Here is a 57,334-nt window from a genome sequence, read left to right as displayed (position 1 = left end):
GCTGTAGAGCCACGAACCGCCACGGAGCACCCGGCCGTCTCCGCTCGTCGGCCCCGACGGATCGCGCACCGCTCCGCTCGGATACGCTCCGTACCAATCGCTCACCCACTCCCACACGTTCCCAGACATGTCCTCCAGCCCAAACGGGCTTCGGCCCGACGCATGTGAACCCACCGCCGCCGTACCTCCACTACAACCGAAGCCGCCGCAGCCTCCTGACCACTGCAGCCGTCTATCGCTGGGTCCTTCGTTCCCCCACGGGTACACCCGACCGTCGCTTCCTCGCGCCCCGTACTCCCACTCCGCCTCCGTCGGCAGCCGCCCTCCTCGCCATCCGCAATACGCCACCGCGTCATCCCATGAAACGCAATTCATCGGGTGCGCCTCCCTACCAGACACCCCCCAGTTGCAGTACTGGCTGTAGAAGGTTCGGTCCGCGGCGCTGATGCCCGGCCAATCCACCGCCGACCGCGCCGCGCAACGCCCCGCACGCACGCACTCCCCATACGCCGACACCGTCACCTCCGTCCGGTCCATGTAGTAGCTGCTCAACGTAACCTCGTGCACCGGACGCTCGTCATCATCCCCCCCGGACGCCGTTCCCATCTGGAAACGCCCACCCGGGATCAGAACCATTCCCGCTGGCGCCGGCGAATCGCAGCCGTTCGCGCCACGTTCGAAGCCTGCCGGGCAGCGGGACGGCCGCCCCATGCACTGCCGCTGACTCGGCACCCACGCTTGCCCCGGCCAACAGCACTGCCCCATGGTGTCTGCGTTCGACACCATGCCCGCCGCGCAACCGCAGTCGCCGTTCGACTGCGCCTCCATGCCTGCTGGGCACCGCGGCGCCCCCTGACAGCTGTTGGCGGACGGAAGCCAATACTGCCCCGGCCAGCAGCAGTGACCGCGCGTGTCCGCGTTGTCGACGGTCCCTCCCTCGCAGGCGGGCACGCCGCCCCAGCCGTGCTGCTCCCGTACGGATGGCGCCGCGTCCCGCGGCGGCCGACGCCGCCCGCCTCCGCCGGAGCCACCGCTCGGACGCTCCACACAGCACCCACGCGCGTCCCGCGGGACAGACGACGCGCAGGACCGGTTGCAGCTCTGCGCCTCGGCGCGCCCCATCGGGCCTCCGTGGGACAGCGTGCCCAGGAGAAGTCCGAGCCCGTAGCTCGCCACCACGCTCACGAGTCCAAACCGCAACACACGTCCCGCCTTCATACCTGCTCCTGAGTCTTCGATGTCCGGCCGCCAGAGGCTCCGACCGTACCACGACGGCGCTTCGCAACACGCAAGGTGGGAAGCGCCCGTCAGGGGCAGGGAGAGCGGGCGGTGCGACGCCGGATCACGCGCGACGATTCAACGGTGGCTCAGTTCGCCACCTCGAAGCTCGCCTCGAGCGGACGCTCACCCGCGTTCGGGCCCACCTCGACGCGGTACGTGCCGGGCTCGATCACCCATCGCGCACCCGCCTCGTCGTAGTACGCCAGGTCCGCGATGGGCAGCTCCAGCACCACGTCGCGGCCCTCGCCTGCGGGCAGGTCCACCCGCGCAAACCCGCGCAGCTCGCGCACGGGGCGCGGCACGGCATCCCCCGGCGTGCGCACGTACACCTGCACCACCTCGGCGCCGTCCATGGCGCCCGTGTTGCGCACGCGCACCGTCACCTGCAGCACGTCGTCGGCCCGCGCCGCCATGCGCGACAGCGTGAGCGACTCGTAGGCGTAGTCGGTGTACGAGAGGCCGTAGCCCAGCGGGTAGCGCGCCTGCGTGCCCTCGCGGTCGAGGTGCCGCTGTCCGTGGAAGAGCCCCTGCGTGACCTCCTCGCTGACCGAGTCGAACGCGGGTAGGTCAGCGAGCGCGTAGGGCCACGCCATGGGCACACGCCCCGTCGGGTTGTGATCGCCGAACAGCACGCTGGCGATCGCGTGTCCGCCCTCCGAGCCCGGGTACCACGCCATCACCAGCGCCTCGACGTCGTCCACGAACGGCCCGACGTCCAGCACGGACCCGCCCTCGAGCACGACGACGACGTTGTCGTTCAGCGTCGCGGCCTGCTGCACCACGGCCACGTGCGCGGCGGGGACCGCGAGCGTGTCTCGGTCGCCCGCCGCGATGGTGCCCTCGCCCTCGCTGCGGCTGTCGAGCCCGACGACCACGACCACGACGTCCGCGGCGGTCACGGTCGCCTGGTCCCCCGCGTCGCTCAGGTCTCCGGGCACGTGCGTCACGGTCGCGTCCCCCGCCGCCGCCATCAGCCCCTCGAGGGCAGTGACCACGCTGGTCGGGCGCACCGCGCTGCTGCCCTGGTCACCGATGTTCTCGACTTCCGCGAGCTGCCCCACCACCACGATGTCGGTGCCCACGGTGCGCGCGATGGGCAGCACACCGTCGTTCTCGAGGAGCACGATGCCCTGCGCCGCCGCGCGTCGCGCCAAGGCCAGCGTCTCCTCCGTCTCGACGGCCTCGTCGTCGCGCATGGGCGGATCCGTGTCGAGGCTGTAGCAATACTGCGCGCGCAACATGCGACGTAGCGCCGTGTCCAGCTGCTGCTCGCGCACGTCCCCCGCTCGGACCGCCTCGACCAGCGGCTCACCATAGATGAGCTCGGTCGGCATCTCCAGGTCGAGCCCGGCCTCGATCGCCGGCACGGTGTCGTGCGTGCCCCACACCCAGTCGCTCATCACGAGCCCGGCGTAGCCCCAGTCGTCGCGCAGGATGTCGGTCAGCAGGTGCCGGTTCTGGCTGCAATACTCACCGTTGACGCGGTTGTAGGCGCTCATCACGCCGGCCACGCGCCCCTCGGTGATGATGCGCTGGAAGTGGGGCAGGAACACCTCGCGTAGCGCGCGCTCGCTGACCTCCACGTTCACCGTCAGGCGCGTGTCCTCGATGTTGTTCACCGCGAAGTGCTTCACCACGCACAGCACCTGCTCCTGTGCCCCCAACACGAAGCCCGTGCCGAGCGCACCCACGTGGAACGAGTCCTCACCGTAGGTCTCCTGCGCGCGCCCCCAGAGCGGGTGCTGCAGCAGGTTCACCGTGGGCGCCAACAGCGTGTCCGCCCCGCGCGCCCGTAGCTCCGTCCCGATGGCGCGGCCCACCTCGGCCTCGAGCTCCGGGTCCCACGTGGCACCGCGCGCCATGGCTACCGGGAAGGCCGTGCCCGTCGCGCCACCGAGCCGGCTCACGCCGCGCGGACCGTCCAGCATGTGGAAGCCGGGGAAGCCCTTCTCGGGCAGGATGGCCGCCTGCCAGGTCCCCGCGCGCGGGAGGGGGAAGGTGCCACGCATCAGGTCGGCCTTCTCTTCGAGCGTCAACGCGGCCAGCACCAGGTCGATGCGGCGCTCGACGTCGCGCGCGTCGTGGTCACGGCAGTAGGCCTCGATGGCCGGAGTGATGGTGTCGCTACTGCTGCTGCAGCCGGGCGCCGCGGCTGCGGCGAGGGCGCACACCAGCACATGACGAAGGAGGCGAGAGCGGCCGCGCTGTGCGCGCGGGGCGGGGGGAGCGAGTGGTCGCATCCGCGGAGAATGCCAGAATCGGCGAACCGGCGAACAATTACAAAGTGTATCCGTCCCACCCGCGCCCTGTACGCATCGGAAACTCAAGCGCTATTCTGGTCCGCCCGATGCACGCTGGGGCGTGACCGCGGCCCGGGAGTGCGCTATGTAGAACAAGTTCTACTCGAAAGGATCGTCCCCATGACCGCCACCGCCACCGCCCACCGCTATCCCCGAGGCTGGTTCCCCGTCGGGCTCAGCACCGAGGTGCCCGCGGGCGAGATGAAGTCGGTCCACTACCTGGGCCGCCAGATGATCGTGTACCGCGGCGAGGACGGCGTGGCGCGCGTGTCGGACGCCTACTGCCCGCACCTCGGCGCAGACATCGGCGTGGGCGGCAAGGTCGAGGGCGACTGCGTGCGCTGCCCCTTCCACGCGTGGAAGTTCGGCCCGGACGGTCAGTGCGTGGAGGTCCCGTACGCCAAGCGCATCCCACCCCGCGCGAAGATCGGCGCGCACCCCACCGACGAAGCCAACGGCTTCATCTTCGTGTGGAACGACCCGGACGGGGGCGCGCCCGACTACCAGATCCCGCGCCTGCCCGAGTGGGACGACCCCACCTGGAGCCGCTGGTCGCCGGACCGCCTGGAGATCAAGACGCACCCACGCGAGATCGTCGAGAACGTCGCGGACAAGGCGCACTTCGCGCCCATCCACGGCACGCACATCGACGTGTTCGCCAACGAGTACAACGGCTACGAGGCCGTGCAGGTGATCGAAGGCGTCGCGTACCCCCGCGGCGGCGGCAAGGACTACTTCAAGTCGCGCACCACGTACTACGGCCCCAGCTTCCAGATCTCGGCCATGGACGGCTACCTGCAGAACAAGATCGTCAACTGCCACACCCCCATCGGCCCCAACAGCCTGCACCTGTGGTTCGGCGTCATGCTGCAGACCAAGCCGGGCGGCGACAAGAAGCAGACCGAGGAGTTCGCGAAGCAGTACGCCAACAACCTGCTGGTCGGCTTCAAGGAAGACATCGCCGTGTGGGAGCACAAGGTCTACGTCGAGAAGCCCATCCTGTGCGACGGCGACGGCAAGCTCGGACCTCTGCGCCACTGGTACCAGCAGTTCTACGAGCCCAAGAGCGCGAGCCCCGCGCCCCAGAGCACCGAGGCCGCCGAGTAGGGTGCCAAGCGGCGCCCTCTCTGCTACCACCGCCAGATGGCGCACCTGCTGGACCGGAAATTTCTGATCGTCGTGGGCAAGGGCGGCGTGGGTAAGACCACCGTCAGCGCTGCCCTCGGTCTGGCCGCGGCGCGTCGCGGCAAGCGCACGCTCATCGCCATGACGAACGTCAAGGAGCGCATGAGCCACATGCTGGACGTGCCGCCCATCGGCAGCCAGATCGTGCGCGTCGCCCCGAACCTCGACGTGGTCAACATGGACCCGCAGGTCGCGCTCGAGGAGTACGGCATCATGGTCCTCAAGGTGCGCGCGCTCTACAAGGCGGTCTTCGAGAACCGCGTGGTGCGGAACTTCCTGCGCGGCACGCCCGGCATCGAGGCCTGGAGCATGCTCGGCAAGGCGTTCTTCCACGTGTCGCCCCCCAGCGGCCCGCCCGACTACGACCTCGTCGTGCTGGACGCGCCGGCCACGGGGCATGGCCTCGAGATGCTGCGCGTGCCCAAGGTCATCCAGGACGTCGCGCCGCCCGGTCTGCTGCGCAAGGAGGCCGACCGCGCGCTCGAGATGTTCCGCGACGAACGTCAGGCGGGGGCCGTGCTGGTCACGCTTCCCGAAGACATGCCCGCCAACGAGACCATCGAGCTGCACGGCGCGCTGGTGAGCGAGCTGTCCATGAGCATCGCCGCGTTGGTGGTGAACCAGAAGCTGCCCTACCTGTTCCAGGGTGAGAGCGCGCAGGTGCTGCTCGACCTGCCCAAGCACCTGCCCGCCACCAGCCCAGCCGCCACGCTGGCTCGCGCCGGGCGTGCCCGTGTGCTGCGAGAGAACGTGCAGCAGGAGAGCCTCGCCAAGCTGAGCGCGGCCATCAAGGCGCAGCGCGTGGAGCTGCCGCACCTGTTCGCGCCCGAGTGGACGCGCACGCAGGTGGACTCCCTGTCGCGCGCCTTTGGCTAGTCGGCGTCGCACGCCACGACGGCCACCACACAACGAACCGCGACGCGCACGCTGAGGTGCGCGCTGGCCTGCGCGCCAAGCACAGGCTGGGCCCCTGGAATTGGGATAGGCTGAACGGGTGGACGCTCAGGCCTACCCCCGCACCACGAGCTACCTGCGTCGGTTGCCCGCTGGGCTGCTGTCGCACCCGCAGTGCGAGAGCAAGGCGTCCCTCTATCGCGAGGCCGTGCGCAACCTGCCGCGCCCGCTCGCGCTGGACGAGCTGGACCCGCTGCTGGCTGAGTACGTGCGCGACCCGCTGCCCATGTCCGCGTGGGTGCCGGAGGTCGTGAACACCGCGCTGTACCTCGCCATCGCCGACCAGGTGTTCAAGGACGACGACGCTTTCCTCGCGTGGGTCTCCGAGTTCAGCCAGCGCGTCTTCGAGGCGCCCATGTACCGCCTGTTGATGGCGGTGGCGTCCCCGCAGCGGCTGGCCAGCGGCGGGGAGCGGCGCTGGGCCAACTTCCACACGGGCGTGGACTACGAGATCCAGGTGCTGGAGGACGGCACGCACAGCCGCTTCGGCTTCCCGTCCTATCTCTACGACAGCCTCGCCCTGCGGGCGACGCTCAAGGCCATCGAGGCCGCCTACCGCGCCAGCGGCGCGCGGGCCGCGCGAGCGGAGCTGCTGAACATCGGCGCCACGCACGCCGAGTTCCGCGTGCTGTGGTACCCGGACGGCAAGCGCTGAGCGCCTTGCGACCTGCTGCGGAGGCCCCCACACTCGCCGGGTGGCTCGCATCCCCGAAGCTCCCCTGACGCGACACGGCTACTACGAGCTGCGTCCGCTGGACGTGCTGGGACGCACCGACCTGGTGCTGATCGACGTGCGCCCGTTGCCCGACTTGCTGGGCGACTTCGGACACATCGAGGGCGTACACCACCGCCTGGGCAGCGAGGTGCGCGCCTCGGGCTTGCCGCTGCCCAAGGACACCCCGGTGGTGCTCGTGTGCAACAACGGGCACGAGAGCCGGCGGCTGGTCATCGCGCTGGTGGCCGAATTCGGATTCACGGAGGTCTTCCACTTGGTGGGCGGGATGCTGCGCTGGAACGGCGAAGAGCGCGCCATCTGCACGACCCCTACATGGAAAGCGCTGCCTTGAGCGACGCCGAGGTCTGCTATGTCGGGCTTGGCGCGAACCTGACCTCGCCCGTGGGGCCGCCCGACGAGACCTTTCGCGTGGCCTGCGCGCGCATGCCGGGCGACGTGGAGGCCGTGAGCCCCGTGTACGAGACCGCGCCCGTGGGCCCTCCCCAGCCCTCGTTCTGCAACGCGGCCGTGCGCCTGCGGACGCCGCTCGAGCCGCTGGCGCTGCTGGACGCGCTGCTCCACATCGAACGCGAGCTCGGCCGCGACCGCGCCCGCGAGACACGCTGGGGGCCGCGCACGCTGGACCTGGACGTGCTGCTGTGGCCCGGGCGCACCGTGGACGAGCCTCAGCTGCGTGTCCCGCACCCCCGCCTCCGTCAGCGCGCCTTCGCGCTCGCGCCCCTGCTGGACGTGCTGGCGGCCGACGTCCGGCCCAGGGGGCTCCGACACGTGCTCGAGCGCGACTTGCTGCTCGCGGGGGGACGCCCTCCGCTGCACGCGCGCTCGCCCGCAGCAGCAAAATAGACATCGCGAGGGGCCCATCGTTCCGATGTTGTGGAGCCGAGGAATGCTGGGTACCCTGACGCACCCCGAAATTCCGGCGCGATCGTGAAGAGCTAGCCCCCATGTCCGACACCCGCAAAGACGAACGAACCGATCTATCGCTGAAAGTGCGCTTCAAGAGCGCCAACCTCGACGAGTTCGTGGAGCAGTACAGCACGGACATCTCCCGGGGCGGCCTCTTCATCAAGTCCAAGAAGCCCATGGCGGTGGGCACGCTGCTCAAGTTCGAGTTCCAGCTGAAGGACCAGTCTCGGCTCATCCACGGCGTCGGGCGCGTGGCGTGGACGCGCGGACCGGACGTGGCCACGGACACCGCGCCACCTGGCATGGGCATCAAGTTCATCAAGATGGACGCGGAGAGCCGCGACCTCGTGAACAGCATCGTCGAGCGCCGCGGCGCACAGCCGGGCCGCTACGACGAGGGGGACCCCGCGCAGCAGCCAGCGCCGAGCTTCTTCCCCGAGGGCCCCCCTGCGGAGATGCCTGCGCACGAAGACCGCACCAACGTGCGACACGCCGCAGACTTCCTGGCTTCTGCGCTCGCAGCGGGCAACGCGGACAAGACCGCAGCCGAGGAAGCCGCCGCCAGCGCCGAGGCCGCGCGGCGCCGTGGGCTCGAGATCCAGGCGCGACGCGAGGCGGAAGCGAAGGCGGGCCTCGGCGGCGGCGTGGCCGACATCCCGGCCACCATGGCGCCGTCGGACGGCTTCGACGACGAGGACGCGCAGACCGTCGTCGCCGATCGCAGCATGCTCACGTCCGACGTCGCTGCGCTGATGGGCGGCAGCGTCCCCCCTCCCAAGGCGGAGAAGCGCGAAGGCGCCGCGGAGGGCGTGGTGATCGCCTCCGAGCCGGCTCCCAAGCCCGCCCCGAAGGCGGCCGAGACGCCGAAGCCGCAAGAGAAGCCAAAGCCCGCCCCCGAGCCCGCTCGGGCGCCAGCGCCTACGCCCAGTCCGTCGGGGCCGCCCGAAGCGTCCGAGAGCGGCGCCGGCATGATCGTCGGGGTCCTCCTGCTGCTGGCGGTCGTCGGTGGCGCGGTCTGGTACTTCGGCTTCCGAACCCCAGACGTGGCGCCACCCGTCACGCCAGTGGGGACCCAGGAGCCGGAGTCCACCCCCGAGCCCACGGACGAGCCCCCGCCAGCCGAGGGCGAGGGCGACACCGTCGCTGAAGGCGACACGGGCGAAGGCGCAGGCGAGGGCGACACGGATACCACCGCTGAACCGGAGGAGCCCATTGTCACGCACGACGTGCCGTTCGCCACCACTCCGTCGGGCGCCGTGGTGAGCGTGAACGGAGAGGCGCGCGGCACGACCCCGGTCAGCGTCGCGCTCCCCGTTGGCCGAGAGGTCACCGTGACCCTCAAGGCCCCCGGCTACGCCGAGGAGACGCGCACCGTCACGGCCACGGAGACGATGACGACGCAGCGCGTGACGCTCACGCGGCTGCCGTTCGTCCTGCGGGTCGTCACCAACGCGCCGAACCCCACCATCTCCGCGCAGCGTCAGACGGCCAACGCAGACGGCGAGCTCGAGCTCCACGCGCTGCCGCCGGCGTTCCAGCTGGCCGTGAACGCGGACGGCTACGTGCGGGCGACCCAGCAGGTGCGCAGCGCCGACTTCGTAGAAGAGAACGGCGCCATGCGCCTCACGATCACCGTGCAGCTCCAAGAGCGCGTCCGCCCGACGCGCGCAGCCCCGGTGGAGGACCTCTCGTCGGTCGAACTCCCGACCCCCACGATGATTGCGACGCCCGGCGCGACGCCTGTCCCCGTGGAGAACGAAGCGCCGACGCCCGCGCCGGATCCCGCACCGGCGCCCGCCCCCGCGCCCGCCCCCGCACCGGCGCCAACGCCCGCACCAGCGCCCACGCCCGCACCAGCGCCCGCCCCCGCCCCCGCCCCCGCCGCCAGCGAGTAGGGCGGGCACTCTCGTCGCGCGTGGTCGGCGCATTCGACATGGGCTCGAACGATCGTCGGGACGGGGGCCCCGGTCATGTGTCGGCCGCGTCTCACGAGCACGTGACGGACGTGCGCGACCGCATCGCCGCGCAGCCCGCCTTCGCCGCCTCGCGTGCCACCGCGGAGTCGCTGCTCGAGGCGGGATGGCCATCGCTCGAGCGGCTCTCGGAAGTGGCGGGCATTCGCTGCGTGGCCGACGTCAGCGCCCCCCGTCGGCGTGGGCGCCTCCGCGAGCGCGCCAGCCTGTACGACGCGAGCATCACGGAGCGGGGGGTGCTGCCGACCCGCGCGGCCAACTGGCACGACCTGTTCAACGTGGTGATTTGGGCTGCGTTTCCCAGAACCAAGCGAGCGCTGCACGCGCGCCAATACCGGCGGCTGTGCGAACGTGTGCCCGCACACTTCCAGCGGCTGCCCGGCGCCCGCACCCCCGAGCAGAGCGCGCTCACCCAGCTCGATGAGGGCGGCCTGCTGCTGTGCGTCCCCGACCATGCCCCGATCGGCGCGGAGGAGCGCTTGCTCACGACGCTGGCTCACCTGGCCACCGCCCGCATCCCGCTGACCACGACGCACCTCGCCCCCCATGAAGCGCGGCCCCTGATCTTCGGTCACGCCCTGCTCGAACACTTGGCCCTCGAGGCCCCCGCGCCCCGCGCCGCGGTCGTCCTCCTCCGCTGCCCACCCCTCGCGGTGGACCTGACCCTGGCGCAGCGGCTGGATGACGACCGCCAACCCTTCACGTGCGCCCCTGTGAGTGCGTGGATTACATCTGCCCTGTCCACCCGTGAGACCGCTGCAACGGTCGAGCGAGGTACGCAGGTGTAGCTCCCGGCCCTTCCCTGTAGTACCTTCCTCACATGTTCAAGCGTGGTGGCGGTGCCCCCCTCATCCGGTCGCGTGTTGCGTGTGCATGGATGTTTCTGTTTTCAGCGGTGATTCTGGCGGGCTGCAACGACGCGCCAGGCGATCTCTTCGTGGACATCCGCTGGCAGGTGAAGTGCCCCGTCGGTGCGCCGAGCTGCTTCCCGAGCCAGCATCGGATGCACGACATCTTCACGTTTGCGGGGGGCACGTCCAACGAGGACCCGCCGCTCCCGCTCGCGCTCAGCTGCTTGGTCGAGCCGCGCGGCGCGGACAACGTGCTGTGGAGCTTCTCGGCGGTCAGCAGCGAGTACCGCCTCACGATCCGCAACGCGATCATCCCTCGCACGGGAGGTCCGGTGGGCGGCCCAAACTGCACCGTGGAGTTCGTGGATGCCGTCAACACGTACGTGGGTGCGTGCGGCTCCGACCCGCTCAGCGACGAGCAACCGTGCCGCTTCACGTCAGTCGGGTTCGAGTACGAGGACCGCGTGATGGGCTTGCTCGGACCCACCCTCAGCACATCGCTGGTGTGTGAGGGGGTCGTGGCCCCCAGCACGCCCATCCTGGTACGCAACCTCTCCGCCCCCGACGTGCGTGGCGAGAGCCGCAACGGGCTCATTCCGATCAACATCGTCAACTGCGAAGGCATGCCGCTCCCCTGAGCTCGGCGCCGGGGCGAACCGCCGCGACAGCGCTCGCCCTGCCGCGCACGGACGCCGGGGTACGCTCTTGGTCAGTCGAAGTTCGCGGCGGTCAGGACGGCCGCTGACGGCATGGTGAACATGCAGCTCGGGTTGCTGGCTGAACAGCCCGAAGGGGGCGGCACCCAGTTGTTGAAGCGGAAGAAGCCGGCCGCGGGGAGCGCCGACAGCGTCACGGAGACCCCGACCTCGACGGCAAACGTGCAGGGGGGCGGCACGTAGCCGACCTGCATGGTCGACGAACACGTCGTGGCGTGCGCGAGGGGGCCGATCTGAACGTTGACCCGCTCGTTGGAGGTCAACGCACCGCCCGTGATGTCGACCACGAGCGCATAGGTGCGGATGTACTCCGCTTGCACGGACAACGCCGCCGTCACTGTGGTGGCGCAGCTGGTGTTCGTCGAACCCGCGCACGGCCCGCTCGACCAACGGACGAAGCGCGCACCAGGCGAGGTCTGACGTGGATCGATGTCGGCGGCCACGAAGGTCACGGCGGACCCGTGCGTGTACGTGCCACTGCACTTGTTCTGGCCGTTCGCTAGGCAGGTGATGACACCGTCCGTGGTGGAGACGTCGCCGACGTTCAGCCCGACGAACGAGACGCTCACGGGATAGGTGTTCGGAGTGAAGACGGCCTGTGTACTCACGGGGCCCGCAATGTTGAGCGTACACACCGCGCCCTGACCAGCACACGCGCCCGTCCAGGCGCTGAACGAGTTGCCAGACGCAGGGCTCGCGGTGAGCTGCAAGGACGTGCCCGTCGCGAACGACCCAGAGCAGTTCGAACCGCAGTTGATGGAGCCCGGCGACGAGGTGATGCTGCCGCTTCCCGAGCGGCTGACCGTGACCGTGTGGAAGACGGGCGAGAACTTGGCGCGGATGGTGCGCGCCTGCGTGATGGTGAGCGTGCAGTAGACGGGGTTGAGGTCGCTACACGGCGCGCTCGAGCCGCCACCGTCATCCACCCAGCCGTCGAACACGTAGCCGCTGGTGGGCACCGCCTGGAGCGTGATCATCTCGCCGTGAGGGAGACTCTCGGTGCAATCGCCTGGACAGTCGATCTCGCCGCCCGGCGTGATCACGCTGCCGAAGCCCTGCGCGTCGATGACGGTGGTGAGCGTGTAGCTCAGCACCTCGAACGTGGCCGTCACCGACTTGGAGGCGTCCATGGTGACCTGACACGTGGTGTTCGTCCCCGCGCTCGCACACGCGCCGCCCCAACCGGAGAACGTGCGGCCCACGCCCGGAGCCGCCGTCAGTGTGACCGTCTGGCCGAACGTGAAGCTCTGGCTGCACGTGCCGCCGGTCGAGGTGCAGCTGATGCCCGTCGGACTCGACGTGACCGTCCCGGTGCCGTTGACGGACACGGTGAGGTTGTTGCTGCCGACCGTGAACGTGGCGCTCACGCTGTTGGCCTGGGTCATCGAGAGCGTACAGGTGGACCCCGTCTGACCCGTGCACGCGCCGCCCCAAGCGGCGAAGGTGTTGCCTCCACCGCTGGTGGGTGTCGCGGTGAGGGTCACCATGGTGCCGTGCGTGTAGTTGGCCGCGCACGTCCCGCCGGTCTTGGTACAGCTGATGCCGGCGGGGTTGGAGCTGACGGTGCCCGACCCGGAGCCGGACACGGTCACGGTGAGGGGCTGCTGCTTGAGGGTGAACGTCGCGGTCACCGCGGTGGCGGCCGTCATGGTCACGTTGCACGCGCCGTTGCTGGAGCACCCACCGCCCGACCAGCTGGTGAAGTCGCTGGACGACGCCGGCGACGCGATCAGCTGCACGGTGGTGCCGTGGTTGAACGTGCCGGTGCAGCTCCCGTTCGCGGGGCAGGTGAGCCCGCTGGGCGTGGACGAGACCGACCCGCTCCCCGTGCCCGTGCGGTTGACGGTGAGCGTGTACTGCCGGAGCGTGAAGGTGGCCGTCACGCTCTGCGCTTGGTCCATGGTCACCATGCAGGACGTGGTGCCGCTGCACGCGCCGCCCCACCCGGTGAAGTCGCTGCCGGTGGAGGGCGTGGCGGTGAGCATCACCATGGTGCCGTGCGCGTACGACCCGCTGCACGAGGCCCCGCAGCTGATGCCCGCGGGTGTCGAGCTGACGGTGCCCGCGCCGTTGCCCGGCTTGGTGACGGTGAGGGTGTACTGCTTGAGCGTGAACTGGGCCGTGACCGTCTGCGCCTGCGTGACGGTCACCACACACGTGGTCGACGCGCCACAGCCGGCGCCGCTCCAGCCGTTGAAGTCGCTGTTGGCGGTCGCGGTCGCGGTGAGCGTGACCACGTCACCGTGGCGGTAGGTCTCCGTGCAGTCCGTGCCGCAGTTGATGCCCGCGACGTCGCTCACCACGCTGCCCGTCCCCGTCCCGCCCGTCGCGACGGTCAGCACGTAGGGCGCGCGGTCGAAGAGCGCCTGGACCGTGACGTCGTCCGTCATGGAGATGACGCAGGGCCCGGTGCCTGGGCAGTCCGCGCCCGACCAGCCTACGAACACGCTGTTGGCGTCCGCCGAGGCGGTGAGCGTGCGCGTGACGCCGTAGTTCACGGTGTCGCTGCACATCATGCCGCCCGTCCCGCACAGGATGGAGCCCGTGTTGTTCGACACGGTGCCCGTGCCTTCGCCGGTGGGGACCACCTGCAGCGTGTGCTGGTCGGCGGTGAACTGGGCCGTGACACCCACCATGGTGGTAACGGTGACGGAGCACGTCGTGCTCGCCCCCATGCAGCCGCCCGACCAGCCCGTGAAGGTGGAGCCGGTGGCCGGCGTCGCGGTGAGCGTCACCATCGTACCGTTCGTGAAAGACGACGCACAGGTGCTGCCGCAGTCGATGCCGGGCACGTCGCTGGCGACGGTACCCGCGCCGGTGCCGCTCTTGGTGACGGTGAGGAACTCGTTGCCCAACACGAACGCCGCGCTGACGCTGGTGGCGCCCGCGATCGTCAGGGTGCAGACGTTGCTGGCCTCGCCCGCGCAGTCGCCGCCCCATCCGATGAACGTGGAGCCCGCGTCGGCGGTGGCCGTGAACGTGATGCTGTCGCCGTGCCCAGCCGCACCCGTGCAGTCGGAGCCACAGTCGATGCTTCCGTCGCTGCTCGTGATGGTTCCGGAGCCGTTGTCGGTGGTGGAGGCCGTGAGGGCGTACTGGTTGATGGCGAAGGTCGCGCCCACGCTCTCGGCCTGTGTGAGCGTGACGACGCAGCTGGTGCTGGACTCCGCGGCGCACGCGCCGCTCCATCCCGTGAACGCCGCGCCGTCGTTGGCGATGGCGTTCAGGGTGACCATCTGCCCGTGTGCGTACGTCTCGCTACAGTCGCTACCGCAGTCGATGCCGCCCGCGCCGGACACGATCTTGCCCGCGCCAGTGACCGCCGCCGTGAGTGTGTAGGTGTCACGCGTGAAGGTGGCCGTCGCCGTGGCGGCCGCGGTGATGGGCACGGAGCAGAAGGTGTTGGTGCCCTGGCACGCGCCCGCCCAGCCGGTGAACGTGGAGCCCTCGTCGGCCGCGGCGATCAGCACCACGTTGGTGCCGTGCGCGTAGGGCGCGCTGCAGGTCGCACCACAGTCGATGGCGGCCGGCACGGAGCTCACCGAGCCGCTCCCCGTGCCGTCCCGGGCGACGCTCAGCATGTACGTGTTGACGTCGAAGGTGGCCGTCACGCTGCGTGCAGCGCTCATCGTCAGCGTGCACGTCATGCCCGTGCCCGTGCAGTCCCCAGACCAGCCCATGAAGGTGGACCCCGCGGTCTCGGTCGCGGTGAGCGTGATCTCTTCGCCTGGCGCAAACACGGCCGAGCAGCTCGCGCCGCAGTCGATGCCCGTGGGCGCCGACGTCACCGTCCCCATGCCGGAGCCGGAACGCGAGATGAGCAAGGACACCTCGTCCGCGTCGTCGAACGTCACGCCGACGGTCTTGTCGGCGTCCATGGTGAGCTCACAGTCCCCGAGGCCCGCGCAGTCCATGGACCACCCGCTGAACGACGACGCGAAGCCCGGCAGCGCCGAGAGCGTCACCATGGTCCCCACCTGATACGACACGGCGCACGTGCCCGTCCCGTCACAGTCGAGCGAGTCGTCCGCGGCTACGACCTGGCCGGTGCCACCCCCCGACGCGATCACGGTCAGCGTGAAGGTCGGTATGGCGAAGTCCACCGTGACGGACCGCGGACGGGTCATGCTGATGACGCACGGGTCCTCCGGGGCCGTGCCGGCGCACGCGCCCCCCCACACGACCACGGCGGGGGCTACGGGCGTGGCGATGAGCGTCACGGTCGTTCCCGCGTCGTAGGTCTGCTCGCAGTCCGAGCCGCAGTTGATGCCGGACGGCGCGGAGACCACGCCGCCCGTGCCCGTGCCGCCGACCGTGACATCGAGATCGAACGGACCCATACCAAAGTCGGCCGTCTCCATGTCGATGTCGGCGTCGCTCGCAGCGTCTGGCACCATGCCGTCAGCGGAACCGTCCGGGGGACCGCCGTCTCCGGCGTAGTAGTCGTCGAAGCTCCCGGCGCAGCCCGAGGCGCACGCCGCCAGGGAGAGGAGCCAGGTGAGCGCAAGGGCCGTCGCGCGCGTGTGGTGGAGCCGGACCATCAGAACTGCCCTCCGAAGGTGGCCATGCAGCCGGTCGTGTCACACCCCACCCCGCCCCGCAGCGGCGAGGCGCTGGCGGTGGCGTCCGGGTCGTCGTCGTCCGGGCTCATGACGAAGTACAGCACGACGCCCGTGACGGCGGCAGCGGCCCCTACGCCGATGAGCGCGTCCGCCGCGCGCGCGGAGCGACGACCGCGGTCCCGGAGGCTCTCCCAGTTGCTGTCGGGCGGACACGCACCGTCGGCCGCACAGAGCGCGTCGAGATCGCTGCGCGCCCCACGTGAGAGGAGCCCAGCGACGACGCCCCCCACCAGCGCTCCGCCTCCGACACCCATCACGATGTAGGGCACGGGGGAGCGCCCCTCGGGCTCTGCGGCTGGCACGGTCAGGTCCACTGGCGGCGTGACGGGCTCCTGGTCCGTCTGACTCGGGGTCTGCTCCGGCTCGACCTCGGGGTCTTGCTCCTCGGGGTTCGCCGCGAGCGCGGCCTCGAGGTGCTGGAGGCGCGCACGCAGGTGGTCTTCGTCGGGCGGATCCGGCACCTCCTCCAGGTAGCGACGGAGCGCCTCGTACGACTGGCGCGTGTGCAGCGCATCGCGATGCGCGAGGTACACGTTGTACAGCAGCGGTGCGCGGCGAGACAGCTCGTAGGCCTGCTCGAACTCCCGCGCCGCCTCGGCGAACTGGCCGTTCTGGTAGTACGCCTGCCCAAGGCGGAAGTGGCGCCGGGCGGCCTCGTCATTGGTGTCTGGGGGAGGTGTGGGAGCGCCCGGAGCGGCGTCCGCGGGGTCAGGAGCAGCCGACCCATCCGTGGGGGCCGTCTGCGCCAGACCGCTCTGGGGTGCTCCCACCAACATGCTGACTGTCCAGATCCACCAACCAAGTCGCCAATGCCTCATGGACACTCCAGATGAAACGCGCCGCGCCTCGCGCGACCGAACGCTCGGGCCCCACGGGCCCGTAGATACATTCTTTCGAAGATATCACCCGAGACGCCGGAAAGTCACGTCCAGGGCGTCCCAAGAACGACCTAATGCGCCCCCAAACGACGGGGGGTGGCGCTCGTTCGGCGTCCGGCCGATGAGCCCCGCGTTTCGCCCGGGTAAATTGCGGGGCTGGGAACGGACCCGACGCCGCGCTTGCCCCGGTGACGAACCGCGACGGTGCTATACGAAGGCGTGTCCATCCACGCTGCCATCTATCACCTGACCCACTACCGCTACGACCGGCCGGTCATCCTCGGACCGCAGGTCATCCGGCTGCGCCCCGCTGCCCACAGCCGCACGCGCGTGATCTCGCATTCGCTCAAGGTGAGCCCGGGTGGGCACTTCGTGAACCACCAGCAGGACCCCTACGGCAACTGGCTCGCACGGTTCGTGTTCCCGGAGCCCGTGCGGGAGCTGAAGATCGAAGTCGACCTCGTGGCCGACATGAGCGTCTACAACCCCTTCGACTTCTTCGTCGAGGAGAGCGCCGAGCACTTTCCGTTCGAGTACGACGCGGACCAGGCCGAGGACCTCGTCATCTATCGCACGCCCGAGCCCGCGGGCCCGCACCTGACGCGCTTCCTCTCGACCATCTCGCGTGAGCGGCGCCGGACGGTCGACTTCGTGGTGGACCTGAACGCGCGCATCTCGCGCGAGATCGGCTACGTGATCCGCATGGAGCCCGGGGTACAGACTCCGGAGGAGACGTTCGAGGCAGGCACGGCGTCATGCCGCGACTCGACCTGGCTCTGGTGCAGACCTCCGTCACCTGGGCACTCGCCGCGCGCTTCGTGTCCGGCTACCTCATTCAGCTCAAGCCCGACCTGATCGCCCTCGACGGGCCGGCTGGCACGTTACCACGACTTCACCGACCTGCACGCGTGGGCCGAGGTGTACCTGCCTGGTGCGGGTTGGGTGGGCTCGACCCGACATCCGGTCTGCTGGCCGGCGAGAGCCACATCCCGCTGGCCCGCGACGCCGCACTATCGCCACGCCGCGCCCATCGCGGGGCTTGGCGAAGCGAGGCAAGAGTGGACTTCCACTTCGACATGCAGGTGCGTCGCACGTCCAGAGCACCACGCATCACGAAGCCGTTCTCCGAGGAGAGCTGGGAGCGCCTGGACCAGCTGGGCGAGAAGGTGGACGCGGCGCTGCGCGCGGGCGACGTGCGCCTGACCATGGGCGGCGAGCCCACCTTCGTCTCCATCGACGACTTCGAGTCGGCCGAGTGGAACACCGCGGCCGTCGGGCCCACCAAGCGCACGCTGGCGGACGCGCTGCTGCGCAAGCTGCAAGCGCGCATCGCGCCGCACGGCTTCCTGCACCATGGGCAGGGCAAGTGGTACCCCGGGGAGAGCCTGCCGCGCTGGACGTTCTCGCTGTACTGGCGCAACGACGAGGTGCCCATCTGGGAGGACGCGGCGCTCATCGCCCGAGAGGACCAAGACGCGGGCGTGACCGTCGAGCACGCCGAGCGCTTCCTCGCCTGCATGGCGGAGGAGCTGGGCGTGGGAGCCGACCACGTGACCCCTGCCTACGAGGACCCGGCGAGCTGGATCCTGGCCGAGGCGCGGCTGCCCGAGAACGTCAGCCCGGCGAACTCGAAGCTCGAGAGCGCCGAGGAGCGGCAGCGCATCGCGAAGGTGTTCGCGCGCGGCCTGACCACGCCGGCGGGCTACGTGCTGCCCATCCAGCGCTGGCAGGCGCGCCACCGCCGCGTGGGCTGGCGCTCGGAGCGCTGGGGGCCTGCGTCGCGAGCACTTGTTCCTGGTGCGGGCGACTCCCCGTGGGCTACCGCCTGCCGTTCCAGTCGCTGCCCTACGTGCCCCCGTCGCGCTATCCGTACGTGCACGCCGCCGACCCGACCGAGGAGCGCGGACCGCTGCCCGACCCACGCGCGCCAGAGCCGTTCGAGGCGTACCCTGACGGTCCGGGAGGCGACGAAGCGGGCGAGCACGCGCACGCTGAACCACCGTGAGCTCCGGGGCGCGCGCGTCGCGCGCCTGACGAAGGACGCCAGGACCGCCGCGAGCAGTCGCTGGTGGAGCCTCGAAGGCAGCGTCCGCACGGCTCGCCGCCGAGTGCCGCGATGGGCGCTGCGTGTTCATGCCGCCGGTCGAGCGCGTCGGAGCACTACCTCGACTGGTCGCCGCCGCGAAGCCGCAGCGAAGCGAGGTCGGGCTGCCGATCCAGATCGAGGGCTACGCCCCGCCCCACGACCCGCGCCTGAGCGTGATCCGCGTGGCGCCGGACCCCGGCGTCATCGAGGTCAACGTGCACCCCGCGGCGAGCTGGCGCGAGTGTGTGGCCACCACGCAGGCGGTGTACGAGCTGGCGCGCGAGACGCGCCTGGGCGCGGACAAGTTCATGATCGACGGGCGACACACCGGGACGGGCGGCGGCAACCACGTGGTGGTCGGCGGCGCGACCCCCATGGACAGCCCCTTCCTGCGGCGCCCCGACCTGCTGCGCTCGCTGATCCTGTACTGGCAGCGGCACCCGGCCCTGTCCTACCTGTTCTCCGGGCTCTTCATCGGTCCCACCAGCCAGGCGCCGCGCATCGACGAGGCGCGCCACGACAGCCTGTACGAGCTGGAGATGGCGCTGGCCCAGATCCCCGATCCGGGCGCGGGTTACACGCCGCCCCCGTGGCTGGTGGACCGCCTGCTGCGCAACCTGCTGATCGACGTGACGGGCAACACGCACCGCTCGGAGATCTGCATCGACAAGCTGTACTCGCCCGACGGGCCCGCAGGCCGCTTGGGCCTGGTGGAGTTCCGCGGCTTCGAGATGCCGCCCGACCCGCGCATGAGCCTGGCGCAGCAGGTGCTCATCCGGGCCATCATCGCGCGCCTGTGGCAGGCGCCGCTGCACGGCACGCCGGTGCGCTGGGGCACCGTCCTGCACGACCGCTTCATGCTGCCGCACTTCCTGTGGCGCGATCTGCTGGACGTGCTGCACGACCTCGGCGCGCACGGCTTCCCGGTGGAGCCGGAGTGGTACGAGGCGCAGGCCGAGTTCCGCTTCCCGTTCTGCGGGGAGGTCCACTACGAGGGCATGCACTTGGAGCTGCGCCAGGCGCTCGAGCCCTGGCACGTGCTGGGCGAGACGGGCGCCATCGGCGGCACCGTGCGCTACACGGACAGCTCGGTGGAGCGCCTGCAGGTGAAGCTGGTGACCGACAACCCGAGCCGCTACGCCGTGGCGTGCAACGGGCGGCGCGTGCCCCTGACCGCCACCGAGACCGCGGGCGTGACGGTCGCGGGCGTGCGCTTCAAGGCTTGGCAGCCTGCGCTGGCGCTGCACCCCACCCTGCCCGTCAACGCGCCGCTCACGTTCGACATCTACGACACGTGGAGCCAGCGAGCGCTGGGCGGCTGCGTCTATCACGTGGCGCACCCCGGCGGACGCAACTACGACACGTTCCCCGTGAACGGCAACGAGGCCGAGGCACGCCGACTGGCGCGCTTCCAAGCGCACGGCCACAGTCCGGGGTCCTACCGCATGCCCAGCGACATCCCCCACCCCGACTTCCCCACCACCCTCGACCTGCGACGCGCGCCCACCTGCTAGTATGGGTGCCCGGTCCATGCCGAGCGACACGCCGAGCAAGCTCCTCGACGACTACCAGCCGTGGCCGGACGTGCCCGACGAGCTGCTGGGTAGTGAACGCCGTGTCCGCTCGGGCTGGCAGGAGCTGCTGGAGCACTTGGCGCCGCTCGGCCGCGACGAGCTGCTCGAACACTTCGCCCGCGGTGACCAGTACCTGGCCGACGCGGGGGTGTACTTCCGGCAGTACGGGCAGGACAGCTCTCATGAGCGCGAGTGGCCCCTGAGCCACCTGCCGGTGATCATCCACGAGCGCGAGTGGACCGAGATCGCCGCCGGGCTGACCCAACGCGCCGAGCTGCTCGAGGCCATCGTGGCCGACATGTACGGAGACAACACGCTGGCGCGTGACGGGCACCTCCCGCCCGCGCTGCTGGCCGAGAGCCCCGAATGGCTGCGGCCGATGGTGGGCATCAGGCCTCGCTCGGGGCACTTCCTGCACTTCTTGGCGTTCGAGATCGGGCGCGGGCCGGGCGGTCGGTGGTGGGTGCTGGGCGACCGCACGCAGGCGCCCTCGGGTGCTGGCTTCGCGCTGGAGAACCGCGTCGCCACATCGCGCGTGTTCGCAGACCTGTACTCGAGCGCGAACGTGCATCGGCTGGCCGGCTTCTTCCAGGCCTTCCGTGATGCGCTGCAGGGGCTGCGCGCCGAAGAAGACAGCCAGGTCGCGATCCTGACCCCCGGGCCGCACAACGACACCTACTACGAGCACGCCTACATCGCGCGCTACCTCGGGTTCGCGCTGCTCGAGGGTGAGGATCTGGTGGTGGTCGATGGGCGCGTGATGGTGCGCACCGTCACTGGCCTGCAGCCCGTCAGCGTGCTCTTCCGTCGCCTGGACGCCACCTTCGCGGACCCGCTGGAGCTGGATGAGCGCTCGGGGCTCGGGACCGCCGGCATGGTGGACGCGGTGCGGCGGGGGGGCGTGACCATGGTGAACGCCCTTGGTGCGGGCGTGCTCGAGACCCGTGCGCTGATGGCCTTTCTGCCACGGCTGTGCGAGGCGCTGCGCGGCGAGCCCCTGCGCCTGCCGAACATCGCGACCTGGTGGTGCGGTCAGGAGTCCGAGCGCGCGCACGTGCTGCGCAACCTGGACCGCGTGATGATCAGCCCCGCGCTGTCCACGGGCCTACCGTTCGACACGTCGGGTGCCATCTTCGTCGGGGGGCGCGCGCCGGGTGCAGCGCGCGTGACGCGCACCGAGGTGGAGGCCCGCCTGATGAGCGACGGGCCGCACTGGGTCGCCCAGGAGTCGGTCACGCTCTCCACCACACCAGCGTTCGTCGACGGCGTGCTCAAGCCCCGCCCAATGAGCGTGCGTGTCTTCCTGGCGCGCACTCCGGACGGCTGGCAGGTGATGCCCGGCGGTTTCGCGCGCATCGGTCGCTCCGAGGACCCGGGGGCCATCGCCATGCAGCGCGGTGGGTCCGTGGCCGACGTGTGGATCTGGAGCGACAGCGAGGTGGATGCACCGAGCCTCCTGCCGCATCCGTCTCAGCCCTTCCTGCGCACGCTGCCCGGGGCGCTGACCAGCCGCGCGGCCGACAACCTCTTCTGGCTGGGGCGCTACGTGGAGCGCGTGGAGGTCATCCTGCGCCTGCTGCGCGCGTACCACGTGCGCCTGGCCGAGGCCCACGACGAGAACGCCGCGCTGTGCGTGCGGCTGCGGGGCCACCTGGCCACGTTCGGGGTGGACCCGAGCCAGCCCATCCCGAAGGGGCTGCTGAGCGCGCTCTCGGCGGTGGTCCACAGCGCGAGCCAAGTGCGCGACCTGTTCTCGGTGGATGGGTGGGTCGCGCTGCAAGACCTCGCGCAGCACGCGCAGCGCTACGACAAGAAGCGCATGAGCGCGGACGACACGGCGCGCGTGGTCGGCGTGCTGCTGCGCAAGGTGAGCGGCTTCTCCGGGCTCGTGCACGAGAACATGTACCGCTTCACCAGCTGGCGCTTCCTCAGCATGGGGCGGGCGCTGGAGCGCGCGATGCTGACCGTGCAGGTGCTGCTGCAGCTCACGGACACCCCCGAAGCGAACGGCGCGCTGGACCTCGCCGTGGAGCTCTGCGACAGCGTGATGACGCACCGCAGGCGGTATGTGGTCGCGACGACACGCGAGACGGTCATCGACCTGCTGGCGCTCGACGCGCTGAACCCTCGCTCGGTGCGCTTCCAGCTCGACGCGTTCCGCGAGCACGCCAGCGCGCTCCCGGGCTTCGACGAGCTGGGCCAGCTCTCGGCCTTCGCGCGAGCCACGCTGCAGGTCCACACGCAGCTCACCGTGAAGACGGTCGACACCCTCGGCAACGACGCGTTGCAGGGGCTGCTCGTCGACCTGGCGGGCCTGTCCGAGCACCTCACCAACGCTTACCTGCGGTAGCCGGGCATGCTCTACGACATCGTCCTACGCATCGACTACCAGTATCAGCGGCCGGCCAACGCAGGACGCCACCTGCTGAGGGTGCTGCCGGCGGACCTCCCGGGCGAGCAACGCCTGGTGGCCGCGGCGCTGGACGCACGCCCTGCGGACGGGGAGCGCGCGCGCTTCACGGACTTCTTCGGCAACGAGGTGGTGCGGCTGTCCCTCAGCTCCCCCCACGACGAGTTGGGCATCTCCGTGCGCGCGCGGGTGGACCGCCAGAAGAGCCCGAGCGACGCGCCCAGCGACCCGTTCGACACCCTCGCCACGGCCATCGCGCAGGTGCGTGACCTCGGCCCGACCTCGCCACACCACTTCGTGGCAGCCTCCGCGCGTGTCCCTCGCCTGTCCACGCTGCGCGCCTTCGCCCGCCAGCACACGCACGGCGACATGACCGCGCTCGAGGCCATCACCCGCGTGGGAGAGGCGCTCCACACGGAGCTGCGCTTCGACGCGGACGCCACCACCGTGGACACGCCCGTCGAGGAAGCGTTCGAGGCCCGCCACGGCGTGTGCCAGGACTTCGCGCACATCATGATCGGGTGCCTACGCGAGGTGGGCATCCCGGCGGGCTACGTGAGCGGCTTCTTACGCACCGAGCCGCCCCCCGGCGGCGAACGCCTCGAGGGCGCGGACGCGATGCACGCGTGGGTGCGGGCGTGGTGCGGTCCCACGCTCGGGTGGGTCGAGTACGACCCCACCAACAAGGTCGCGGTCGGCAACGACCACGTGGTGGTGGCGCGCGGTCGCGACTACAGCGACGTCTCGCCCGTCCGGGGCGTGCTCCGTACGTCGGGCGCGCAGCAGAGCGCACAGTCCGTGGACGTGCTCCCGATCGCCGGGCGCGACGCGCTGTCCACCGGCTGACCCGTCCGACCGAGGCGTGAGGTGGCCCCGCGCGCTCGAGCGCGCCCGCGGGATCGGCTACGGAGTCGACCCGCACGAGCTCAGCGGGGGCAGCGCCGGGAGCGCGTCCAGGTCGACGTTGCCGCCGCTCAGGATCAGCCCCACCCGCTTGCCGCGGAGCTTGTCGTGCAGTGGCCCGCCCGGCAGCAGCGCGGCCAAGGGCACGGCGGACGAAGGCTCGACGACCAGCTTCAAGCGCTCCCAGACCAGGCGCATGGCCAGCAGGATGGCGTGCTCGGAGACAGCCACCACGTCGCTGGCGTGAGCCATCATGAGCGCGAAGCCCACCTCGCCGAGCGGGGTGCGGAGCCCGTCCGCGACCGTGTCCGGGACGAAGTCCACCAGACGCTCACGCGCCCGAAAGCTGCGGGCCGCGTCGGCGGCGCCCGCGGGCTCGCACGCGAACACGTCCACCGCCAGCCCTGACGCGCGCACCGCCAAGAGGCTGCCCCCCAGGAGACCACCCCCGCCCACCGGAACGAGCAGCGCGTTCAGCCCTTCGGCCTGCTCCATCAGCTCGAGCGCGGCCGTGCCCTGCCCTGCGACTACCGCGGGGTGCTCGTAGGGGTGGATTGACGTCGCCCCCGTCGCCCGCAGCACCTCGTCCAACCCAGCGACACGGGCGGCGGCCGTGGGCTCGCAGTCCACCACGCGCCCGCCGAACGCCAGCACGGCCGCGCGCTTGCTGGAGACGCTGTTGTTGGGCATCACCACCGTGGCCGAGAGGCCCGCGCGCTGCGCTGCGAGCGAAAGCGCAGCGCCGTGGTTGCCGGACGAGTGCGTCGCCACGCCGCGCGCTCGCGCGTGCTCGTCCAGCTGCAGCACCGCATTGGTGGCCCCACGAAACTTGAAGGCGCCCGCGCGCTGCAGGTTCTCGGCCTTGAAGAACAGCGTCGCGCCGCACAGCGCGTCGAGCGAGGCCGACGTGAACACGGGCGTCTCGCGCACGTACTTGTGAATGCGCTGGCGCGCGTCGAGCACGTCGTCGGGCTGAGGCAACGTCATGGGCCAAGGGTGCCGAGTGCGCGCCCGACCTGCACTCACAAAGAAAGACCCGAGCCGAAGCCCGGGTCTTTTCTGTGGTCGTCTCGTGAGTCAGCCGCTCAGCGGCAGGGCCCACGGCCGCGACCGGCACCGTCCGCGCCCGAACCGCTGTCGGAGTCGGTCACGCCGCGCTCGGCGCAGACGCCGCGGCCAGCCGCGTCGCCGTTGCCACCGGTGTCACGGTCGGTGTGACCGGTGCGGCCACGACCCGCGCCGTCGCTCGGATCGCTGTCGTTCGCCAGCTCGGAGGGGCGCTCGGCGCGGGCGACCGCGCCCACGGCGGTCACTGCAGCGCCGGCCAGCAGCGTACCGCCGACCATCTGCAGCATGCCGCGACGACCCATGGTGCGCTCGGTGGTGATGTCTTGCTCGGACAGGCTCTTCTTCTTGCTCATTGGGGACTCCTTGGAATTTCGGATGCGCACGAGGGCGAATTGACTCGACCGCGAGCGTAACCGTTGGGGACGAACATTTACAGAAGATATTCGGATCCAAGATACGCCACCCCTGATACAAACGTGCCGTGACACCCACCCGTACCATGCTGTCCTACCTCTGCGCACCCTTGAGCGCAGAGGAATTCCTCCGAGATTACTTCGAAAAGAAGCCTTGCCTCGTCCAGCGCGAGGACCGGAATTATTACGACAAGCTCCTCACGTGGGAGATGATCGACCGTGTCATCACCACGCTGCACCTGTCGCATCCGCAGATCAGCATGGCGGATGCGCGGGGTGGGCTCACGAAGGAGGACTACACCTACCCGAGCGGTCTGATCGACGCGGGGCGCCTGTACCAGCGCTACGCGGATGGCTCGTCGATCATCCTCGGCAACCTGGAGTCCCACCTGCCGAGCATGTCGAACCTGTGCCGCTCGATGGAAGCCGAGATGAGCCAGCGCTTCCAGGCCAACATCTACGTCACCCCACCGGGCTCGCAAGGGCTGCGCTCGCACTGGGACAGCCACGACGTGTTCGTGCTCCAGATCTCCGGTGAAAAGCACTGGAAGATCTACGACACCCCCGTGGAGCTGCCGTTCCGCGCCATGCGCTTCGACCCCGACGTGGATCTCCCCAAGGAGACGACGATGGACTTCACGCTCAAGGCGGGCGAGATGCTCTACGTCCCACGCGGGGTCATGCACGACGCCTCCACTGAAGACTCGCACTCGATGCACATCACAGTGGGCATCTTGAACACGTCGTGGATGGAGCTCGTGCTCGAGGCCGCGGCGACCGTCGGCACGAAGTTCGCCGAGTTCCGCCAGGCGCTGCCGCCGGGCTTCACGGACCCTGGCTTCGATCGCGGCGCGGCGCGCGAGCACTTCAAGCAGCTGCTCCAGAAGATCGTGGAGCACGCCGACTTCGACAGCGCACTCGACACGTTCGCCGACGACCTCATCTCCACCCGCCACAGCCTCCTGGAAGGACAGCTGGAGCAAGTCACGCGCCTGCCGGAGCTCAGCCTGGAGTCCCAATGCAGCCCGCGACCGGCGCTTCTGTACCGGGTGCGCAAGACCGATGAGCAGGTGACGGTGAGCTGCTACGGCGGCAACCTGACGCTGCCCATCTTCGCGGCGGAGCCGCTGGAGTTCGCGCTCCAGGAAGGCAGCTACCGCGTCGCGGACCTACCCGGTGACCTGGACGATGGCGGCAAGCTGGTGCTGATCCGGCGTCTGGTGCGTGAAGGGCTCGTGCGGGTCGCCTACTAGGAGCCGCGTCGATGGACATCCGGTCCGCCCTCGACGGGCTCATACGCAGTCGAGGCCGTCTGGATAGCCAGGCCGATGCCGTTCCGGCGCCACGCGATCCTTCCGTGGGCGCCGCCAAAATTCGCGCATTTTGCGTACTTTTGCCTCGTGTTCGGGCTTTCCCCCATCCCGGACCAGGGTGATGCTGTGGCGATGAGACAGTCCAACGCCTTCTTGTTCGGTGCCACGGCCCTCTTGGCCGCGTGCTCCCAGGCCGCTGACCCGCCTCCGCCGCCCACCGGCGCTGCCCCCAGCGCGCTCGGCGCCCCCGGCAGCCTGCTCGCTCAAGCCGCGCTCGTCGGCATCACACCGGCCGCCGTCGCCCCCCAGTTCGGAGGCAAGGTGGCCATCGCAGGCCCGAGCGTCGTCGAGGTCATGCCCCGCACAGACGGCCTCGTGCTCGCGGAGGTGCGCGGTCCCGATGGCTCGGTCGTCACCACCGGGAGTGTGAGCGTACAAGTGAGCGCCACCGACGGGCAGCCCCGCACCGTCCCACTGCGCTGGGACAACGACCTGCGCGTCTTCGAGGGCAGCGCGGGAGTGGCCCTGCCGCCCGCGCCGCGCGACGTGCAGGTCACGGTGCAACCCGTGGGCGCGCCGCCCAGCGTGATCACGCTCAACCAGGTGCCGGTCGCGCCCGTGCCCGCCAACGGCGGCCAGGTGTTGCTGGTGGGTCCGATGGCGCCCGAGGTGCGCGTCGACGCGGACGGGAGCGTGCACGCCTTCCTGCCCGACGAGGCTGCGCGGGTGCCCAACGGCAAGCTCTACGTGAACGTCGGGGTGGGACAGCCCAACCCCCAGCGCGTGGAGCTTCAGTACGTCGAGGACCAGGGGCACTACGTGGCGCAGCTGGGACCGACCGCGCGGCCAGCGCCGGGCGCGCTCACGGTGGAGTACGAGACGGGCGGGCACGTGGTGGACCAGGGCCGCACGTCCCACGCGATCGTCACCCCGGCGAGCCGCTTGGACGGGACGGTGGTGGTCGCGGGTGACTACGGCTTCGAGGTAGCGCCGGTGGACGGTGAGCTGCACGCCACCATCGCGGACTCGTCCGGCGTCTACGTCGCGTCCCCCCCACCGCGCGTCGAGGTGTACGTGGAGAGCCAGCGCACGCCCGTCGTGATGCGGTGGGACGCGACACGGCGTGTGTACGTGGCGCCCCTGCCCCCTCGCGTCGACGTGCGCACGCAGCCGTTCCGCGTCGAGGTGCGACACAACGGTCGGCGACACCGCGGCAGCGTGCGGGTCCACCACCACGGGCGCGGCCCGCGCGGACGCGCCGTGGTGCACGCGCCCGGCCCGAACGTGCGCGTCGTCGCCTCGGCGCCCCCGCCTCCGTCGGCGCGCGTCGAGGTCCGCGTGCAGGCACCTCCGCCTCCGCGCGTGGACGTGCGGATCTCGCACCCCGTTCCGCATGGCTCCGTCGTGATTCAAGGCGGCGGTCGCGGGATGAGCCACCACGACAACGGGCTGCACCGGGGCCACGGGATGGATCACCGCGACAACGGGCGTCATCGCGGACACGGGATGGGCGGTCGCGGCCGCTGACACGCGGGAGCGCACGTCCGCGGAGGACGCGTGGAGTCAGGGGGTCAACTGGTCGCTGACCGCGCGGATGTCGGCGCGGTCGGTGCCCAGCGAGAACACGGGGGGCTGGCCGATGGGCGCGTCCACCGTGACGCGCTGACCCCCCGTGTAGGTGTCGCCCGTCCATACGTGGAACCAGCTGCCCGGGGGGAGGTAGACGCTCTGCGTGACGGCGCCCTCCGTGACCACGGGCGCCACCAGCAGGGTGTCCCCCAGCATGAACTGGTCCGCCACCGTGCGGCTGCCCTCGTCCTCGGGGAACACCAGCGTGAGGTGCCGCAGCATCGGCAGCGAGCTGCTGGCGGCTTCGGCGGCGAGGGTCATCAGCTCTGGGAGCAGCAGCTCGTGGATGCGCGCGAAGCGGCGGAAGTGCGCCGTGGTCTCGGCGTCCCCGTCCCAGTTCCAGTTGAGCGAGCGCTTGAGCCCCTCGTGGGTGCGCATGACGGGCGTGAACGCGCCCAGCTCGCACCAGCGCAGCCAGAGCTCCTTCGTGCTGGGCCCGCCGCTGAAGCCAGCGATGTCGTGGGTCACGAAGGGCAGCCCCGTGAGCCCGAGGTTGATGAGCGCGGGCACGACCGTTGGCAGTCCGTCACTCGGCAGGAAGTCCGCCTCTTGGTCGCCGATCCAGACGATCTGCGCCGTGCCCTGCTCGCCCGCCCAGCCGGAGCGCGTGAACACCGCCCAGTCACCGTCCGGCCGCAGCTCCTCGAACACCTCGCGCGACAAGGCATGCCACTCGGTGGGGAAGGTGTTGTGCGCCAGCATCGGGTCGCGCCCGGTGCTCAGCACGGCGTCCACGGGCGCCCACTCGCCGAAGTCGGCCATCCAGCCGTCCATGCCGTAGGTGGTGATCATCGCGCGCAGGTAGCCCTTGATGTACTCACCCGTGGCGGGGTTGGTGAAGTCTGGCGACACGGCCGGGCTGACCGCGGGCGACGTGAAGGTGTAGGGCTCGCCGTCGGCGTCGAGGGCCACCAGCCCCATGTCGATCATGTCCTGTGCGTGATCGGGCAGGTTCAGCTGCACGAAGGGGTTGGCGTAGCCGAGGAAGCGGATGTCGCGGTCGTGCAGCGTGCTGATGAGCCCCGCGAGGTCGGGGTAGAGCGTGTCGTCTGCGGTCCAGCGGTACTGCACCCCCACGTCCTCCATGCCCGTCACGAACGAGCGCTTGCCGGTCCAGTCCTGCGCCCACAGCGCGGTGAACGGCACGCCCGCTGCGTCGAGCGCGTCCGCCTCCGCGAGCACGGCCGCGCTGCCCCCTTGGATGCCCACCCACGGGCCGAAGCCCCAGGCCGGCGGGGCCTGCGAGCGCCCGAAGTGGTCACCCACCTCGCGGATCACGTCGCGCGCCGTGGGGCCGTGGAACAGCAGCAGGTCGGCGGGCTGGGCGCTGTGGACGGAGACGCGCATGACCGTGTCGTCCGCAGCGCACACGTCCACGCTCACGCGCGCCTCGGTCTCGAGCGCGACACCGAAGCCACGCGCGTCGAGCCAAGAGGGGACCGGGAAGTAGGTGCTGTGCGCGTTGCCCATCAGTGGCAGCCCCCCGCGTCGACCGATCCCCTGCTCCTCGACGAACAGGTCGAAGGACTCCCCCCGCTGATCGGTCGCGTTGTATTGCGCGCCGAAGCCCAGGAACGTGGCCTGCTCGTCGCACGCGAGGCGCAGCTCGGTCGTGGTGGAGCCCGGTAGGCCGGTCACCACCAGGCGCGCGCGGGTCGTCTCCCCGGCGACGACCACGCTGACGTCCAACACGCCGCGGACCTCCGCGACCGCGCTGGAACCCAGCGTGATCCGCACCCCGGCGTCCGACGAGGTGATGCCTGTCACCTGATCGAGCGTGGCCCGCGCGACTTCCGTGTCGCTGAAGTCGTATCCCCCGAGCAAGGTACGAAAACTGGTGTCGTTCGCGACGGTCGCGAGCCCAGCGCCACGGCTGCGAAAGAGGGTGTGGGTGGCGTCCGCGATCACGACGCTCCCATCACCGTCGACGACGACCGTCGTCCCATCCGCGAGCTCGAAGCTCCCGGTGGTGCGGACGTCACTGGCGCAGCTTGTCGTGACGAGGCTGATCCACGGGAGCGTGAGCGCGAGCAGGAGGCGCTGGACGGGCGTAGTCATCGCGGAGAGCGTACGGGGGCAGCGCGCCTTGGGAAAGGGTTCAGCTCGCATGTCACGCCCCGCGCGCGAGGGCGGCTGGCGTGCGAGGTGGACACCCCGGAGGCCGTGCGGCTCGTCAGCCGCTCGCCGTGGGTCCCCACCGCGCAGAGAGCAGCGCTACGAGCGGTATGCAGACGGACAGGCCGATGAACAGCTCGTCGAGGATGGCAGGGCGCAGGGCGCCCGCGAAGGCGACCCCGAGGCTGAGCGCCGCGAGCACGCCCCCAGCGCGATGAAACGCCGAGAGCGCGAAGCCTCCCGCCGCAAGCAGGAACGCATCCGTAAGCAGCACGGCGGGCACGCCGCTGCCTGCGAGGTGCCCGGCGAAGCGTTGCAGGAAGCTGAGGGCCAGCGTGCCGATGCAGAGCTGAGCGATACGGCGGTTGACGAGGTTGAACGCGCCGCGCCGACGCCAGGCGGCGACGACGGCGACCATCACGGCCAAGACACAGGCGCCGACGAACACCAGGCGTCCGGTCGACGGCTGGAACCCCGGCCGATCGAGGCGGTCGAGGGACAAGCCGAGCGTCAGCACGAGCACCCCGACGGACAGCGCCAACGCCGCCCGCGCACGAGGGCCCGCTCCGAAGGAGAGATCGCGGTCACGTTCGAGGGCCAGGACGTGTGACGCGCGCGCGCTCCGCGCGTCCCTGGCCGCCTCCATGCACTCGCTCAGGGCCAAGCGCTCGACGCTCTCCGCTGGGAGCGTCTCGAAGAGGGCGAAGGCTGCGTCCACATGCTCCAGCGTGAGCTCGAACCGTACCATCTGGGCCACCGAAGCGCGCAGTCCCGCGCCCGCCTCGGGGTGCTCGGGCCAAACCTCGCGGGCTTGCTCGAACGCGAAGCGCGTCTCGGTGAAGAGGGCCTGCGCCTGGCTGTAGTCGGCCTTGGAGGGGTCGCGCGCGAGTTCCGCCAGCTGCTCGGCGCGCGCGGTCCCAGTGGCGACCAACCGCGAGGCCGCGCGGTGCTCCCGAAGCGCCAGCAGCGCCTCGCGCAGCGCGTCGACCGTCGGAAAGCGCTCGCTTGGCTCTCGCGCACACGCCGTCGAGAGGATGCCAGCGAGCTCGTCGGGGACGCTCGGTTCGTAGGCGAACGGAGCGCAGCGCATGGCCGCCGCGACGGTCTCGAGCATGCTCTCGCCACGGTGGCGCGGCGCCCCCGTGACGGCGTGATGCAAGCTGGCGCCGAGCAGGAACACGTCGGAGCGCTCGTCGCAACGTCCGCGGGTCATCTCGGGCGCCATGTACGCGGGGGTGCCTGCCAGCTTGTGTGCGACGGCTGCGTCAGCCCGCACGGCGACGCCCCAGTCCAGCAGGTAGACCTCGCCGAAGTCGCCAATCATCACGTTGTCGGGCTTCACGTCGCGGTGGATGACGCCGCGGCTGTGGGCGAAGGCGCAGGCCTGGCAGACCTGCAACATGATCTCGAGGTGCCGCTCGAGGGGCGCTCCGTCCTCGATGAGCTCCTCCCACGTGCGCCCGCTCACGCGCTTCATCACTACGGCGGGCCCCTCGGCGTCCTGCACGACCGCATGCACGGGGACGATGTTGGGGTGCTCCAGCTGACCCGTGAGCACGGCCTCGCGCAGCAGCTGCTTCGCGCCCCCCTCGCTGGGGGAGTGCGCGCGCTTGACGGCGACCTCTCGCGCGAGCGCGCGCTGCCGAGCCAACCACACCGTCGCCATGCCTCCTTCGCCGAGTACGTAGTCCAACTGGTACTCGGCGCCGTCGCTGGCCCCCACGATCGCAGCAGGCAGGTCGCTCGGCGCAGGCGCGCGACTCGAGGGAAGACCGCGACCGAGCGAGCTGCGCGGATCGGCGTCGACGTCGACACCGTCGGCGAGCAGCGTGCGCATGAGTGCGTCGCGGTCGGCGTCCGCCGTCACGCGCACCCGCTCATATGCAGCTCGGGGGGAAGCACCAAGGACCATCCGCGAAGCTGCCGGCCACCGGCAGCACGACCAAGAAGCGACGGTCGCCTCCGGCGAACCGTCCATCGCTGCGCTTGATGTCGTAGCGCAGCGGGTAGATGCGCCCACAGCCGCGTGGCAGGAAGCCGCTCGGCACGGCCAGCTCCACCTCGAAGCCGAGCTCCGTCGAGCCCACCACGCCGTAGTAGCGCTCCTCCTCCGGCACGACGAGGGCGACGTTGCCCATGGGCTCGGCCGACGTCGCGAACGCGCGCACGAAGAACGAGTCCCCGCTGAGCCCTTCGGGGTCGTACACCGGGTAGGCCACGAACGCGCCACTGTAGTCCTCGCCCGCGCCGACGATGCGGCGTCGGACACCCATGCTCGTGCTGGCCCCGAGTGACTCGGGCAGGAAGAGGAGCTCGCCCATCGTGGGGGTGCTGGGGTCCAGGGGGTTGGTGCCGAGGATGAACTCGAAGTAGTCGGGCACCTCGTCGCCGTCTGTGTCCGACTCGTCGACGCGCGTCCCCCGGACGATCTCGCGCACGTCGCACAGCCCGTCGCCGTCCGTGTCCTGGGTGGGGGGGATGCCGAGGTCTGGGAGCACGCCGAAGTCCGGGGGCGGGCCGACGTCCACGCCGAAGTCCGTGACGGCGCCGTCGGCGCTGCCCAGATCGGTGGCGCCTTGCTCCACGGACGCGTCGCTGATGGTCCGCGGCGCGTCACAGCCCAGCAGCCCCAGCAGCAGCCCCAGCAGCCCTCCGAGCACGCCGGCCCGCACGGGCACGTGAGACGCGCCGGGGCTCGGGAGGGACGCGCGAGGCGGACGAGCGTGCGACACGGGCACAGCGTGCGGAGCCTTGCGGGCCACGTCAACCGTGAGGCGCGCCGCGCGGGGGAGCGTTGTCCGGCAGGGGGGGCGTGCGCGGGTGAGCGACCGTGAGCGTCGACGCGCATGATGTGCGGGGCCGCGCTTCGTGTACGATGCCGGGAACCGCCGGGCAACGCTGGTGTCCACCGACCGTGGACTTGATGACGGAGCTCGATCGTGCCGCGGCGGCTGCGCAATTTCACGTGGTCATGCCCGAGGGTTACGAAGAACAGCTCGTCTTGCGTTTGAGGCGTCGCGACGAGGCGGCGTTCAACGAGCTGGTCCGGCTGTATCAAGGCCGCGTGTACCGCGTGGTGCTGCGCATGCTGGGCGACGAGGCCGAGGCCGAGGACCTGGCGCAGGAGGTGTTCGTCACGGTCTTCAAGGCCATCGACCAGTTCCGCGGCGACAGCAAGCTGAGCACCTGGATCTACCGGGTGGCCATCAACCACGCGAAGAACCGCCTCAAGTACATGAAGCGGAGGGCGCGGGGGTCCCACAAGGAGTTCGACGAGGTCGGAGACCGCGAGGGCATCGAGAGCGCCAGCATGAACACCAGCCACCAGGTGCCGCGCCCCGATCATGCGCTCGAGGCGCGCGAGACCGAGAGCATCATCCAGCGGGCGCTGCGCGAGCTCCCCGACGAGCACCGCGAGCTGGTGGTGCTGCGGGACGTGCAGCAGCTCTCCTACGAGGAGATCCAGGAAGTGACCGGCCTGGCGTCGGGCACGGTCAAGAGCCGCCTGCACCGCGCGCGGCTCGCGCTGGTGGACAAGGTGCGGCAGCTGCAGCATGGGGAGCGCGGACCGACAGAAGGTGAGCCATGACCTCCGACGAAGCCCGAGACCTGTTCCCCGAGGCGCTGGACGACGCGCTGGACACCGCGCAGCGGGCGGCGTTCCACGCGGCCCTGGAGGCCGACCCGCAGCTCCGCGCCGAGTACGAGGAGCTGCGCGACGTGCTGGACGAAGCCGCCGCCATCGCACAGGCGGACGAGGCCGTGGCCCCGTCGGTGGATCTCTTGCGCGGCGTGCAGACCAAGCTGCGCAGGCGCAGCGGCGGGCGCTTCTACCGCGACCGTTTCTCGCGCGACGTGGGGGGCCGTGGCGCGCAGATGTGGCCTCTGGTCGCGGCCACGGTGATGCTGATCGTGCTCGGCGTAGCCTGGTACATTCTGCACTTCGCACAGGAGCTCGCGCCCTGATGCGCGCTGGCAGCCTGTTCTCGAACGGCCCCTTCTGTCGCGCCGGCAGCTGAGCCAACGTTCGAAGACGGCTAGGACTTGAGCTTGTAGCCCGTCGTCACCATGTAGCGCACGATACCGCCACACACGGTGAGGAACACCAGCACCATGGCCAGGCTGACGCCCGGGCTGACGTCCGAGACCCCATAGAAGCTGTAGCGGAAGCCGCTGATGAGGTAGACGACCGGGTTGACCAGCGCGACCTTCTGCCAGAAAGGCGGGAGCATGTCGATGGAGTAGAAGCTCCCGCCGAGGAACGTGAGCGGGGTGACCACCATGAGCGGGATCACCTGCAGCTGCTCGAAGCTGTTGGCCCACAGACCGATGAGGAACCCGAACAGGCTGAACGTCACCGCGGTGAGCGCGAGGAAGCCCACCATCAGGAGCGGGTGCTGCACCTCGTAGTCCACGAAGAGCCGCGCGGTGACGAGGATGAGCGTGCCCACCATCATGGCCTTGGTGGCCGCCGCACCGACATAGCCCAGCACGATCTCCGTGAAGGCCACGGGCGCGGAGAGCAGCTCGTAGATGGTGCCGGACCACTTGGGCATGTAGATGCCGAAGGAGGCGTTGCTGATGCTCTCGCTCAGCAGCGACAGCATGACCAGCCCGGGGATGATGAAGGCGCCGTAGTCCACGCCGTCCACCGCGCCCATGCGCGAGCCGATGGCCGCGCCGAACACGATGAAGTAGAGGGACGTGGACAGCACGGGAGACGCGATGCTCTGCATCAGCGTGCGGAAGGTGCGAGCCATCTCGAAGCGATAGATGGCGGCGACGGCGTGACGGTTCATGCGCCCTCCTTCACGAGGCGAACGAAGATGTCCTCGAGCGAGGACTCACTGGACTGCAGGCTCTTGAAGTCGATGCCGTGCTCGTGGAGCCGGCGCAGCATGGGCGCGATGCCCGTCTCCTCCTGCTGCGCGTCGAAGGTGAAGACCAGCTCGCGCCCCTCGTCGACCAGCGCCAGCGGGTACTCGGCGAGCGCCTCGGGGATGGCCTCGAGGGGCTGCTGCAGCGAAAGGCGGAGCTCCTTCGTGCCCAGCTTGTTCATCAGCGTGTGCTTGTCCTCCACCAGGATGAGCTGCCCCTTGCGGATGACGCCCACGCGGTCCGCCATCTCCTCAGCCTCCTCGATGTAGTGCGTGGTGAGGATGATGGTGACCCCTTGGTCGCGCAGGCGCCGCACGAGCGCCCACATGTCGCGGCGCAGCTCGACGTCCACGCCCGCGGAGGGCTCGTCCAGGAACAGCAGCTGGGGTTCGTGGGAGAGGGCCTTGGCGATCATGACGCGCCGCTTCATGCCGCCCGAGAGCGTCATGATCTTGCTGTCGCGTTTGTCCCACAGCGACAGGTCGCGCAGGATGCGCTCGATCAGCGCCGGGTCCTTGGGCTTGCCGAACAGGCCGCGGCTGAAATTGACGGTGGCCCAGACGGTCTCGAACGCGTCCGTCGTGAGCTCCTGCGGGACGAGGCCGACCTTCTTGCGCGCGGCCCGGAAGTCCTTCGAAGCGTCGTGCCCATCCACCAGCACGCGGCCCGAGGTGGCGTTGACGATGCCGCACACGATGCCGATGAGCGTGGTCTTGCCGGCTCCGTTGGGGCCCAGCAGCGCGAAGATCTCGCCGCGCTGGATGTCGAGGTTGACGTCGTCGAGGGCGTGCTGACCGGACGCGTAGACCTTGCTCAGACCCGTGATGGAGAGGATGGCCGGGGGGGACATGGGCGAGCATCGTGGGGCGCCAGCGTGTTGCCCGCAAGGGCGGGGCGGCAAGCCCCCGGACCATGCTGACAGAAGCTGACGCAGCGCTGCAGCGCTCTCGATGACGGCCGCACGCCCGGGCGCCCGTCCAGGGTGCGGCGGTCCTCCCGTCGGGCCCTTGGTCAGCTCGGATCGAGGGGCTTGATCCAGAAGGACATCGGCTTCGGCGACTCGCTCTCTTCATCGAGATCGCGCCAGCGGTACTCGGTGTGCAGCTCGGGGTGATGCTGGTAACCGCGCCGGGCCCAGAAGGCGTCGAGGGGCACGTAGTCCGCCGGGCGTCGCGGGTGGTCGGCGGGGCGCTGGACGGCGCAGAAGGCGCAGTAGCCGAAGCGCCCGAGGCGGCGCGCGTGGGCCTCGCGCTCCTCGAAGAAGCGCACCCCGAGCCCTGTGCCGCGGTAGGCGGGCAGCAGCACCGACTCGGCGTAATAGAAGATGCGCGGCACGTCCCAGCCGGCGGAAACGAAGGGGCGCTGGAAGGCCTCGGACTCGTCTTCGAGCGGGAGCGCCGTCGAGGCGCCCACCACCTGGTCGCCGTCGCGCACCAGCACGCACAGGCTGTCCTCGCTGCGCACGTAGGTCGCCAGGTACTCGGCCTCGTACTCGACGGTGCCGTCGTACAGGTAGGGGAAGTCGCGGAAGACGGTGATGCGCAGGCGCGCCACCTCGTCGATGTAGGGCGCGATGCCGGACCCGTGCAGCAATTGGATGTCCATGAGCGGCGCCGAATCTATCATGCGGGGCCCGCGGCCCAAGCGCCGCGAGCACACCCCGGAGAGACCCATGACCGCGACCGAGCTCGTCCAGGCGTACTACGCCGCCTTCAACGCCGACGACATGCCCGCCTTCCTGGCGCTCCTGGCCGACGACGTGGTGCACGACGTCAACCAGGGCGAGCGGCAGGTGGGCGCGACCGCGTTCGCGTCGTTCATGGCCAAGATGAGCCGCTGCTACCGCGAGCGCCTCTCGGACATCGTGGTCATGCAGACCCCGGACGGGACGCGGGCCGCCGCCGAGTTCGTGGTGCACGGCGAGTACATGGCCACGGACGAGGGCCTGCCCGCGGCCAACGGGCAGACGTACACGCTCCCGGCTGGAGCGTTCTTCGAGATCGCGGACGGACGCATCACGCGGGTGACCAACTACTACAACCTGCCGGCGTGGACCGCGCAGGTGGCGGGGTAGTACCGCCGTCAGCTCCACAGCTGCGCGGAGAGCGCATCGAACAGCACGCGCGCCATGCCGGTGTCCGGTAGCCCAGCCGCTTCGCGCGCCGCCTCGTCGAGCGCGTGGGTCGCGCCATCGCGGAAGAGACGCTGCGCGTAGGTACGCTCGGCGTGGACCACCACACGTTCGGCGGGCGTGAGCACGCCGTTGAGCCAGGCGGCCAAGTCCCACGCGAGCGCGGCGTGACGCGTCTCGTCCTCCGCGATGACCCCGAGCACCTCTGCCACACGCGGGTCTCGGGCGTGCTGCGCCTGGTGCGTAGCGACCAGCGCGCCAAAGGTCTCGCGCACGCAGCCCTCGCGCGCGTTCTCGAGCGCGACGTCCAGCGCGCTGCGGAGCGTGAGCGTCGATGGAGGCTCGATCTCCAACGGCAAGGCGCCGTATTGGCTAGCCAGCGCGCCCACCTGGGCGGCATGACGTGTCTCGTCGTCACGCGCGTCCCGAGCTCGACGAACGAGCTCTGCGGGGGCGCCTAGCGCGTGCAGCTCCTGGGCCAGGCGTTCGAACGCGGTCACGGCGCTCGCCTCGAGGGCCGCCATCTCCGCGAAGTAGGCCCCGAGCGCCTGGTGTCGCGCGTGCGGAGGAAGCTCCGCGCCCGTGGTGAGCCGCCCGATCACGCAGTTGGGGTCACCCACCTCGACCACGACGCTGCGCTGCACGGTCGCCGTTCCGTCCGGCGCGATCAGCAGGATGTTCTCGCTGCGAAACGTATCCCTCCCGCACGCGGAGCCCGTCGACGTGACGAGCTCCACCCCCTCGTCGACCACGCGCGCGTTGGGACCATCACAGACGATGCGGTGCCCAGCCACGAAGCGCGCAACCAGCGCGGCCGCTTCGGGATCGTGGATGGTGCCCAGGAACGCCAGCAGCTCTTCGTCAGTCGTGATGACGCCCACCTCGTCGCCGCGGGTCCAGATCAGATGCGTGCGAGATCGATACCTCTCGGGCCAGAAGATGACGTCGGAGCCCCACCCCTGGTCCTCCGGGAGCGCAGCGAACGCCTCTTCGCAGGCCGCCGTGTCCGTCGCCGTGGCGCACGGAACCCCTGCCGCACCGTAGATGACGGGCGGAGGGGGGCCGTCGTCGGCGTTGGGCAGGTAGCCGACGCGAATCGCCAGGTAGTCGCCGTCCACCGCGTGAAGCGCGCCGGCGACGAGGGCGGCATCGTCACAAGGGACCGTGAGGTCGAACCCGCCGCGACTCACGGAGTGCGCGTCGGAGCAGCTGCTGGCTTGGGCGGCCAGCGCGGCGAACGAGATGTTCTTGAACAAGCGTCGGAGCCGGAGATCGGTGTTCATGCGGTCGGTTCGTCCCTCATGGTCATGGTGGATGCGCGAGGTCCCTTGCCGGGTAGAGCATGACACGGCGTCTCCCTGCCAGGGTAGGACGGGGACACCGAGCGGGCACGGCGCCCGCCCTCGTCGACCCACCTCAGCCGACTGCGAGCGAGGTCGGTGTCTCGCCCGCGAACGCGCCCTCGATGTCCAAGTGGGGCGTCGGTAGGTCGTACTCCGTCGCCGCGACCGTCGCCTCCACCATGATGGGCCCGACGATCTCGCTGGGTTCGTTCACGCAGAGCCGCTCGACCAGACGCTCGACCGTCCACTTGCCGAGACTCTCGATGGACACGCGCCCACCGTCGAAGCGCAGCGTGTCAGCCAGGTCGCCGTCCTCGGCGAGCTTGGCTTCGGCTTGAGGCCCCAAGAAGCCCCGGGCGACCTCCAACACGCGCTGCGCGACGGCGTTCCACGCTTGGAGAGACGAAGGATCGGAGGCCTCGTCCATGATGTCCAGGCCCACCGGCAGGCGCGCCATGCGGTCCAGGAACTGCGCCACGAGCGCCCCGCGGATCACGCGCCCGTGCTGCGGCGCGATGACCTCGACAGCAGGCTCGAGCGCGCGGATGGCCGCCACCGCACCCGCGAGGGCTGCGTTGACGGGCATGTACAGCTGGTGAAACGCGCGGATCCCCGCCCAGTCGGACTCGTCCGCGTCCAGGCGCAGGTCGTTCCCGTCGGTCAGGCCCCCGAACAAGTCGCCGCTGAAGAGCACCCGCGTCTGCGGGTCGTACAGCATGACGGCGCCGCGAAAGTGGCAGAACGGCGAAGGCACGGGGAGCAGCCGCTGTCCCGTGGGCAACTTGATGCCGTTGGCGAACCGCTCCGTGGCCATGAAGCGGTCGCGCGGCAGGTTGCCGTGCACGATCAGGCGCCAGGTATCCTCCGAGCACAGGATGGACGCCTTGGGAGCATAGCGCGCCATGATGATGGAGGCAGACGCGCCGACATCCGGGTCCTGGTGGTTGATGAACAAGGCGGAGAGCTTGTCTAGCCCGCCAATGAGGCCGGAGACCTTCGTGTGGACGAAGGTGAAGTCGCTGCTGGAGCCCGGGTCGATCAGCACGTGGAACGCAGACTCTCGTCCGCCGTCAGCGCGTCCACGGAACGTGCGCAGGTAGGGGTTGGCGTGGAACACCCCACCTTCTGCGCGCTTGCCGACCCAGAAGGTTCCATCGGCGATTTCGACGCTTTCGATGCGAAAGTCGGGCGGTGAATAACTGGGGGGAGCGTTCACGGGTCTACCTCTGGGGGAAGGATTGACGATGGGTCGCCCGTCCTCACCCTCAGCGAACCTGGGGACCATCTTCCGCATGGAAAGCAGCAAGCGTGCCAGGTCGCGAGCGGAGAGGCGGAAGGCGCCGATCGGTCATGACGCGCGGAGGAGACGTGCATCGCCCGCTCCCATGGCGCGCGCAAGCGACGCGCCAATGGGAGACCCGCCGCAGCTGCTGCGCACACCAGGCGCGAAGTGAACCGTCACCCGCGCGTCGTCCGCCAGGCCTGCTCGGCCAGGTCCAGCATGAGCGCACCCGACGTCACGGTGGCCAGCAACAAGATCGGCAGCAGCAGCGCGATGGTCCAGCGTGTGGCGCGACGGGCGAGGGTGGCGCGTGCGCTCGCATAGTCGCCGACCAGCAGCCAGGCGCGGCTCGGCCAATCGAGGGAGGCCGCCCGGAGTCCAGGCTGCGCCACCACGCGGAAGGTGCCGACGACCGTGACGGGTGCGCCTGCGGCGAGCGCCGTGGGCGGTAGCTCGAGCGAGCTGGGGGTGGTGTGGACACCCGGTGGGACCTGTACCCGGGCTTCCCGGCCCACGACCCAGACGCTGCCGCCGACCTCGATGCCCGCCCGTGTCGCGGTGACGCTGGCCGCGTCTCCAATCAGCAGCTCGCCCGTGAAGGCCGCGGTCTCGTTCGCAGTGCCTGCCAGCAGCAGGCGCACGGCGCGCGCGCGCGACCAGGCGCGAGCGAGGAGCACCGCCACCGCGAGCCAACCCACCCCCACGGGCACTACCACGACTGCGAGCTGCGTCTCGCTGAAGAGTCTCATCGAGGCGCCGTCACCGACTTCCAATCGGGCCAGCACCAACGCCACCAGCGTGGCAAGGGCGGCCCACACGCCGAGCAGCACGACGCCCGCGGTCGGCAGCGCGGCTTCGCGAGGGTCCGGTGGCACGGTCGGCGCGAGCCGCGCGTAGCGCTGGACGAGCATGCCGCTGGTCACCCAGGGCGCGAGGAGCCACACGGCACAGAACACGGGGTTGCCCACGTAGACGGCGAGCCAGAGCGGGAGACCCATGCTCAGCCCCGCCAGCACCGCACCCCCCAGCAGCGGCCAAAAGTCGCGCGTCGCGAGCGCGACCGAGCTCACCAGCACGTCCGTGAACCCCGTCGGGCGGCGCTCGTCGAGCAGCAGAATGGGCACGAACGCGAACGGCGTGACCGCGACGCAGTAGCCCGCCGCGAGCGCAAACGTGAGCGCCGCTCCGGTGGGGCTGGTCGAAGGGTCTTGGCGCTCGACGTAGTGCGCGAGGCCGGACGCACACGCCACCGCACAGATGTATCCGCCGACTCCTGACAGGGTCCACGCGGAGGCCCAGAACGTGCGCTTGAAGGCCCGGTGGCGGTCCTTCGGGGGTTGTGAGTCCGGCACCGCCACGCGCAGCTGTGCGCTCATCAGACCAATGGCAGCGAGGCCGCTCAGCGGCAGCCCGACCAGGCAGAACCACGCGGGCACCATGATGACGGCGAGGAAGCCGAAGCCGAGCCCGTCGCTCCATGTCGCGAGCAGCAGCGCGCCCAGCGACATGGGACGGTCCGACGGAGACGCGGTCTCATTCATGGCAAGGCGCCTCGTTCATGGGCTCTTCAGCATAGCGGGGCCAGGCACAGGGACGCGACCACCTTGGTGGCATCCAAGTCGAGTTCCAACCAGGTTCCCACCGCGAACTCCCCGGGAGCTGCGTCGGCCATGACGAGACAGTCCGTGGCGAGGCGTAGATAGACGACGCCTTCCGGGTCGATCGCTTCGACGTGTCCCGTCATGCGAATGCGCCCCTGCTGGTCGCGCAGCGAGGGCGAAGCCGATGTGGAGAGGCTGGCGTTGCCCCCCATCCGAAGCGTTTCGCCGACGTCGAACTCGGCGGAACACGAGGAACCAAGCGCGATCCCCTCGTGCGTGCACCGCGCTCGAACGAAGACGTCGCCCACGAGCGTGCTCAGCTGAACCCGCCAGGCGTCGTCGTGCTCCTTCGCAACCTCGGTGACCGTCGCCCTCATGCGGCCACAGTGTACGCCGCCCGCGCGTGGATGGCCCGTCACCCGAGGGCCACGCCGCTATGCGTAGGTCGGGAACATCTGCTCGATGTCCTGACCGTGCCAGAGATCCCCCTGACTAGAGCGCCGCACACGCTGAGCTGCGGGTGTACCATCCCGCGTCCCAGGACGACCCGTCATGACGCCTCTTCGACTCGCCACGATCATCCACGCGTCGCTCGGCACCGCCGCCACCATCGTCGGTCTTCTGGGCATCGCGAACGGACTCCGTGAGCACCACATCCCCCGGTCGGATTGGTCGTTCTTCATCGTGCTCGCCGCGACCGGGCCGCTGCTGGCGCTGTGGACGTACGCTGCAGAGAGGCACGCGACTGGCCCCAGACGACGCCTGTGGTCGGTGCCGCGCGCCGTGGTGGCGGTGGTGTTCTTCGTCCTCTCCGCGCTCCTCTCCACGGGCTCCGCAAGCTTGGCCAGCACGGGCGGCGTGGGCGCGCTGTATTTCGTGGGACAGTCGCTCGCGGGGGCGTTCGCGGCGTTCGTCGAGGCCCTGGTGATCGTCGGCGTGTACCGCACCCGACCGTCTGCGCGCTCGGCCCACACCCCGTGACCCCACCGAAGGGGGCTCCGAGCCGACCTGGGTCAGCGCACCGGCTGCGCCTACACCCGTACCTTGCCGCGGTACTCCCAGCACACCCCCATGCCAGCGTCTCTCGCGAGGACCGCGTGGACGAGCAGCTGCCGCGCGAACGCCGCCGACTCCTCGGCGGGATCACCGCCGTCGGGCCACGTCCCTGAACTCAGCGCCGCCGCAACGCGTTCGACATCCGAACCGGCGCCGGCATGCGCCCCCAGGGCGCGCGCCGTTGCGTCCGCATCTACCTCGAGCAGCTTCTCCAGCTGCGCGATGACGCGGGCGACGTTCTCGCGAGCGAGCAGGTTCGTCTGCAACACGCCGCCCTCGCGCCTGCGATCCCCACACGCGAGCACGGAGAGGTCGACGTCGGTCGCCTTCATGAAGAACGTGTCGAGCAGGCGCCCCGATCCGAGCTGGAACTCGACCCACTCGTGACCGTTCCGTCGGCGTTCGTCGACGGTCATGCTCTCGAAGGCCTCTTCGTCGTCCGCGGGGGTGACGATGATCGTGACGGTCGCGCTCACGAGCCGAACTATGGCAGGCCCCCAGAACGGTGACTACTGAACGGCCGCGCTGACATGTGCAAGAACGGGTTCCGCACGCACGTGCCTTCACTCTTCGCGCGCTCCCTCGCCATCCTGGCGAACGAGCCGGGGCTGGACTTCCTCAAGCTCTCCTACAGCGAGGTGTTCGGCGACCACACACAGAATTGGGCCTACGTGAACCTGGACGACGCTCGCCGGGCGCAGCTGTTCCCACGTGGCGGCGCGACGCGCGTGGACGCCGTGAAGAGCCGTGACGGACTCGCCTACATGCTGGGCGAGGTGCACTACTCGAACTGGCCGATGGTCATGACCCGCCGAGGGAGCGCCACGCTGTTCCCCCGCGACGAGCAACACGCACGACATGAAGCGGGCCTGATGGTGCGCGCGTTGGAGCTGGGCCGCGCAGGCAAGCTTCGAGGCGGCGTGCTGCTGGCGTCGCCGATCGAACACCACCGGATGCACTCGTACCCGATGAGCGAGCGGAAGGAAGCCTGAAGGGCTCTCGCGTCACCCGCGGTGCACGCGACGCTCACTGCGCCTGCGCGTGCAGCATGCCCTTCGTGGCCCGGGCCATCAGCAGGGGGAGCAGGTACTGGCTCATCTCCGCGAGCATGTCCGTCTTGGCGTCCAGGATCTTCCCGACGCCCTCGGAGGTCAGCACGCCCACCATGATGAGCGCGAACTCGACCTTGGGGTGCACCTTGTATTTGCGCCCCAGCGCGAACGCCTGATCGAGCAGCTCGCCGACCTGAATCTCCTCCTTGCTCAGGCCGCGAAAGCTCGACACGAAGCGCTCGAGGTCCACCACCAGCGCGTCCCAGTCCACCGTCCCTTCCACGTACGTGTGGTAGACCTTCATGTGCGCGACGAAGTCGTTGGCCGTGCCCATCACGAGGCAGCGGTTCCAGTCGACGAACTCGTCGAGCAGCTCGGGGGTGAGCTCCTTCACCAGCCCCACGTCGAAGACGGCGACGCGACCGTCGGCCTGCACCACGAAGTTCCCCGGGTGGAGGTCCACGTGCAGGAAGCCGTGGTTGAAGATCATCTCGAGGAACATGTGCGACAGAAGGTTCGCCAGGTCGCTGTGGTCGCCCTCGGGGAGCGCGTCCACCTTGGACCCGTGAATGAACTCCATGGTCATCACGCGCGCGCTCGAGAGCTCGGGGTAGACCTTCGGGAACACCAGGCGGGGTTCGTCGCGGAAGTTCTCGCCGAAGCGCGCGTAGTTGGTCTGCTCGCGGCGCAGGTCCGTTTGGTCGCGGATGCCTTGGATGAGCTCCTCGACATGCCCCACGGGGTCGGAGAGGCGCAGGCCCGGATGCAGCGCCACCGCCTTCGCGAGCGTGACGAGCACGGCGGCGTCCTTCTCGACCGTCTCGCGCACTTGCGGTCGCAGGACCTTGACGGCGACCTCGGCGCCGTCGGCCAGCCGCGCCCGGTGCACCTGGGCCACGCTGGCAGCGGCGACGGGCTGCTGGTCGAACTCTGCGTAGAGTTCCGTCACGGGCCGCCCGAGCTCCTCACGTACGGTGCGCTCCACCTCGCGGAACGAAAACGGCGGGAGCGCGTCCTGCAGCTTACGGAGCTCCGCGATGGTCTCCATCGGGAAGAGGTCGATGCGTGTGCTCATGACCTGCCCGAGCTTGACGAACGTTGCGCCCAGCGCGGAGAGGCTCCGTCGCAGGATGACGCCCTTCACGTGGGCGCGGCGCGCGGCGCGCTGCTCCGCTCCCGGCCGCATGAGGAGCGCCAGCCACGCGACGCCGTACACGAACAGCCCGAACGTCGCCACGGTCCAGATCGCGAGGGCCCGAAAGATCATGCGCATCGGCGAAGCGTACACTGCCCGGTACGGAACGCGGCGACCGCGGCGCAGGTCGGGCGCGGTGCGCTCAGGGCACCGGCGGGCACGGCGTCGGGTCCGGCTCGCAGCGGTGGACGGTGAGCGCGCGGCCGCCTCCCGCGAGCGCCATCAGCGTCGTGGCGAGGACCTCGCGCGGCGCGACACCCTGACACGCCCGGCGAAGTCGCAGCCCGGCGTGAACGCGCTGACCGTCGTCCACGGCGAACGCCACCTCCCATGTGTCCGCGCTGCGGTGGACGTCCGCGAGCGTGAAGTAGCTGGTGTTCGGCGCGGCCTGTGCTCGCCCCCCGGGCGGACAGCTCATCAACGCGCCGAGTGCGGCCTCGTCCGCGACGGCGAGGACCTCGGTCGCGGGGCGCGGAGAGGGTGGCGCGCCGAACCCGTTGGTCAACCAGCACCCGCCGACCGGGGGGTCCAGCTGCAGCGTGGCCGGCGACGTCGGGCGGGGCGTCACCTCGTCTGGCGCGCAACGCTGGAGGAGCGCGGGACCGATGGCAACTTGGGGCGAGGTTGCTGCCGCCGGTGCCAGCGCGAACTGATAGGTCGCCGCGACCTGGGCGTCGCCATTGCCTGGGGGCGAGGGAAAGGTCCAGCGACGAACGGCGCGCACGAGACAATCGCTCAGGCGAGCGCTCTCCGCCGTCCCTCCGGTCGCGCGCGACTGACTGACGAGACCTCGCGCGTCGATCGCGAACTCGACCTGGACGCTCCCTTCGACGCCGGGCTGCTGCCGGAGCGCCTGCTCGTAGCAAAAACGCACTTCGTTCAGGTGACGACGCAGGACGCGGCGCACCACCTGCTCGTCGAGCCCGCGCACGACGACGTGCCGAACGTTCGCTGGAGGCAGGGGCGCGGCCGCGCTGGCGCTGCCCTCGGCGGTTCCCCGGCCGAGGCCGCCCATCCCGAAGTCGCCGCCGCTGGACTCGCTGGTGAGTGCGCCCAGCGCTCCGCAGTCGTCCGTCCCGTCACAGAACGTGTCGCTCGCGGCGTCCTGTGCGTCGTCACTGGCCAGGTCTGCCGGGGCCGTCTCCGAGCCGGCGGCCGGATCTTCGGGGTCGGCCGTGTCTCCGTGTGCTGCGGTATCCGCCGGTGTCGTCTGTTGCGGCTCGGCGCTCCCGCTCCCACATCCGCCGACGAGGGCCGAGAGCGAAACGAGGAGTGAGAGCACGATGAGCTGGGCGGGTCGCACGAAGCGACGGTAGCACACGGCCACAAGCAGACCGACGTGCCGCCCCCCCTGCGCGGCGCACGTCCCAGACACCACGCGCTGCACACACGAGAATGAGCCTCCCGTTGCCTGACCCGACGCGGTGCTACCCTCCGCGGATGCAACGCAAGGTCGACCTCCACTTTGACTTTCCCTTCCCCGTCGCGCGTGTCTTCGCGGACGTGTCCGACCACGAGAACCTGGGGCGTATCCTGGGGGCCCCCATGCGGCACTTGAAAGACGGCCATGGCGAGGGGGGCAAGAGCGGCCTCGGGTCCGTGCGCGGCGTGGGTCCCGCGTTGCTCGGCCTCGAGGAGACCATCGTCACCTTCGAGAAAGATCGGCTGATCGAGTACAAGGTCACCCAGGGCCCCGGCGTCAAGAACCACCTCGGTCGCTTGACCTTCTCGGAGACGCAGAGCGGCTCGCACCTGCACTACGTGATCACGTTCGAGCCCACGATTCCAGGCACGGGCCGCTTGCTCCAGAGCGTGCTCAGCACATCCATCGGCAAGGGCCTGCGCAAGTACGCGGAGCGCTGACCGCGCTCCTCGGACGGCTCAGGTGCCCTCGTCGATCAGGCGTCCGTCGGCGTCGAACGTCACCTTCCGCAGCAGCTGCCCCGCGCGCAGGTAGTACGCCTCGAAGTGGCGCGCCTCGGCCCCATAGACCACTTCATACTCGATGGCGTCCGAGCCGGGGTCCTCGCGCGCGACCAGCGCGTGCTGCGCGTCGGTGAGCTCGGCGGCGTCGATGGGGAGCTCGACCTCGAGCCCTTCGTCGTAGGTCAGCTCCAGCGCGATGGCCGAGTCGCGCCAGTGGAGCGCCAGATCGGCCCCGCCCAGGATGGGCCGGTGGTCGATCGAGATGCGGTCGGACTCCACCACCCGGGACGCGGAGGAGACCAAGAGCGCGACCCCTGACGCGACCATGGCCGCGTAGCCGATGCGCGCAAACGTCGCGCGTGGCACGTGACGCAACGCTGGCTTGAGCGCGACCGCCGAGAGCGCCGCCGCAGCCGCCACGAGCGCGCCCGTCTCGAGCGCGTCGCGCGTCAGCAGCCCGAGATACGCGTACATGGCGAGCTTCACCAGGTGGATCAGCACCTCGTTCGTGGCACGGGTGGCGACGATCTCGTCCTTGGTCAGCCCCAGCTCGAGATAGAAGCGATTGAAGAGCACACCCACGGCACCCGTGAGCCCGGAGAGGAAGCCCGCCGTGGCACCGATCGCGACCACCCGCGCCGTGACCGGGGCGGGGACATCCTGTGCCGCTCCCTCACCGGGCTCCGAGTCCGCACGTTGCAGCAGCAGGGGCAGGTTGGCGATCAGGAAGAGCGCCATCACCACCTGCACGTAGGCGGGGTTCACGTAGCGCAGCGTGAGCGCTCCGAGGGCCGCCATGGGGAGCGCCGCGGGCACGAAGCGGCACGCCACGTCCCACCGGATGTCGCGGCGAAAGGTGGCGATGCGGGCGACCGAGCTGGCCCCCGTGCCGACGGAGAGCGCGGCCGGGACCGACGCCACGGGCAATGTCGCGGAGAGCAGCGGCACGAGCACGAGGCTCGCTCCGCCGCCCGTCACGGCGCTGATGCCGAAGGCGAGGAACGCGGCGGCAAAGAGGAGGAACACCATGGACCCGGTCACCTAACCACACCTGGCGGGAAAGATTCCACGCAGCGGAGCGCGCCGTCGCGTCAGTGTGGCACGCCAGGCTTTCGGGGCATGCGCGGTGTCCGCCACGTCCACGTACCCGAAGCCGGCCCCGCTTCACCTGCGACTGCCCGGCTACGCGTCACCGATGAGACAGCGCAACAGGTCTTCCGGCGAGGCCGCCAAGCGCAAGGCTCCAGCCGCCACCAAGCTTTCGGCATCGCGAAAGCCCCATGACACGCCTACGGAGAGCATCCCCGCTGCGGTCGCCGTCTGCACGTCGATGTCCGTGTCACCGACGTAGGCGCACATGCTCGGGTCGACGCCGAGCCGGGCGGCCATGGCCAACACGGATGTGGGGTCGGGCTTGGCGGGCACGCCGTCCTGCTTCCCCACGACATCGGCGAAGTCCCAGGCGCCGAACACGCGCGCGACGATCTCCGTCGTCATGGCGTGAGGCTTGTTGCTGAGGACCGCGAGGGTGAAGCGCTCGGCGAGCGCGTCCAGCACCGCCGGGATCCCTGCGTAGGGGGCGGTCGCGACGACCAGGTTCGCGGCGTAGTGCTGGCGAAAGCGCGCGTCGACTTCGTCCAGCCGGTGCTGCTGGTCTGCGGGGAGCGCTTGCTCCATGAGGCGACGAGCACCACCGCCGATCCACGCGCGGTACTGCTCGAGCTCGTAGGGGCCCACCCCGAGCTCACCCAAGGTCGCGCTCGCGGCCGCAGCGATGTCGGTCAGCGTGTCGGCGAGGGTTCCATCGAGGTCGAAGATGACGGCGCGCAGCTCGTGGGTCATCCCCGGTCGTAGCACGCCATGTTCCCGACGGCGCAGGCCACCACGCACGTTGAGCACGACGCCCCGACACGACGCAGGCGCCAAGGTGCGCGCAGCGGCGGGCCACGCCTCACCCTGGATAGGCGTCGAACCGCGGGACGTCGTGCAGGGCATCGTCCCAGTTCGCACAGCTCGCCACCTGGATGTGCGCGTCGGGTCGCTTGGCCACCTCGGTGTCGAGGCTGCCGGCCGGGACGACGACGCGCCCACTGGCGGCGCGATAGGGCAGCGCCGACCCGCAGGTCACACAGAACGAACGAGCAAACCTCGTCTCGGGCAACGCGAACGACCGGACGTCGGCGTGCCCCGACAGCCAGTGGATCTCACCGTCAGGGAAGAACAGGTTGGCGCCATGGGCCGAGCCGCTGACCTTTCGGCAACGGCTACAGTGGCAGAGAAAGAAGGCCGAGGGCGCGCCCTGGACTTCGAATGAAACTGTGCCGCAAAGGCATCGTCCGCGATGTGTCTGCATGATGGTGGCTCGGCCCGCCCAGTGTAGGCGCAGCCGCAACGGGTCGCACGTTGGCCATCGCAGGGCGGTTGGTGACGCGGTGGCGAGCGGCGGGGCTGACTCGCGAACGCGCTCGACCGAGCTGCGCCCGGTGCACGTTCGGCGTCCGCGCGCCGCAGCCAGCCGGAAAAACATGCGCCGCTCATGTCACAGGCCCCGGAGCTGCCTCGTCATGCGTCCGTAACCCCAACGGAGAATGACCATGAGCAAGCGAATCCAGCCCTTCACCGCCGCCCCCGAAGCCATCAGCGCCATGCTCGCGCTCTCGACCTACGTCACGGAGAGCGGCCTCGAGCACAGCCTGCAGGAGCTCGTGAAGATCCGTGCGTCGCAGATCAACGGATGCGCGAACTGCCTGCACATGCACACCGCAGACGCCCGCGCGGCGGGCGAGACCGAGGCGCGCATCTACCTGCTCTCGGCCTGGCGCGAGTCCCTGCTCTACACCCCGCGGGAGCGCGCGGCGCTGGCGTGGACCGAGGCGCTCACGCTGGTGCATGAGACGCAGGCCCCAGACGCCGACTACGAGGCCCTGCAGGGGCTGTTCACGCCGAAGGAGGTGGTGGACCTGACGCTGCTGATCGGCGTGATCAACACGTGGAACCGCATCGCCGTGGGCTTCCGGGTGGTGCACGTGAATGATAAGAAGGGCGCCGCACGAGAGGCAGCGTGACCCCTTGACCCCGGACGCATCGGTGATGGAATTCGAGCGGCACAGGCCGTTCTTGACGGGGCTGGCGTACCGCATGCTCGGTTCGTTCACCGATGCTCAGGACGTGGTGCAGGACGCTTTCCTGCGCTGGCACCGCGACCACGACGCGGAGGTGGAGAACCCGCGCGCGTGGCTCGCCCGTGTGGTGACGCGGCTGTGTTTGGATGTGATGAAGTCGGCGCGGGCGCGCCGCGAGGCCTACGTGGGGCCGTGGCTCCCCGAGCCCGTGCTGAAGCACGAGCGCGCCGTCGCAGACACTTCGCTCCATGACCGAATCGACGCGCCAATGGCGCTGATGCTCGCGCTCGAGCGGCTGTCCCCGTTGGAGCGCGCGGCGTTCATCCTGCACGACCTCTTCGACATGGAGCACGCCGACATCGCCGCAGCGCTGGAACGCAGCGAGGCCGCGTGTCGCCAGCTGCTGGCCAGGGCCCGCGCTCACGTGGGCGAGCCGAAGCAGCGCTTCCATGTGGAGGAGGCCGAGGCAGCACGCATCACCACCGCGTTCTTCGCGGCGATGACGACCGGCAACGCCCTGATGCTGCGCGACCTGCTCGCGAGCGCCGCTGTCCTGCACAGCGACGGCGGCGGCAAGGTGGCGGCCGTCCGGCAGGTCTTGCGCGGGGCGGATTCCGTGCTGCGCTTCTTCGACAGCTTGCTCACACGCTTCGGGCCGATGCCCCAGACTTGGTCCGGCCCGCTACGCATCAATGGGCTGCCTGGCTACGTCTCGCGCGACGTGGCGGGGAACGTGCAGACCACGGCGCTCGACGTCGAAGATGGCAAGGTGGTGGCGGTCTACGTGATGCGGAACCCGGACAAGCTCGGGTCCGCGGTGGCGCTGCTCGAGGCTGCCTCCGAACTCCCCGCACCCGGGTAGTTCATGGCCGCAAGAACGCGCGGTCACTCGGGCGTCGCGGGTGCTGCCACCGCCGTCGCGACCCCCGTGAAGCCTACAGAGAGCGCGGAGCAGGTGAGCTCCACCTCGACGTCGTAGAGCCCTGCGAGGAGGCTCTGGACGTCCTCGAAGGTCGGCTGATCCCCCAGCCGCGGGAGGACGTCCATGAGCATCGCCTCGAAGTCGTCCTCGTAGATGACGCCACCAAGGACGATGTTCGTCAGCGACTCGGCGGTGATCGTGGCGCTCAGCCGCATGTCACGGACGCGCAAGGAGATGGTCACCGGCCCGTCCGGCGCTTGGTACGGAATGGCCAGCGTGAACTCCATCGCCGTGGCGTGCAGGTTTCCGCTCCCGTCGAGGCTGCCCACGAACGGCGCGGCGAGCGACGCGCCCTCAGCGTCCTCGATCGACACGACCGTCAGGCCGACACCGGAAGTCACGGTCACGATGAGGTCGAGGCGCGTGCAGACGCTGGGCTCCGCGTCGGGTGGGCACGCGAGCGCCGTATCGATGGCCGCCTGCAAGTCCACCGGAGCGGTAGGCGGTTCGAACGACGTCAGCGCCGTCGATAGATCGATCAAGGCGTTGTCGACGCCACCAGGGAAGTCCGGGACGCCGCATGCGTCACCGCGGCGGTCCACGTTGTGCCCCACCGGCACGCCAGCCCAGACGTCCTCGAGGGTCGGGACGTGGAGCTCGGTGATGCGGTACCGAACGGGAGGGCCTTCTACGTCGATGACAATGGGTGGCAAGTCGGGCCGACCCTGCCCCATGTCGACGGACTCGCTCGAGCCACCTCCACAGCCTGCGACGGCGCCGAGCAGCGCGAGAGTCGAGAGACGAAAGGGGCGAAGCAAAGGACGAGTCATGGAGCTCTCCAGGGACGACGGGGCAATCGGATGACAGCACACGGGGGGCCTCTCGAGCCCCAGCTGCATGAACGAACGGACGCCGAGGGCGCTGCGCACGCAGACGAAGGCGCCGGGATGACGCGCTCCCCTCAGATGGCTACAGCATGTCGAACTGGAGACGCCGTGTCGAGGGCGTCCCGAGGGTGGCCACCCAGGGGCAGCGTCTGTCCCCTGCATCGGTGCGCGGACCGTGGGTGTCATCGGATGGCTGGGGGTGGCGGCGCTCGGCTACGTCATCGACCACGCCGCCCGCGAAGTGCACGAGGCGCGGCGCGCCATCCGACGCATTCGACGCGGCCGCTCGCTCCAGTGACGATTGTGCCTCGAGCCGGGAGCTGACATCCTCGGGCGATGGCGGAGGCGAGCATGACCTGCAGATCGGCGTTGGCGTTGGTGACTCTGTGCGCCGTGACGGGGTGCGCCCAGGCACATCCCGTCGAGAGCAGCGATGCCGGGCGGGATGTGGCGGTCGCGGATGCGGCGGTCGTACGGGACGGCTCAGGAGCCGACGCGTCCTTCGACGCCTCGGTCACGCCAGCGGATGCGGGTCCTCCGAGAGACGCGGCCATCGTGCGCGTAGACGGAGGGGGTGGGTGCTATCTCCCCGACACGCGCCCCGACTACCCGCCGCTGCAAGCCGGCTCGTTTTGCGACGTGGTCTGGGTGCACGTCCCATCGAACCAAGGCGTCACGGCCGCCGAAGTCGCTGCGTTCTCCGACCGATTCTACGGCTGCGATGACAATGAGAGCGAGCTGTGCCGGTTCGCTCCCAGCACGACGGCGCACTTGACCGTAGAAGACATGGACCTCCTGTGCGCGGCCGAGGAGGCGTTTCCTCCGCTCGAGTGGACGTGCATCATCTACTTCACGTAGCGCGCGAGCCGGCCGTCGAGTTCGCGCCGCAGGCTTCGACGCCTCCGTCGACGTGATGGCCGCTCGAGGCCCTAGCTCGTCTTCAACGCGCGGTGCGCCGCGTGAATCTGGGAGAACGAGGGGATCCGTGCCGGCGCCCGCACCTGCTGGTACGCGAGGCGCATCTGCACCGCGCGCCGCGTGGGGTCGAGCGCTCCGATGCCCGTGCCGAGCCCTGGGCAGAGCACCGACCCAATCTTCGTCTCGTGGTCGCTGGCGTTGTGCGCACGAACGGCGAGGAGCACGGCGCGAAACGCGAGGTAGGCGTTGACGGTCTGCGCGACGCCCTCGGGGACACGCATCGTCGGGGCCGCGATCAAGAACGGCCAGCTGGCGTGGCCCGTCTCGACCAGCACGGCCGTGCCGATGGGGAGCTCGCCGTGGAAGTCCGCGAGGATGCGGGCCTGCACCGCACGCTGAACCCCGTGCCCCAGCGTGTCGCGAATCGCCGCGTCCAAGCCGCCGTCCATGATCCCGAAGCTGTTCGCCGGGCTCACCATCGCGTCCGCCGGATACGCGAAGAAGTCGCCCTCGACGATGCGCGCTTCCTCGTGGTCTTCGAACGCGGCCTCCCAGGCGCGCACGAGCGGGCCGTGGCGGTCGACGAGGAGCAGCTGGTCGAGGAGGGGGCTGGTGGTCACAGCCGCATACTACCGCGCGCTCCCTCTCGACGACGCCACACTTCAAGCACTCGCGACCAGACGCCCGGGCCGCGCCTCGAACGCGCGCTGCAGCTGGTTCACCCCCGCGAGCGTGACCGTCGTGCGAAGCGCCTGCGCAAACGGCGCGAGGAAGTCGACCGCGGGTGCGACGCCCGCGCAGATCTTCGCCGGGTGTGGCGGCGGCGCCAGCATCAGGAGCCCGGTCAGGATGCTGCGCTGCAGCGAGGCGACGAGCCCCTCGGCGAGGATGACGGTGGACGACGCGTCGCGCCGCGAGTCACCGTTCTTCATGAGCTCCACCATCTTGCGGCGCTCTTCACCGCTCATACGGCTGTCGCTCGGATAGATCACCACGAGCTCCACCAAACGCCCGGGGTTGGCGGCGTACCACACGTCGCCGCGCTGCTGCATCCCCACCATGTCGTCGACCGTCAGGGCCCCTTCGAAGAGGTGCACGCCGAAGCGCCCGGACGCCATGGTCCAAGCCGTCGGCAGCTGCGTGATGGCCTCGAAGTGCATGGAGGGAGCGTAGACCAGTCGTCCGGGCCGGCTCTACTGGGCGATGCGCCGGTCTGGGCGGCTACTCGAGCTTGCGTTCGTGCGACTGCGTGTCTGCCCCGGATGAGCGAGTTCACACGGGAGAGCGGCGTCCACGCTGCGCACCCAGGGTGACACCGACGCCAAAGCCGACGCCGCCCCCGCCCGCGATGGCGCACAACGTGAGGGTGACGGCGGGCTCGAGGCCCAATGCGAAAAGCTCACCGAGCCCCATGCCGCCGCCCCAGCCAAGCAGCCCGCCGCACACGAGGCCGAGGAAGCCGCCCAGACCGGCGAACGCAATGCGACGGAGCATGCTGGACGCTAGCACGCCGACGCGGCCAGAGCGCGAGCTGCGCGCGTGCCCTCGACCTTCCGCGCGGCACGGCTCCAATGCACCGGGGAAGTGCCGCATCAAGTCCAGAGAGAGCCTCGCCCAACACGCGACGTTCAGGAGCACGACCAGCTTCGCATAGACTCGGCGGGCCGAGATGAGTGTCCAAGAAATCTACGCGATCACGCTGCGGAGCGACACGGATGACGTCTCGAGACACTTCGACGTCGCCGAACGCCTCGCCGCATTCGCGCGACTGCCGCTTCGATGGGCAGCCACGTGGACGAGCGGACCGGGCGACAACGGTCCAGTCGTCGTGGAGTTCCCGACCAGAATCGAAGCGTGCGAGGTGCTGTCCGTCGCGGGCGAGGCGATGGCCGTTGCTCGGTGGGACGCGGAGAACGCAGACCCAGCCTGGTTGTCCTTCGCTGGGCGCGATGACGGGCGCATCTACCGCATGGAGCTCACGCGGAACGCGGCGCCGTTCACGACGCTGAGCGACGACCCGGGCCACCCGCACTTCGCGCTCGGTCCCGAGCTCGCGCGCGGGTGGGCGCTCGCGCTCGTGGTCATCCGCGATCACATGCCCCGCGAGGAGCTCGTGCGTCAGCTGGCGGAGGCGGCGGGCGTTCCAATCGCGGCCGTCTCGCACCCGAGGAAGTGACGCGGCCTCGCCACGCTCGTGACCCTCGGCAGAGCGCATCGAGGCTCTCCTCGCGAGCGCGCCAGTCGTCAGCCAACACCTGCATGGCCCTGCGCACGTGTGCCGTCCGCACCACGCAGGTGACGCACGAAAGGCACAGGTCCGTACCACGGAGCTGACGCACGACGCGCACACGTTCACGGCGCAGGCCGCATCTCGCAACGCAAATGGGCCTGGTCCACGAGTTGCAAAAGGACTCGGCATGCAAGTCGACAACCTCGGAGGGTCTCGGTGGTGGGTCTTGGTCGTGCTCGCGATGAGCGTGACGTCAGCGGCGCGCGCGCAGGACTCCCCGGAGGTCCCGATGGTGTGCACGCCCGTGGCGAGCCCCGCCGAAGCGGCCGCGACCCAAGACGCAAGCGAGGCCGCGCTCGGAGCGCCGCCCGCGAGCCTCGTCCTGACGCGGCATCCGCACCGTGGACGGCGCCTGGTTCGAACGGGTGGAACGCTCTTTGGGTTGGGGATCCTGGGGATGGCCGTCGGAGCGGCGGCCGGCGCGTCGAGCTACGAGTCCTGCGCCGACAGCGAAGACTACTGCATCAGCTTCGGGCCCGGACTCGCAGCCCTCGCGGCGGCCATGACGATGTCGCCGCTCGTCATCAGTGGGGTCATCATGATGGCCCGTGGCGCGCGCCTCAATGCCCGGCAACGCCGCGCCGTGCCATCGCTCCAGGTGTCGCGCGGACAGCTCCAGCTTGGGCTCGTCGGGCGCTTTGAACCTCCCCCCACCTGGCGGACACCTGAGATAGCGCGAGAATGCGCAGGAGTGTCCGATGAAGCAGAAGAAACAACCCTCCCTGGCGCGGCGTGCTCGTCGTTCGTTCACGCCTGAATTCAAGTCCGATGCGGTGCGGCTGGTGAAGAGCGGGAAGTCCATCCCGACGGTCGCGCGGGAGCTCGAGCTCACCGAGACGGCGCTCCGTGAGTGGGTGCGACGTAGCGATGCGGACGCCGGGGCTCGTCAAGACGTGCTGACCACGGACGAGCGGCAGGAGCTGGCCCGCCTCCGCCGTGAGAACCGTCAGCTGCGCCAGGAACGCGAAATCCTAAAAGCGGCGGCCACCTTCTTCGCCAAGGAGAGCGCGTGAGGTATGCGTTCATCGCCGAGAAGAAGGTGGCCTTCCCCACCGCCGCGCTGTGTCGCGTACTGGGAGTCTCGCGCAGTGGCTTCTACGGCTACCTGGCCGAGCCCGAGACCGAACGAGAGCAGCGCGACGCCGTGCTCGTGGCGAAGACGCGTGCCGTGTTCGACGAGCACAAGGGTCGATACGGCAGCCCTCGTGTTCACCGTGAGCTCCGTGAGCGCGGCGACATCGTGAGTGAGAAGAAGGTCGCCCAGGTCATGCGCGACCACGGCCTCGTGGCGCGGCGAAAGCGAAGGTTCCGAGCCACGACCGACTCGAAGCACGACGACCCCATCGCGCCGAATCTCCTCGAGCGCGATTTCACGGCGACCGGCCCCAACGAGGCTTGGGTGACCGACGTGACGGCCGTGTGGACCCACGCCGGTTGGATCTTCCTGGCGGCCATCCTCGATCTGTTCTCGCGGCGCGTCGTGGGGTGGGCGACGAGCGCGAGCAACGACCGCTTCCTCGCCATCGACGCCCTGCGAGCCGCCCTCGTCGCGCGCCGCCCTCCTGCCGGGCTGCTGCATCACTCCGACCGTGGCAGTCCCTACGCCAGCGGCGACTACCGCCGTGAACTTGAACGGGCGGGCATCATCGCCAGCATGAGCCGGAAGGGCGACTGCTGGGACAACGCGGTCGCCGAGAGCTTCTTCGCGACGTTCAAGGTGGAGGCCTTGGGCGACCACGTGCCCCGAGACCACGACGCCGCCATCGCCATCGTCCGCGACTACATCGACGGCTACTACAACCCCAAGCGGAGGCACTCGTTCATCGACTACGAGTGCCCCATCCAGTTCGAACTCAAGTGCCAACTCGCCGCGATGGCGGCATAGTCAACCTGTCCGCTCGACGGGGGGAAGTTCACTTCTGACGTTGGTCTCCCCGCGAGCCACGCTTCTACTCGATGGTGTGTCGAGCTCGTCGGTGTCGCACCAACGGGTACCCGGCCATGCTACGGTGGGGGCGCAAGGCGGCGCTCACAGAGTGAGGACTGATGACCATCCACCCACCACGACTCGCTCTGGCCATGTATGCGGCCGCGCTCATCACTGGCTGTGGGGGAGGCAGCACGCCCGTCGACGGCGGACTGGGCGACCCGGTCGCACCCGCCACGTGCGCCATCGACAACGGGGGCTGCTCCATCAGCCCCATGGTGCAGTGCAGCCTTGGCGGAGATGGCGAGGCGCAGTGCGCTGCGTGCCCCCCTGACTATGTGGGCGACGGCCGTGTGTGCACCTCCACGAGCGCGATGGACGAGTGCACGCTGGGCACGCACAACTGCTCGCCGGACGCAACCTGCACCGACACGGCAACCGCGTATCTGTGCGAGTGCCTGGACGGCTTCTTCGGCAACGGCGTGTTTTGCAACACGGGCGAGTGCGCCCATGCGACTTCGTGGGTGCAATACCAGCTGACAGGCTTCTCCATCCCGACGTTGGAGCAAGCGGCTCGTGGCGATGCCGTGGGACACAACGTCGACTACGCAGGCGATCGGTGTGGCGTGGCGGACTTTGCGGGCAACGTCGACAACTCGCTCATCGCCCTCGCGGCGAGCCTACTGGAGGTGACTCCGCAAGATCCCATCGACCTCCACGCGGTGGTGGACAACGCGCTGAGCTGTCCCGCAGACAGTATGAGCTGCATGCCGCCGGACCCGATGCTGTTGGTCGAGTGGGCCGGGAACTGCGCGCTCTTGGAGCTGGTGGACGCGTCCGGGGACACGCTCGCGGGTCCGTTCGTGGCCACCTTGAACGTGGGCGGAGACT

51 protein-coding genes and 1 pseudogene (2 of these 52 cut by a window edge) are annotated in these 57,334 nt (G+C 70.0%); 26 read left to right on the top strand and 26 right to left on the bottom strand.

Annotated elements, in window-relative coordinates; genetic code table 11:
- Both H6726_21765 and H6726_21760 read right to left on the bottom strand, forming a co-directional pair.
- Positions 1–606, bottom strand: the 5' portion of a protein-coding gene (locus H6726_21765) for an SUMF1/EgtB/PvdO family nonheme iron enzyme (protein MCB9660287.1). 96 nt of this gene lie to the left of the window's left edge; only the first 606 of its 702 coding nucleotides appear in the window; its start codon is at positions 604–606; its stop codon lies beyond the left edge, outside the window.
- 761 nt (positions 607–1,367) lie between these two features.
- Positions 1,368–3,521, bottom strand: coding sequence for a glycoside hydrolase family 3 C-terminal domain-containing protein (locus tag H6726_21760; GenBank protein ID MCB9660286.1), 2,154 nt, complete (start codon positions 3,519–3,521; stop codon positions 1,368–1,370).
- Positions 3,522–3,701: 180 nt separating this feature from the next.
- Between H6726_21760 and H6726_21755 the strand changes: the two genes are divergently transcribed.
- The 8 genes from H6726_21755 (at position 3,702) to H6726_21720 (ending at position 10,824) form a co-directional block, all read left to right on the top strand.
- Positions 3,702–4,688, top strand: coding sequence for a Rieske 2Fe-2S domain-containing protein (locus H6726_21755; protein ID MCB9660285.1), 987 nt, complete (start codon positions 3,702–3,704; stop codon positions 4,686–4,688).
- Between the two features lie 36 nt (positions 4,689–4,724).
- Complete coding sequence (locus H6726_21750; protein ID MCB9660284.1) at positions 4,725–5,642, top strand: ArsA family ATPase; 918 nt, start codon at positions 4,725–4,727, stop codon at positions 5,640–5,642.
- A gap of 118 nt (positions 5,643–5,760) precedes the next feature.
- Positions 5,761–6,375, top strand: coding sequence for a hypothetical protein (locus H6726_21745; GenBank protein ID MCB9660283.1), 615 nt, complete (start codon positions 5,761–5,763; stop codon positions 6,373–6,375).
- 40 nt (positions 6,376–6,415) lie between these two features.
- Positions 6,416–6,787 (top strand): rhodanese-like domain-containing protein, encoded by a 372-nt coding sequence (locus tag H6726_21740; GenBank protein ID MCB9660282.1) that lies wholly within the window; start codon positions 6,416–6,418, stop codon positions 6,785–6,787.
- On the top strand, positions 6,769–7,299 hold the full coding sequence (folK, locus tag H6726_21735; GenBank protein ID MCB9660281.1) for a 2-amino-4-hydroxy-6-hydroxymethyldihydropteridine diphosphokinase: 531 nt from the start codon (positions 6,769–6,771) through the stop codon (positions 7,297–7,299). The genes H6726_21740 and folK overlap by 19 nt, the downstream gene beginning before the upstream one ends.
- Positions 7,300–7,400: 101 nt before the next feature.
- Complete coding sequence (locus H6726_21730) at positions 7,401–9,257, top strand: TIGR02266 family protein (protein MCB9660280.1); 1,857 nt, start codon at positions 7,401–7,403, stop codon at positions 9,255–9,257.
- 20 nt (positions 9,258–9,277) lie between these two features.
- Complete coding sequence (locus H6726_21725; GenBank protein ID MCB9660279.1) at positions 9,278–10,123, top strand: DUF3025 domain-containing protein; 846 nt, start codon at positions 9,278–9,280, stop codon at positions 10,121–10,123.
- A gap of 89 nt (positions 10,124–10,212) precedes the next feature.
- On the top strand, positions 10,213–10,824 hold the full coding sequence (locus tag H6726_21720; GenBank protein ID MCB9660278.1) for a hypothetical protein: 612 nt from the start codon (positions 10,213–10,215) through the stop codon (positions 10,822–10,824).
- 71 nt (positions 10,825–10,895) lie between these two features.
- Here the strand turns inward: H6726_21720 and H6726_21715 are convergent, their stop codons facing one another.
- Complete coding sequence (locus tag H6726_21715; protein MCB9660277.1) at positions 10,896–15,443, bottom strand: hypothetical protein; 4,548 nt, start codon at positions 15,441–15,443, stop codon at positions 10,896–10,898.
- Entirely contained in the window at positions 15,443–16,342 is a 900-nt protein-coding gene (locus H6726_21710; GenBank protein MCB9660276.1) for a tetratricopeptide repeat protein, read from the bottom strand. The genes H6726_21715 and H6726_21710 overlap by 1 nt, the downstream gene beginning before the upstream one ends.
- Before the next feature lie 279 nt (positions 16,343–16,621).
- Between H6726_21710 and H6726_21705 the strand changes: the two are divergent.
- From H6726_21705 to H6726_21695, 3 genes and pseudogenes are all read left to right on the top strand, one after another.
- Positions 16,622–20,002 (top strand): annotated as a pseudogene (locus H6726_21705) (transglutaminase family protein).
- A 1-nt stretch (position 20,003) separates the two neighbouring features.
- Positions 20,004–22,412, top strand: coding sequence for a circularly permuted type 2 ATP-grasp protein (locus H6726_21700; protein MCB9660275.1), 2,409 nt, complete (start codon positions 20,004–20,006; stop codon positions 22,410–22,412).
- A gap of 6 nt (positions 22,413–22,418) precedes the next feature.
- Entirely contained in the window at positions 22,419–23,318 is a 900-nt protein-coding gene (locus tag H6726_21695; protein ID MCB9660274.1) for a transglutaminase family protein, read from the top strand.
- Positions 23,319–23,375: 57 nt separating this feature from the next.
- On the opposite strand, the gene H6726_21690 is transcribed toward H6726_21695, so the two are convergent.
- Together H6726_21690 and H6726_21685 are read right to left on the bottom strand one after the other, a co-directional pair.
- The gene (locus tag H6726_21690; protein MCB9660273.1) at positions 23,376–24,362 is read right to left on the bottom strand and encodes a pyridoxal-phosphate dependent enzyme; all 987 of its coding nucleotides are present in this window, start codon (positions 24,360–24,362) and stop codon (positions 23,376–23,378) included.
- 98 nt (positions 24,363–24,460) lie between these two features.
- Entirely contained in the window at positions 24,461–24,796 is a 336-nt protein-coding gene (locus H6726_21685) for a hypothetical protein (GenBank protein ID MCB9660272.1), read from the bottom strand.
- 128 nt (positions 24,797–24,924) lie between these two features.
- Between H6726_21685 and H6726_21680 the strand changes: the two genes are divergently transcribed.
- Both H6726_21680 and H6726_21675 read left to right on the top strand, forming a co-directional pair.
- Positions 24,925–26,109 (top strand): hypothetical protein, encoded by a 1,185-nt coding sequence (locus tag H6726_21680; protein ID MCB9660271.1) that lies wholly within the window; start codon positions 24,925–24,927, stop codon positions 26,107–26,109.
- Positions 26,110–26,301: 192 nt separating this feature from the next.
- Positions 26,302–27,696, top strand: a complete 1,395-nt coding sequence (locus H6726_21675) for a hypothetical protein (protein ID MCB9660270.1) — start codon at positions 26,302–26,304, stop codon at positions 27,694–27,696.
- A gap of 36 nt (positions 27,697–27,732) precedes the next feature.
- On the opposite strand, the gene H6726_21670 is transcribed toward H6726_21675, so the two are convergent.
- The 3 genes from H6726_21670 to H6726_21660 form a co-directional block, all read right to left on the bottom strand.
- Positions 27,733–29,856: a hypothetical protein gene (locus tag H6726_21670; protein ID MCB9660269.1), complete on the bottom strand. Its 2,124-nt coding sequence runs from the start codon at positions 29,854–29,856 to the stop codon at positions 27,733–27,735.
- A gap of 115 nt (positions 29,857–29,971) precedes the next feature.
- Positions 29,972–31,780 (bottom strand): serine/threonine protein kinase, encoded by a 1,809-nt coding sequence (locus tag H6726_21665; GenBank protein MCB9660268.1) that lies wholly within the window; start codon positions 31,778–31,780, stop codon positions 29,972–29,974.
- 10 nt (positions 31,781–31,790) lie between these two features.
- On the bottom strand, positions 31,791–32,645 hold the full coding sequence (locus H6726_21660) for a hypothetical protein (GenBank protein ID MCB9660267.1): 855 nt from the start codon (positions 32,643–32,645) through the stop codon (positions 31,791–31,793).
- 239 nt (positions 32,646–32,884) lie between these two features.
- Here H6726_21660 and H6726_21655 point away from each other — a divergent pair, with 239 nt between their 5' ends.
- Positions 32,885–33,502, top strand: a complete 618-nt coding sequence (locus tag H6726_21655) for a sigma-70 family RNA polymerase sigma factor (protein MCB9660266.1) — start codon at positions 32,885–32,887, stop codon at positions 33,500–33,502.
- Positions 33,499–33,879, top strand: a complete 381-nt coding sequence (locus tag H6726_21650) for a hypothetical protein (protein MCB9660265.1) — start codon at positions 33,499–33,501, stop codon at positions 33,877–33,879. Before H6726_21655 ends, H6726_21650 begins: the two co-directional genes overlap by 4 nt.
- Positions 33,880–33,950: 71 nt before the next feature.
- Here the strand turns inward: H6726_21650 and H6726_21645 are convergent, their stop codons facing one another.
- From H6726_21645 to H6726_21635, 3 genes are all read right to left on the bottom strand, one after another.
- On the bottom strand, positions 33,951–34,712 hold the full coding sequence (locus H6726_21645; GenBank protein MCB9660264.1) for an ABC transporter permease: 762 nt from the start codon (positions 34,710–34,712) through the stop codon (positions 33,951–33,953).
- Positions 34,709–35,641 (bottom strand): ABC transporter ATP-binding protein, encoded by a 933-nt coding sequence (locus tag H6726_21640; GenBank protein ID MCB9660263.1) that lies wholly within the window; start codon positions 35,639–35,641, stop codon positions 34,709–34,711. Before H6726_21640 ends, H6726_21645 begins: the two co-directional genes overlap by 4 nt.
- A gap of 161 nt (positions 35,642–35,802) precedes the next feature.
- Positions 35,803–36,396 (bottom strand): GNAT family N-acetyltransferase, encoded by a 594-nt coding sequence (locus H6726_21635; protein MCB9660262.1) that lies wholly within the window; start codon positions 36,394–36,396, stop codon positions 35,803–35,805.
- 67 nt (positions 36,397–36,463) lie between these two features.
- Between H6726_21635 and H6726_21630 the strand changes: the two genes are divergently transcribed.
- Positions 36,464–36,865, top strand: coding sequence for a nuclear transport factor 2 family protein (locus tag H6726_21630; protein ID MCB9660261.1), 402 nt, complete (start codon positions 36,464–36,466; stop codon positions 36,863–36,865).
- An 8-nt stretch (positions 36,866–36,873) separates the two neighbouring features.
- On the opposite strand, the gene H6726_21625 is transcribed toward H6726_21630, so the two are convergent.
- The 4 genes from H6726_21625 to H6726_21610 all read right to left on the bottom strand — a co-directional run bounded on the left by H6726_21625 (position 36,874) and on the right by H6726_21610 (position 41,456).
- The gene (locus H6726_21625; protein MCB9660260.1) at positions 36,874–38,205 is read right to left on the bottom strand and encodes a ferritin-like domain-containing protein; all 1,332 of its coding nucleotides are present in this window, start codon (positions 38,203–38,205) and stop codon (positions 36,874–36,876) included.
- Between the two features lie 133 nt (positions 38,206–38,338).
- Positions 38,339–39,481 carry a hypothetical protein gene (locus tag H6726_21620; protein MCB9660259.1) on the bottom strand — a complete coding sequence of 381 codons (1,143 nt, stop codon included), beginning with the start codon at positions 39,479–39,481 and terminating at the stop codon, positions 38,339–38,341.
- Positions 39,482–39,723: 242 nt separating this feature from the next.
- Positions 39,724–41,088, bottom strand: a complete 1,365-nt coding sequence (locus H6726_21615; GenBank protein MCB9660258.1) for a hypothetical protein — start codon at positions 41,086–41,088, stop codon at positions 39,724–39,726.
- A gap of 26 nt (positions 41,089–41,114) precedes the next feature.
- Positions 41,115–41,456, bottom strand: coding sequence for a hypothetical protein (locus H6726_21610; protein ID MCB9660257.1), 342 nt, complete (start codon positions 41,454–41,456; stop codon positions 41,115–41,117).
- A gap of 244 nt (positions 41,457–41,700) precedes the next feature.
- On the opposite strand from H6726_21610, the gene H6726_21605 reads away from it, so the two are divergent.
- Positions 41,701–42,129 (top strand): hypothetical protein, encoded by a 429-nt coding sequence (locus H6726_21605; GenBank protein ID MCB9660256.1) that lies wholly within the window; start codon positions 41,701–41,703, stop codon positions 42,127–42,129.
- A 50-nt stretch (positions 42,130–42,179) separates the two neighbouring features.
- On the opposite strand, the gene H6726_21600 is transcribed toward H6726_21605, so the two are convergent.
- Positions 42,180–42,680: a hypothetical protein gene (locus tag H6726_21600; protein MCB9660255.1), complete on the bottom strand. Its 501-nt coding sequence runs from the start codon at positions 42,678–42,680 to the stop codon at positions 42,180–42,182.
- 54 nt (positions 42,681–42,734) lie between these two features.
- Here H6726_21600 and H6726_21595 point away from each other — a divergent pair, with 54 nt between their 5' ends.
- Positions 42,735–43,196 (top strand): hypothetical protein, encoded by a 462-nt coding sequence (locus tag H6726_21595; protein MCB9660254.1) that lies wholly within the window; start codon positions 42,735–42,737, stop codon positions 43,194–43,196.
- 34 nt (positions 43,197–43,230) lie between these two features.
- Here the strand turns inward: H6726_21595 and H6726_21590 are convergent, their stop codons facing one another.
- Together H6726_21590 and H6726_21585 are read right to left on the bottom strand one after the other, a co-directional pair.
- Positions 43,231–44,529, bottom strand: a complete 1,299-nt coding sequence (locus H6726_21590; GenBank protein MCB9660253.1) for an AarF/ABC1/UbiB kinase family protein — start codon at positions 44,527–44,529, stop codon at positions 43,231–43,233.
- 64 nt (positions 44,530–44,593) lie between these two features.
- Positions 44,594–45,754, bottom strand: a complete 1,161-nt coding sequence (locus H6726_21585; GenBank protein ID MCB9660252.1) for a TonB family protein — start codon at positions 45,752–45,754, stop codon at positions 44,594–44,596.
- A gap of 137 nt (positions 45,755–45,891) precedes the next feature.
- Between H6726_21585 and H6726_21580 the strand changes: the two genes are divergently transcribed.
- Complete coding sequence (locus H6726_21580) at positions 45,892–46,314, top strand: SRPBCC family protein (GenBank protein MCB9660251.1); 423 nt, start codon at positions 45,892–45,894, stop codon at positions 46,312–46,314.
- Between the two features lie 18 nt (positions 46,315–46,332).
- Here H6726_21580 and H6726_21575 read toward each other — a convergent pair whose 3' ends face one another.
- The 3 genes from H6726_21575 to H6726_21565 all read right to left on the bottom strand — a co-directional run bounded on the left by H6726_21575 (position 46,333) and on the right by H6726_21565 (position 48,730).
- Entirely contained in the window at positions 46,333–47,406 is a 1,074-nt protein-coding gene (locus H6726_21575) for a sulfite exporter TauE/SafE family protein (GenBank protein ID MCB9660250.1), read from the bottom strand.
- 153 nt (positions 47,407–47,559) lie between these two features.
- A complete protein-coding gene (locus tag H6726_21570) occupies positions 47,560–48,219 on the bottom strand; it encodes an HAD family hydrolase (protein ID MCB9660249.1) in 660 nt (219 codons plus the stop codon).
- 109 nt (positions 48,220–48,328) lie between these two features.
- A complete protein-coding gene (locus tag H6726_21565) occupies positions 48,329–48,730 on the bottom strand; it encodes a GFA family protein (protein MCB9660248.1) in 402 nt (133 codons plus the stop codon).
- Positions 48,731–48,971: 241 nt separating this feature from the next.
- Here H6726_21565 and H6726_21560 point away from each other — a divergent pair, with 241 nt between their 5' ends.
- Positions 48,972–49,442 (top strand): carboxymuconolactone decarboxylase family protein, encoded by a 471-nt coding sequence (locus tag H6726_21560; protein MCB9660247.1) that lies wholly within the window; start codon positions 48,972–48,974, stop codon positions 49,440–49,442.
- Positions 49,408–50,361 (top strand): sigma-70 family RNA polymerase sigma factor, encoded by a 954-nt coding sequence (locus H6726_21555; protein ID MCB9660246.1) that lies wholly within the window; start codon positions 49,408–49,410, stop codon positions 50,359–50,361. The genes H6726_21560 and H6726_21555 overlap by 35 nt, the downstream gene beginning before the upstream one ends.
- Before the next feature lie 23 nt (positions 50,362–50,384).
- On the opposite strand, the gene H6726_21550 is transcribed toward H6726_21555, so the two are convergent.
- Positions 50,385–51,251, bottom strand: coding sequence for a hypothetical protein (locus tag H6726_21550; protein ID MCB9660245.1), 867 nt, complete (start codon positions 51,249–51,251; stop codon positions 50,385–50,387).
- A gap of 408 nt (positions 51,252–51,659) precedes the next feature.
- Between H6726_21550 and H6726_21545 the strand changes: the two genes are divergently transcribed.
- A complete protein-coding gene (locus H6726_21545; protein MCB9660244.1) occupies positions 51,660–52,166 on the top strand; it encodes a hypothetical protein in 507 nt (168 codons plus the stop codon).
- 71 nt (positions 52,167–52,237) lie between these two features.
- On the opposite strand, the gene H6726_21540 is transcribed toward H6726_21545, so the two are convergent.
- From H6726_21540 to H6726_21530, 3 genes are all read right to left on the bottom strand, one after another.
- Positions 52,238–52,846, bottom strand: a complete 609-nt coding sequence (locus tag H6726_21540) for a macro domain-containing protein (protein MCB9660243.1) — start codon at positions 52,844–52,846, stop codon at positions 52,238–52,240.
- Between the two features lie 42 nt (positions 52,847–52,888).
- Positions 52,889–53,386, bottom strand: a complete 498-nt coding sequence (locus H6726_21535) for a hypothetical protein (GenBank protein ID MCB9660242.1) — start codon at positions 53,384–53,386, stop codon at positions 52,889–52,891.
- A gap of 112 nt (positions 53,387–53,498) precedes the next feature.
- Positions 53,499–53,720 (bottom strand): hypothetical protein, encoded by a 222-nt coding sequence (locus H6726_21530; protein ID MCB9660241.1) that lies wholly within the window; start codon positions 53,718–53,720, stop codon positions 53,499–53,501.
- A 175-nt stretch (positions 53,721–53,895) separates the two neighbouring features.
- On the opposite strand from H6726_21530, the gene H6726_21525 reads away from it, so the two are divergent.
- From H6726_21525 to H6726_21510, 4 genes are all read left to right on the top strand, one after another.
- A complete protein-coding gene (locus H6726_21525) occupies positions 53,896–54,402 on the top strand; it encodes a hypothetical protein (protein ID MCB9660240.1) in 507 nt (168 codons plus the stop codon).
- 241 nt (positions 54,403–54,643) lie between these two features.
- On the top strand, positions 54,644–55,273 hold the full coding sequence (locus H6726_21520; protein MCB9660239.1) for a hypothetical protein: 630 nt from the start codon (positions 54,644–54,646) through the stop codon (positions 55,271–55,273).
- Positions 55,239–56,401, top strand: a protein-coding gene (locus tag H6726_21515) for an IS3 family transposase (GenBank protein ID MCB9660238.1) whose coding sequence is annotated in 2 segments (ribosomal slippage) — positions 55,239–55,494 and positions 55,494–56,401 — 1,164 coding nt in all. Because the reading frame shifts where the segments join, the coding sequence is not laid out codon by codon here. The genes H6726_21520 and H6726_21515 overlap by 35 nt, the downstream gene beginning before the upstream one ends.
- Positions 56,402–56,562: 161 nt before the next feature.
- A protein-coding gene (locus H6726_21510) for a hypothetical protein (GenBank protein MCB9660237.1) crosses the window boundary here: on the top strand, positions 56,563–57,334 show its 5' portion. Its footprint extends 323 nt past the window's final position; the window shows 772 of its 1,095 coding nt (coding positions 1–772); its start codon is at positions 56,563–56,565; its stop codon lies off the right edge, out of view.

This window comes from Sandaracinaceae bacterium, from assembly GCA_020633055.1.
Lineage (GTDB): Bacteria > Myxococcota_A > Polyangia > Polyangiales > Houyiibacteriaceae > JADJJE01.
This window is presented reverse-complemented; position numbering and strand designations above follow the sequence as displayed.

Excerpts from the sequence above, each read along its gene's own strand:
- H6726_21760 (MCB9660286.1), bottom strand. The coding sequence starts at position 3,521 with ATGCGACCACTCGCTCCCCCCGCCCCGCGCGCACAGCGCGGCCGCTCT.
- H6726_21755 (MCB9660285.1), top strand. The coding sequence starts at position 3,702 with ATGACCGCCACCGCCACCGCCCACCGCTATCCCCGAGGCTGGTTCCCC.
- H6726_21750 (MCB9660284.1), top strand. The coding sequence starts at position 4,725 with ATGGCGCACCTGCTGGACCGGAAATTTCTGATCGTCGTGGGCAAGGGC.
- folK (MCB9660281.1), top strand. The coding sequence starts at position 6,769 with ATGGAAAGCGCTGCCTTGAGCGACGCCGAGGTCTGCTATGTCGGGCTT.
- H6726_21730 (MCB9660280.1), top strand. The coding sequence starts at position 7,401 with ATGTCCGACACCCGCAAAGACGAACGAACCGATCTATCGCTGAAAGTG.
- H6726_21720 (MCB9660278.1), top strand. The coding sequence starts at position 10,213 with ATGTTTCTGTTTTCAGCGGTGATTCTGGCGGGCTGCAACGACGCGCCA.
- H6726_21715 (MCB9660277.1), bottom strand. The coding sequence starts at position 15,443 with ATGGTCCGGCTCCACCACACGCGCGCGACGGCCCTTGCGCTCACCTGG.
- H6726_21710 (MCB9660276.1), bottom strand. The coding sequence starts at position 16,342 with ATGAGGCATTGGCGACTTGGTTGGTGGATCTGGACAGTCAGCATGTTG.
- H6726_21700 (MCB9660275.1), top strand. The coding sequence starts at position 20,004 with ATGGGTGCCCGGTCCATGCCGAGCGACACGCCGAGCAAGCTCCTCGAC.
- H6726_21695 (MCB9660274.1), top strand. The coding sequence starts at position 22,419 with ATGCTCTACGACATCGTCCTACGCATCGACTACCAGTATCAGCGGCCG.
- H6726_21690 (MCB9660273.1), bottom strand. The coding sequence starts at position 24,362 with ATGACGTTGCCTCAGCCCGACGACGTGCTCGACGCGCGCCAGCGCATT.
- H6726_21685 (MCB9660272.1), bottom strand. The coding sequence starts at position 24,796 with ATGAGCAAGAAGAAGAGCCTGTCCGAGCAAGACATCACCACCGAGCGC.
- H6726_21675 (MCB9660270.1), top strand. The coding sequence starts at position 26,302 with ATGAGACAGTCCAACGCCTTCTTGTTCGGTGCCACGGCCCTCTTGGCC.
- H6726_21670 (MCB9660269.1), bottom strand. The coding sequence starts at position 29,856 with ATGACTACGCCCGTCCAGCGCCTCCTGCTCGCGCTCACGCTCCCGTGG.
- H6726_21655 (MCB9660266.1), top strand. The coding sequence starts at position 32,885 with ATGCCCGAGGGTTACGAAGAACAGCTCGTCTTGCGTTTGAGGCGTCGC.
- H6726_21650 (MCB9660265.1), top strand. The coding sequence starts at position 33,499 with ATGACCTCCGACGAAGCCCGAGACCTGTTCCCCGAGGCGCTGGACGAC.
- H6726_21645 (MCB9660264.1), bottom strand. The coding sequence starts at position 34,712 with ATGAACCGTCACGCCGTCGCCGCCATCTATCGCTTCGAGATGGCTCGC.
- H6726_21640 (MCB9660263.1), bottom strand. The coding sequence starts at position 35,641 with ATGTCCCCCCCGGCCATCCTCTCCATCACGGGTCTGAGCAAGGTCTAC.
- H6726_21635 (MCB9660262.1), bottom strand. The coding sequence starts at position 36,396 with ATGGACATCCAATTGCTGCACGGGTCCGGCATCGCGCCCTACATCGAC.
- H6726_21630 (MCB9660261.1), top strand. The coding sequence starts at position 36,464 with ATGACCGCGACCGAGCTCGTCCAGGCGTACTACGCCGCCTTCAACGCC.
- H6726_21625 (MCB9660260.1), bottom strand. The coding sequence starts at position 38,205 with ATGAACACCGATCTCCGGCTCCGACGCTTGTTCAAGAACATCTCGTTC.
- H6726_21615 (MCB9660258.1), bottom strand. The coding sequence starts at position 41,088 with ATGAATGAGACCGCGTCTCCGTCGGACCGTCCCATGTCGCTGGGCGCG.
- H6726_21605 (MCB9660256.1), top strand. The coding sequence starts at position 41,701 with ATGACGCCTCTTCGACTCGCCACGATCATCCACGCGTCGCTCGGCACC.
- H6726_21595 (MCB9660254.1), top strand. The coding sequence starts at position 42,735 with ATGTGCAAGAACGGGTTCCGCACGCACGTGCCTTCACTCTTCGCGCGC.
- H6726_21590 (MCB9660253.1), bottom strand. The coding sequence starts at position 44,529 with ATGCGCATGATCTTTCGGGCCCTCGCGATCTGGACCGTGGCGACGTTC.
- H6726_21580 (MCB9660251.1), top strand. The coding sequence starts at position 45,892 with ATGCAACGCAAGGTCGACCTCCACTTTGACTTTCCCTTCCCCGTCGCG.
- H6726_21575 (MCB9660250.1), bottom strand. The coding sequence starts at position 47,406 with ATGGTGTTCCTCCTCTTTGCCGCCGCGTTCCTCGCCTTCGGCATCAGC.
- H6726_21570 (MCB9660249.1), bottom strand. The coding sequence starts at position 48,219 with ATGACCCACGAGCTGCGCGCCGTCATCTTCGACCTCGATGGAACCCTC.
- H6726_21565 (MCB9660248.1), bottom strand. The coding sequence starts at position 48,730 with ATGCAGACACATCGCGGACGATGCCTTTGCGGCACAGTTTCATTCGAA.
- H6726_21560 (MCB9660247.1), top strand. The coding sequence starts at position 48,972 with ATGAGCAAGCGAATCCAGCCCTTCACCGCCGCCCCCGAAGCCATCAGC.
- H6726_21555 (MCB9660246.1), top strand. The coding sequence starts at position 49,408 with ATGATAAGAAGGGCGCCGCACGAGAGGCAGCGTGACCCCTTGACCCCG.
- H6726_21550 (MCB9660245.1), bottom strand. The coding sequence starts at position 51,251 with ATGACTCGTCCTTTGCTTCGCCCCTTTCGTCTCTCGACTCTCGCGCTG.
- H6726_21545 (MCB9660244.1), top strand. The coding sequence starts at position 51,660 with ATGACCTGCAGATCGGCGTTGGCGTTGGTGACTCTGTGCGCCGTGACG.
- H6726_21535 (MCB9660242.1), bottom strand. The coding sequence starts at position 53,386 with ATGCACTTCGAGGCCATCACGCAGCTGCCGACGGCTTGGACCATGGCG.
- H6726_21530 (MCB9660241.1), bottom strand. The coding sequence starts at position 53,720 with ATGCTCCGTCGCATTGCGTTCGCCGGTCTGGGCGGCTTCCTCGGCCTC.
- H6726_21525 (MCB9660240.1), top strand. The coding sequence starts at position 53,896 with ATGAGTGTCCAAGAAATCTACGCGATCACGCTGCGGAGCGACACGGAT.
- H6726_21520 (MCB9660239.1), top strand. The coding sequence starts at position 54,644 with ATGCAAGTCGACAACCTCGGAGGGTCTCGGTGGTGGGTCTTGGTCGTG.